Origin of the sequence: Halomonas elongata DSM 2581 (genome assembly GCF_000196875.2) — a bacterium.
Classification (GTDB): domain Bacteria; phylum Pseudomonadota; class Gammaproteobacteria; order Pseudomonadales; family Halomonadaceae; genus Halomonas; species Halomonas elongata.
Window position 1 is genome coordinate 2,499,125 of the sequence record NC_014532.2, and the last position, 56,709, is coordinate 2,555,833.

Sequence of the window (56,709 nt, forward strand, 5' to 3'; positions counted from 1 at the left end):
GGGCTGTCCGGGCGGCCGCCGCTTCCGCCGTCACCTGTCCGAGAACGCCCACCGTGACGGCGCCGGCCTGGCGGTCTTCGATGATGCATTGGGCCTGGTGGCAGAAGATCAGCCCGCCCTGGCGGGCTGATCCGTTGACTCAGTAGAGCGGGTCGGGTGGTGGCTCCAGGCTCGACTGAAAGGTTTCCACGGCATTTTCGGCTTCCTCGATGACATCGAAGCGCGCGATATGGAACAGAGCTTCGCCTTCATTGACCAGCGGCAGCCGTCCCATGCCGATGACGATGCCATCGGCCATCGACACCACCTCGTCTTCGGCATTGCCGAACGGGTCGGCCACGCGCCCCAGCCGCTCTCCCTTGGCAACCCGCGCACCGAGCCGTACCTGGGGACGCAGAATGCCGTCGATCGGCGCCCGCGCCCAGCTTGAGCCGGTCGCCCGTTCCGCCGCAGGCGGCGTGCGGCGCCGCTGCTCGCCACGCAGCATGCCGAGACGCCGCATCACCCTCAACACGCCCCGTACACCGGGAGTGATTGCCCATTCGTCGAAGCGCAGCGCTTCACCGGCCTCATAGGTCAACACAGGTATGCCGCGGCTCTGCGCATAATGACGCAAACTGCCATCACGCAATTCCGAATTGAGGATGACCGGTGCACCGAAGGCACTGGCCATGCGCTCAGTCTCGTCACACGACGTCAACTGCGCACGGATCTGCGGCAGATTGGTACGGTGGAGAGCTCCCGTGTGCAGGTCGATGATATGACTCGCCTGATCGACGATCTGCTCGCGGAACAGCGCCGCCATCCGACCTCCCAGCGACCCCGCTTCACTACCCGGAAAGCATCGATTCAGGTCGCGCCGGTCCGGCAGATAGCGGCTGTGCTGCACGAAGCCGAACACATTGACGATAGGAATGGCGATCAGGGTGCCACGCAAGCGCGACAACTGCCGCGAATGCAGCAGACGGCGCACGATCTCCACGCCATTGATTTCATCGCCATGGATACCGCCACACACCAGCAACACCGGCCCCGGATGCCGTCCATGCACGATCTCCACGGGAATATGCAGAGGGGCATGGGTGTAGAGTCTGGCCATGGGGACATCGATCTGTTGCCGGGTCCCTGGCGCCACACGCATGTCGGCCAGTTCGAAGGGAGCACGCGCCATCATCTGTCCTTGCTGTCTGCCGGAAAAGATTCCTGCCTCGTCTTATACCCTCCATGGCGATTCAAGACGAGCGATGACGACAACCATACACCAACGAATGTAAAAACCGTCCCCCTCGGGTAGAATGGATGCCACGCACTATCCGGAGTCGAGTTCCCCATGGCCAGACGTACCAAGGCCGAAGCCGAGGCCACGCGAGAAGCATTGCTGGACGCCGCCGAAGAAGTCTTCTTCGAGAAGGGCGTCGCCTGCACTTCTCTGGAGCAGATCGCCCGCCACGCCGGCATGACCCGCGGTGCCGTCTATTGGCATTTCCGCAACAAGGCCGACCTGTTCCGCGCCATGCTCGACAGGGTGCGGATGCCATTCGAGGAACTCGTGGCGGAAACCGCCCCGAGCAATGCCTCACCGCTCGAAGCGATTCGCCTGGGGTGCCAGCAGGGCTTTCATCGTCTGGAACAGCCCCGCCATCGACGCGTGCATGCCACCCTGCTCCATCGCTGCGAATTCTTCAGCGATATCGACCCCCGCGCCCTGGAAAGCGAGATGGCCAGCGAATGCCTGGATGCCCTGTTGATCTATCTCCGCAAGGCCCAGGATCAAGGGCTGCTTCGCGAGGATCTCTCCCCCGAGAACGCCACCCGCCTGCTCCAGGCCACTCTCAGTGGCCTCTTCCATGACTGGCTGCGCGATCCCGAGGCGTTCTCCCTCTATAAATACGGCACCCAGTTGGTCGATATCCAGCTTCGACTGTTCGAGCGAGACAGTGCATCAAGCTGACGGCGATGAACCGTTATGGCCATGCCGCTGCGTCTCCGAAGGCTCGTGGTGGCCGACCAGATGCAGCCGCACCAGCCGCGTGCGCGCATCCAGATAGTCCTGCTCAAGCACCGAGCGATAGGCATCGACATCCGGAAGATACTTGACCAGGATCCGCGTTTCACCGGAGGCGGGCTGATTGCCCGACTTGCCCAGCAGCTGGACCTCCCGAGCCTCGTCATCATCCATCACGGCTCGGGCACGGCCGTCGTCATCGACCCCGGTGACCCGGACTCGCTCGCCAAGCAGGCAGCGCCGGGAAAGGCCGGGATGACGATGCAGCCGGCAATGCAGCCGTCGGCACAATCCCGCTGTCAGCGGCGACGCCACGGCGAACGATGCCCATAGCACCACGACACCGACCGGCACCCGGAAAAGACCCAACGGCACCCACCTGAGCACCAGCAGCTCGACCGCCAGACTAAAGGCCCCGGCCAGCACGACCAGCAGGCTCAAGGCCACCGATACAGGAACGCCGGCGAAGCCCAGCGACACCATGGTGCTGGCCAGGTGATCCTCCTTGAGACTGTCATGCTCGAACAGCTCGGTGGGCACCAGGCGCACCACCACCAGCAGCCAATACACCGCCAGCAGCACCAGCAGCACCGTGAAAACGATCAGCGGAAAGCTCAAGGCAAGATCAATGATAGCGTTCATGGCGTCTCCTCCAGCCGGTCTTATTTAGCCGGCAAAGTGTTCTTCTATCTATCAGCATAGACGAATAATCCCGGACGACGCCCCCTCATTTGTATCGAACGATGCGTTGCACTCCCCGCATAAAAAAAACGGGCATCGCTCCCATGGAAGCGATGCCCGTCTGCACTCGATCACACCGGATGATCAGCGCGTATCGTGCTCCAACGCCGGTTCGTCGTCACGGCTGTCACCCTGGCCTTGCGTCTTGCCCCTCAGCCAATCGGTGACGCCGGCGATCATGGCGTAGAAGGTCGGCACGAACAAGCTGCCGAGTATGGCCACCGACGCCATGCCCACCGCCACTGTCGTGCCGATGTGGTGGCTGCTGGTGTCACTGGCGCCGGTCGCCAGTGCCAACGGCAAGGTGCCGAAGATGAACGCCAGCGAAGTCATGACGATCGGCCGGAAGCGCAGATGCGCCGCCGTAATGGCCGCCTCACGGATCGACTTGCCTTGCTCACGGCGTTGCAGCTCGGCGAACTCGACGATCAGGATGGCGTTCTTCGCCGCCAGGCCGACCACCACCAGCATGCCGATCTGCACGTAGACGCTGGTATCGAGCCCGCGCAGCGCGATGCCGCCGATACCGCCGAGGAAGGCGAACGGCGTGGCCGTCAGCACCGCCAGCGGCAACGACCAGCTCTCGTACTGGGCCGCCAGGATCAGGAACACCATCAGCATGCCGAAGATGATCGCCATGGTCGCGGCGCTGCCGGCCTGGCTTTCCTGATAGGCGGTGCCGGTCCAGCCCATGCCCCAGCCATCGCCGAGTTCGTCCTGGACGATCTGCTCCATGGCCTCGATGGCCTGACCGGAACTGTAGCCGGGTGCTGGCCCGCCCTGGAATTGCGCACCGCTGTAGACGCCGAAGCGGGTCACCACCGCCGGAGCGGTCTTGCGCTCCATGGTCACGAATTCGGAAAGCGGAATCCGCTCACCGTCGCCACCTCGCACATAGACGCTGGAGATATCGTCCGGTGTCTTGCGGAACTCATCCTCGTTCTGCAGATAGACCTGGAAGTTGCGCCCCTGATAGCTGAAGTAGTTGACGAAACCATTACCGAAGGTATTCCCCAACGTCGAGTTCAATGCCGACATCGAGACGCCATAACTCAGCGCTTTCTGCCGATCGATCTTCGCCTCGTAGGACGGCACATTGACGTTGAAGGTCGTGAACACCTGATTCAGGACAGGATTCTGGGCAGCCGCCTGCATGACCTTCAGCGAGGCCTGATAGAGCTCCTCGGGAGATGCCCCCTCGTAGGACTGCAGATAACCGGTGAAACCGCCCGTGGTCGAAAGACCGACGATCGGCGGCATGTTGAAGGCCATGGCCGAACCGCCCGGAATCTGTGCACCAAACTGCATTATCTTGCCGATCAGCTCGGAGGCCGTCAGGTCACGCTCGCCCCAGGGCTCCATGTTGACGAAGATGATACCGCGCGCGGTATTCACCGAGCTCGTCAGCATGTCGTAGCCCGCCACCGCCGTGGAGAACTTCACGCCCTCCACATCCTTGATGGCGCTGCTCAACTTGTCCATGTAGTTCTTGGTACGCTCCAGCGATGCCGAATCCGGCAGCTGCACCGATGCCAGCACGATGCCCTGATCGGTCTCGGGCACCAGCGTCGAGGGCGTGCTCTGGTAGAGCCACCAGGAGCCAGCCCCGACCAGAGCGGTCAACAACAGCGCCACACCCCAGAAACGCACCAGCACCTTGACCACCCACATGTAGACGGCGGTGATGCCGGCGAACAGCCGGTCGAACAGGCGCAGCGGCGTACGTACCGCTCGCATGAAGGCCGATTCCTTGCGATGCAGGTCATGCTTGATGAAGATCGCCGAGAGCGCCGGTGTGAAGGTCAGGGCCATCAAGGCAGAGAAGGCCACCGACACGGCAATGGTCAGCGCGAACTGCTGATAGATCTGGCCGCTGAAACCGCCAAGGAACGCCACCGGCACGAAGACCGCCGCCATGATCAGCGAGGTCGCGATGACCGGCCCCCCGACTTCCTTCATGGCCCGGATCGTCGCCTGGGTGACGGTGATCTCCTCATCCTCGCTGAGCACCCGCTCGACGTTCTCCACCACCAGGATGGCATCATCGACCACGATGCCTATCGACAGCACCAGGGCGAACAGCGTCAGCAGGTTGATCGAAAAGCCAAAGGCATAGAAACCGGCAAAGGTCGCCAGCACCGAGACCGGCACCACCGACATGGCGATCACCGTGAAGCGCCAGTTCTGCAGGAAGATGAACAGGATGACCCCGACGATCAAGAACGCCTCGATGAAGGTGTGCAACACCGTCTCCACGGAGGCATCGATGAACTGGGTCGTATCGTAAGGCGTCACATATTCGAGCCCCGGCGGGAAGCGACCGGCCAGCTCATCCATGACCTTTTCCACCCCCCGGGCCGTTTCCAGGGCATTGGCACCGGGCTGCTGGTTGATCATGATCGGCGTCATGGTGCCGCCGTTCAGCTTCGCATCGATGCCATAGAAGGAGGCTCCCAGTTCGATGCGCGCCACATCATCCAGACGCAATGCCGACCCATCGGGGTTGGTGCGCAGGAAGATATCGCGGAAGTCGTCGGTATTCGATAACCGCCCACCGGCTGTGATGGTATAGGTGTAGGCGCGTGGATCGGATTGAGGCGTGGCCGCCAGACTGCCCGCCGGCACCTCGGTGTTCTGGGCACGAATGGCACTGGCCACCTCGGACGGCGTCAGGTCGTACTGCGCCAGCTTGTCCGGATCCATCCAGATGCGCATGGCGAACTCACCGCCACCCAGCACTTCGGCATCGCCGACCCCCGGCACCTGGCGCAGCTCGTCCAGGATGTTGAGGGTGGCATAGTTCTGCATGAAGACCTGGTCGTAGTCATCATCGGGCGATATCAACGACACCAGCATCAGGATCGAGCTGGAGCGCAGCTCCACCGTCACCCCCTGATCCTGCACCGCCTCCGGGAGCTGGGAAAGTGCCCCCTGGACCCGGTTGTTGACATTGATGGTGTTGATATCGCCATCTGTGCCGATATTGAAGGCCACGCTGAGGCTCATCGAGCCATTGTCGGCACTGGTCGAGGTCATGTAGAGCATGTTCTCGACACCATTGATGGCCTCCGCCAATGGCGCCGCCACCGTCTGGGCCACGGTCTCGGCATCCGCCCCGGGGAAGGTGGCACTGACCGAGACCGTGGGCGGCACGACACTGGGGTACTGCTCGATCGGCAGCACCCGCATGCTCATCAACCCGATCAACGTCAGGATAATGGCAAGCACCGACGCGAAGATCGGCCGCTTGATGAAGAAGTTGGAGAAATTCATTCCGCCGCATCCTCTTGGGCCGGCGCGGACGACTCATCGGATGCCTGCTCCTGGCCATCCCCGGCCGACGCACCGCCTTTTCCTTGCGCTTGTCCCTGGCCTTGCTGTCCAGACGGTTGCTGGGACGACTGCTGCTTGGCCATCAACGCCTCGGCATCGCCATCGAAGGGCTGGGGTTCGATGGGCGTGCCCGGCTCCAGTCCGGCCGGATCACCGACCACAACCCGATCGCCCTCTTTCACCCCGTCCCTGAGGATCTGCCAGGGACCGGCCAGCTCGCCGAGCTGCACCGGGCGAGCCCGGGCAATGTCATCCTCGTCAAGGACGAAGACCTGCGGCCCCATCAGGCCCTGGGTGACAGCGATTTCGGGAACCGCGAGGACATCGAAGCGCTTCAGCCCTTCCAGGTGAACCCGGGCGAACTGCCCCGGCAATGCCTGGCCATCGGGATTGGAAAACGTGGCCTGGGCCTGAACGGTGCTGGTGCCTTCATCGATTCGCGAACCCAGGAAATCCAGTTGCCCTGTCAAGGGATCGACACCCGTCGTCAGCTCGAGATGCGTCCCGATATCGCTCACCGACTGATCGGCCAACTGCTGGCGCAGGGCGAAGGCATCGGCCTGCGGCAGCTGGAACCGTACTTTCAGTGGATCCAGCGGCGTGATCGTGGCGAGCTCGGTACCGGAACTCACCAGATTGCCCTCATTGACCTGGCTCAGGCTGATCTGACCGCTCACCGGGGCCGTGACATTGGCATATCCCAGGTCGATGCGCGCACTTGCCAGTGCGGCTTCGGCCTGGGCCACGCTGGCACGCGCCACATTGCGATCGGCCAGGGCCTGGTCATATTGCTGGCGGCTCACCGAGTTCTGGTTGAGCAGTTGTTCATAGCGTCGCGCATCACTCTGTGTCCGAGCGAGCTCGGCCTTGGCACTTTCCAGGTCAGCCTCGCGCTGATCCACGGTGGCCTGATAAAGATCCGGCTCGATGGCATACAGGCTATCGCCCTTCTCGACCATGTCACCGGGATTGAACTTGCGCTCCTCGAGGAAGCCGGTCACCCGAGCTACCAGCGTCACCTCTTCATCGCTGCGCAACTTGGAGGGATAAGACTTTTCCAGGGGAATGTCCTGACGTACCAGTTCCATCACCGGCATCGGCCTGGGCGGCACGTCACCACCCGCCGCTTGCTGCTGGCCGCCTTCATCCTGACCGCAGGCCACCAGCAACAGGCTCGAGACCAGTGCCAGCAACCCGCCCCGACTCCTGTGGATCATCGTTTTCATGCCTAGCTATCCCGTTGAGCACTTCGAAAGTCGACAGAGACTATACGCATACAGGCGTGAATGTAAATATACATTCATGCCTGTATGCCATTAAGTGATGCCAGCGATATCAAGCATCGGGCCGGGGGGGTTCACCGATATCCAGCGCCTGCTCGTAACGCCCTTCCTCCGGCAGCGTGAAGGAAACGCTCTGGTTTTCATCCAACCAGCCATTGACCTCCTCGATGGCATCGACATCGAGGGTGCCCGATTGCTGCCGCAGGGTCAGGAGGTTGATGACGTAGTCGTAACGCGCATCGGCATGATTGGCGATGGCATCGTAGAGGTTCTGTTCGGCGTTGAGCACATCGACGATATTGCGCGTGCCCACTTCATAGCCGGCGCGGGTCGCATCCAGGGCGCTCTGGTTGGAGACGATGGCCTGGGCCCGCGCCTCGACGGTCGCCACGTCGTTGGTGACCTGGGTGTACAGCGAACGCACCTGCTGGATGGTATCGCGACGCTGCGCCTCGAAGTTGTACTGGCTGGACTCCAGGGCATAGGTGCTCTGGCGAATCCCGGCGCTGGTCCGACCGCCGGTATAGATCGGCACGCTCAACTTGACGCCAACCTGGGCGGAGGAGTCTTCCCCCTCCAGGGTGTCATTGTCGCTGTCGGCATACTGGTAGTTGGCAAAGGCATTGACCACCGGCAGGCGTTGCGCCTTGGACACGTCGACACCGCTGCGCGATACCTCGACACCGGCCTGTTGCGCCAGTACCAGCGGGTTGTTCTCCATGGCCAGGTCGATCCAGGCATCGCGCTTGCTGGGCTCGGGCGGCGTGACCGGCATGGCGTCCTCGAGCGACTCGATGCTGTCGTAACGCTTGCCGGTCAAGCGCTCGAGGGCCTCGAAGGCCACCTGCAGGTCGCTTTCGGCGGAGATACGATCAGCGCGCGACTGGTCATAGCTCGCCTGCGCCTCTTCCACCTCGGTGACGGCGATCAGCCCCACGTCGAACTGCTCGCGCGCTTGCTCGAGCTGGCGTCCGATGGCGCGTTCCTGGGCGCGACGCGCCTCGAGGATCTCGTGCGCACGCAGGATATCGAAGTAGGCCGAGGCCACATCGATCAACACTTGCTGTTCAGTCGCCGCAAGCTGGTAAGTCTGCTGATCGATTTGCCGATCGGCCTGCTCGAGCTCGGCACTGTTGACGGCGTCATACAGCACCTGGCTCGCTTCCAGCGTGAGGCTGGCGCTGTTATAGCGATCGTCGGAAGGTGTGCTTCCCGCGCTGAACGCGCTGCTCTGGCTCTCGAACTGCTCATTGTGGGCGACCTGCCCGGAGGCGTTGACCTGGGGCAACAGATCGCCGCGCTCGACATCACGACCGGCTTCTACGCTGTCGGTATCGGAGCGCGCCGCCGCCAGATCGGCGTTGTTGTCCAGGGCATCCCGCGTGATGGTCAGCAGATCGGCGGCCTGCACCTGGCCCGCCATCAGGGAGGCGACCAGCATGGGCAGAAGAGCCCGACGAGCTACGCGGCTCGGCGGCGTCACGGGACGAGAAGGCATCATCGGCAAGATCCTTTGTCGATTCGTGGACTTGATTTACATACATTGTCGCATGTTTCCAGCATGAGTCCATCGCTGTTCATGCAAGTTGTATGAAAATTTTGTGGTTTGCCAGCACACCTCGTCGTATCGGCTATCCTGCAAAGCAGCGTAGCGCAGACCAACAAGGATGCCACTACAATGGATGAACTGACCCTGCTCAAGGTCCGGGAACTGGAAATCGCCGTACGGGTCTGGAACCCGGACGCCCCCCGAACCCTCATCGCCTGGCATGGCTTGGCACGTCATGGCGGTGACTTCGGCGAATTTGCGCGCCAGCTCGGCCCCGAGTGGCGTGTACTGGCTCCCGACACCCCAGGGCGGGGACTCTCCAGTTGGTCACTCTACCCCGCCCACGACTATCTCTACTCGCATTACATGACGATCGCCAGGGCGGTGCTGGACCATTTCGAGCTCGAACGAACCGCCTGGGTCGGCACCTCCATGGGCGGCCTGCTGGGTATGCTGCTGGCGGCCGACAAGGACACTGCATCGCGCATCGACAGGCTGGTACTCAACGACGTCGGCCCCGAGCTCGAGGCCGATGGCCTGGCTTCACTGGCCTCCTACTTCACCGTTCCCCATCGCTTCACCCGTTTCAGTGAACTGGAAACCGAGCTGCGCCGCCACTACGCCGAGTTTGGTATAGAGGACGACGCTGCCTGGCGGCAACTGGCGCTGAACAGTGCCCGCCGGCTGCCCGATGGCAGCTGGACTCACCACTACGATCCACGCATCGGCGAGCAATTCATCCATGACACGCCGCGGGACCTCTGGAACGACTGGCGTGCCATCCGCTGCCCCGTGATGGTGATACGCGGCGGCACTTCCACGCTGCTGAGCGCCGAGAGTATAGACAGGATGCGCGAAACGCGCCCCGATCTGGTCAGCCTGGAAGTTCCCGAATGCGGGCACGCGCCCATGCTCGACCGCGCCAGCCAGGTGGAACCGGTCCTCGACTTCCTGACCCAACCCATGCAGACCCCGACCCCGAGCACCACCCGGACACCCTGGTGGCGCCGGCTATTCGGACAACGTCAGGCTCCGGCGGCCGAGTGAGGCTCAGCCAGCCTCGACTCGACTCAGCGCACGCTCGACGCCGCTGCGATAGGCACCACCGAACAGCAGCAGATGATTGAGCAGCGGGTACAACTGGAAAAGCGCCTCGCGACGCGGCCAGTCGGCAGGGGCGTCTCCATCCCAGTATGCCGCGAAGAAACCTTCCCCGGGCGCACCGAACAACGTCAACATGGCCAGATCCACCTCGGGATAATGCCGATAGACCGCCGGGTCGATGATGGCCGGCCCCCGTCGGGTGAACAGCACATTGCCCGACCAGAGATCGCCATGCACCAGACTCGCCGGCACAGCCGGCAACCAGGCCTCGAGATCGGCGGCGACGTTTTCCAGCCGGCTGCGCAGGCGGGTGTCGATGAGGCCGCGGTCATGGCAGGCCCGCGTCAACGGCAGCAGACGCCGTTCACGCTGGAAGGCACGGCCATCCTCGAGCGGTTCATTGGGCTGCGGAGTGGAACCACAGGCATTGTCGCGATGCCAGCCATGCATCGACCCGGTCGTGTCATGCAGCTCACGCAAGCCTTCTCCCAGGGCCGTCTCGTCCCGCCCTGTGCGTCCGGCACTTTCCAGTGCCTCCATGACCAACCAGCCATCGCCTTCACCCAGGACTTCGGGCACCACCAGCCGAGACGTCGCCTGCCCCAGAACGCGCAGGCCCTCGGCCTCGCCAGAAAGCCGCTCGGCATCGTCACGCTTGATCACCACCGGGCCCTGGTCGGTCTCCAGCCACGACACTGCCGCGATGTCTCCGCCGCCCAGCAGGCGCGGCTCGCCCTGCGGCGACAGGCCGTGGGATCTCACAAAATCGCGCAATTCGCTATCCATGGATTCGCTCCGTTCGCTTGTCGAGACGCCTGTCGAAAGGATGTGCGATGCATGAGATGCCCATGCATCTTGCCATGCCCGGAATCAGCCAGGAGGATGGGCGCGAACCACCGAAAGAGGATGCCCCATGTACAAACTCGCTTTCTTCGTTCCCGAAGAGGACGCCGAGACCGTCAAGGAAGCCGTCTTCGCCACCGGAGCGGGACGCATCGGCGACTATGAGGCGTGCTGTTTCCAGACCCGGGGCACCGGGCAGTTCCGCCCCCTGGAGGGAGCCGACCCGCACATCGGTCGCGTCGGCGACCTGGAAAGGGTCAGCGAGCTCAAGGTCGAGCTCGTCTGTGACGACAGCCTCATCCACGACGCCGTGGCGGCACTGCGACAGGCCCACCCCTACGAGGAACCGGCATTCGATGTGTGGCGCCTGGAGGACATCCAAGGAAGATAACCTCAGGCCGAGCCGAAATAACGTTCCCTGTCCTCCGGCGTGATATCGCTGACGTGCAACGGGTAGCTCCCTTCGCGGCGATCATCGTAGAAGTGACGCAGGGTCCGCTCGATGGTGGGAAACGCCAGTTCGTCCCAGGGAATTTCGCTCTCCTCGAACAACGCCACCTCGAGACTTTCCGGCCCGGCATCGAAGCCGCCATCGAGGTCGGCCAGGAATATCATGTAGACCTGATCGATATGCGGCAGGTTGATCAAGGTGTAGAGGCCGTGCAGCGCCACCTCGGCACAGGCCTCTTCCCGCGTCTCGCGGGCCGCCGCTTCCAGGGTGGTCTCGGCGTTTTCCATGAAGCCCGCCGGCAATGTCCAGTAGCCCTTGCGCGGTGCGATGGCACGCCGGCACAACAGGATTCGCGAGCCGCTGATCGGCAGCGTCCCGGCGATGATGCGCGGATTCTGATAATGGATGGTGCCGCAGGCGTCGCACATATAGCGCGGCCGATCGTCGCCCTCGGGAATAGCGAAGCGGACCGGCTGGCCACAATGGCTGCAAAAGTTCATGGTCCTCCCTGACGAACCGAAAGCGCGCTCCCGGCCCGGACTTGACGCCGCGCTCGGCGACTGGGTAAAAGGGGTGAAACCCGACGGAAACACCATGTTAGAAAAACTTCGCGAGCGCCTGCAAGCACATGCTCCTCGTCGCCTGCGGCTCGATCTGCCCCAGGCCGCCGTGCTGATCCCCCTGGTCGCCCGGCCGGAGCCGACACTACTGTTCACCCGCCGCGCCGCGCACCTCTCCACTCATAGTGGCCAGGTCGCCTTCCCTGGCGGCAAGCGCGAGTTCGACGACCCGGACCTGCTGGCCACCGCCCTGCGCGAATCCCGGGAAGAGATCGCCCTTCCCGCCGAACGCGTGGAAATCCTCGGACGGCTCTCGGATGTCGTCTCGCTGCACGGCATCCTGGTGACGCCCTATGTCGGCGTGATTCCCCCCGACCTGCCGCTGACGCCGGATCCAAGCGAGCTGGATGCCATCTTCGAGGTGCCGGTGCGTCGTTTCCTCGACGATCAGCGCACCCATACCGACGTGATCCGCGTCGACGAACGCGACTACTACGTACCCAGCTATCGCCAGGACGAACATGTCATCTGGGGATTGTCGTCGATGATGCTGGTGGAACTGCTCGCCGAGGGATTCGGCATGCCGATCAGCCTCTTTCAACGGCCCGATGGCGAGTTGCGCCACCACCCCGCCCGCCGGATGTCTGCATCATGAGCGACACGTCACGCCTCCCCGAAGCCCGTCTGGGCGAACTGATCGACAGCCTGGTCACCCAGGGCTGGTATGTGGGGCCATCCTTCCTGCCTGCGCCCCTGTGCAGCGCCTTGCATGCCGAGCTCGACGACATGACGGAACGCGATGCCCTGATTGCCGCCGGTATCGGCCGTGGCGACAACCATCATCTGCGCCGCGATGTACGCGGTGACGCCATTCGCTGGCTGGACCGCGAGAGCCAGGCCCAGCGGCGTTATCTCGAGGCCATGGGCGATCTCCAGCGGGCCCTGAACCAGGCGCTGTTCCTGGGGCTCTTCGAGTACGAGGCCCATTTCGCCCACTACCCGCCGGGCGCCTTCTACCGACGCCACCTGGACAGCTTCCGGGGACGCGCCAATCGCGTGGTGTCCACGGTCGGCTACCTGACTCCCGACTGGCCCTCGGATGGCGGGGGCGAGATGGTCATCTACTCGCCGGACGACGACCGCGAGGTGGCGCGCGTCCGTCCCGAAGCCGGCACTTTCGTCTGCTTTCTCGCCGAAACGATTCCCCACGAGGTGCTGCCGACCCGCTTGCCCCGGGCTAGCATCGCCGGCTGGTTCCGCCGCAACGCCTCACTGAACGGACTGATCGACCCGGCCAGCTGATCACCGTTCAGTGGCCGCCCGCTTGCCGAAGCCGTGACCATTCCATACCGACGAGACCAACCCAGCATATTCAATCCGCGCGGCGCTTCGAGACGGCCAGGCGGTCGCCCACGCGCAATTCCCGACCCTCGCCGGCCAGCAGGATCGCGTTCTGCCCGAAGAAAGCCCCCTTCATATCCGGCTGAGTCGCCATCTCGACCAACGTCTTGAGCGGCTCCTTGGGCGTCGGCGCCACGCCGCTATACTGATCCTGGGTGATGATCTTGCAACGCTTGCAGGGCTTGCGCAGGCCCAGGCGTACTCCAGCCTCGTCGTTGCCGAGTTCATCCCACTGGCGCTCGTCGAAGGCCTCTTCGCCCTGCACCACGATATTGGGCCGGAACCGGCTCATCGGCACCTCATCGACCCCCTTGTCGGAGAGTCGCGCATTCAGCGCCGCGAGTGACGCCTCGGACGTCACCAGGAAGGAATAGCCATCGGCGAAACCGGTCTGGGCACTCTCGCCGCGCAGATGATCGGGGGCGATGTCACGTCGCTGATCATCGGGGAAGCGCACCAATCTCAGACGGCTTCCGCCGGGCCGGCCCAGCACCTCGGTCAACCAGGCGGAAGCCCGCGCGCCTTCATCCAGTGCCTCGCAGTCATCCTTCCAGATGCGAACCGCCAGCCGCGGTGCCGCCGCCTCGTTTCGCCCGAACTCGACGACCAGCGGCTCGGCGGCATCGTCATGCTCGAGAATCAGCGCCTGCGGTTCGAGACGAACCCGCACCTGGGCCATGGCGGGCACTTCCCGTTGGGTCACGAAACGGTTGTCGTCATCGATGATCATCCAGTGCCGGTCGAAGGCGAACCCTCGCGCCGTGATCGATGCCGTCTCCAGACCGATCCCGCGCAGCGACTTGACCGGATAGATGTTGAGCTGGGTAATGCGCACCTTGCCTCTCCCTTGGCGAATTCGCGAACCCTGTATTTTACCAGCCCTTCCTTGCCGCTGCCCGTCACCAAGGCCTTATCAAGGCTCGAGCGCCATGGCGACGGCGCTGCCGGCATGGATCGCCGTCGTGTCGTAGAGCGGCACCTGCGTGTCCGTCTGGTTGACCAGCAGGGCAATTTCGGTACAGCCGAGAATCACCGCCTCGACTCCCCGCTGGCGCAGCGACTCGATGATCTCGAGATACTCGGTCTTCGATCGCGGCTCGATCCGTCCCTGGCAAAGTTCTTCGTAGATGACCCGGTGGACCCGTTGCCGCTGCTCTTCCTCGGGCACCAGTACCTCGATGCCGAAACGCTCGGTCAGGCGGGCCTTGTAGAAGTCCTGCTCCATGGTGAAGCGGGTGCCCAGCAGGCCGACACGCCGCATGCCGTCGGCCACCAGCCGTTCTCCGGTGGCATCGGCGATATGCAGCAGCGGAATGTCGATGGCATCAGCCACCTCGGGTGCCACCTTGTGCATGGTATTGGTGGCGATCAGCAACATGTCCGCTCCGGCAGCCTCGATGCGACGAGCCTCCCGCGCCAGGATGCTCGCCATGGCCTCCCAGTCTCCCTGACGTTGCAGCACCTCGATCTCGGCAAAATCGACGCTGACCATCACCACCCGTGCCGAGTGCAAGCCACCCAATGACGCCTTGATCCCGGTATTGAGTGCCCGATAGTAACTCTCGGTGGATTCCCAGCTCATGCCGCCCAACAGGCCGATGGTTTTCATCTCTCACTCCCTGATTTCCTGTATTGGCCCCTCGAATGTCATGCCCATGCTGTCGGACCCGCATTGCCTTCATGACTTGTCCACGAGTCAGGTTCACAACAACGACATCGACATCAACCCATAGTGATCACGAGGCGTGAACCCGAGGCCATGGTAAAGACCCCGCGCGCGGTCATTCGACTTCTCTACCTCGAGGTGCAACGCCACAATACCGCTGTCACGCATCGTCTCCGCCAGCCGTACGAGCGCCTCTCTCCCCGCCCCCAGGCCACGCGCCTTCGGAATGACATACAGCTCATCGATGAAGGCATCGCGACCGGCGAACTCGATCGAAAAGCCGAAGCACACCGCGAGATAACCGATCGGGTCTTCTCCAGCATATATCAGAAAGATATGCCCGTAGTGATCGTTCGCCAGTAGTGCGTTGACCGCCGTAATGCGCCGCTCCTCGGCAAGCGCCACTGCTTCTTCAGCATGAAAGGCGCGTACCAGTTCGAGTACGGTAGATAGATGATGTGGCTCGGCACGCCCAAGATGCACAGCCATTGAGTGCCCCCTCGCCTCGACAGTGCCTGTTCCGCTGCCTGTTACAGCAAACAAAATGGCCACGGCGTCATCGCCGTGGCCGTCCGAGGCAGGGTGCCAGCAGCGCGGTGTCAGAAGTTCGGCTTGCGCTTCTCGACGAAGGCACTCATGCCCTCGGCCTGCTCCTCACCAGCGAAGCATAGCGCAAACAGGCTGTTTTCCAGGGCCAGGGCAGTATCCAGGTCCTGATCCAGGCCATCATGCACGGCCTGCTTGGCACTGCGCACCGCTTGCGGTCCATTGCCGCCGAGTTGCCGGGTCAGTTCGTCCACATAGGCCTCGAGCTCGTCCTGGGCCATGACGCGATTGACCAGCCCGATGCGCAGCGCCTCGGCGGCGTCGATCTTGCGGCCGGTGGTCACCAGATCCAGCGCCATGGCCGGCCCGACCCGCCTCGGCAAGCGTTGCGTGCCCCCGAAACCGGGAATCACGCCGAGCTGCACTTCGGGCTGCCCGAAGACGGCATTGTCGCTGGCCACCGCCCAGTCGCAGGCCAGGGCCAGTTCGCAGCCGCCGCCCAGGCAGAAGCCATTGACCAGGGCCACCACCGGCACCGGCAGGGTCTCCAGCCGCTTGATGGTCCGCAGTGCCTGGCCGGCGAAGTCGCGGGCCTGCTGCGGCGTCTTGCTGCGCATCTCGGTGATGTCGGCACCGGCCACGAAGGACTTCTCGCCGGCACCGGTGAGCAGCACGGCACGCAGGTCGTCACGCCCCTCGAGGTCGATCAGCAGACGTTCGAGTTCGGCGATCACCTCACTGTTCAAGGCATTGAGCGCCTTGGGACGATTGATGGTCAGACGCACGATGCCGGCGTTGTCCCGTACCTCGATCAACGGCTCGCTCATGGTAGCTCCTCATGTTGTGAAACGACGATACATCGACCTCAACCCTAGCGAACGCTAGGTTGGGCAGCAATCGCTCCTTTCGCAGGGTCCATCATCATGCGCCGATACAAGGAAGCCGGGCGGATCAATCGCCGTCGGGAGCATAACGCGCCAGCCTGTCCACACCGGCCTCGATCACCGCGCGCTGGGCACGACCGATCGGCAGCCAGTGGCGCAAGGCATGGTCGGCGGCGGCCAGCTTGGCGTGATAGAAGGGATCGGTACTGCCGTCGAGCAGGGCAGCCTCGGCCACCAGGGCGGCACGCCCCATCTGCCAGGCACACAGGACATGGCCGACCAGCGACAGGAAGGGGGTGGCGAAAGCCTGGATGGCATCGGTTCCCTGTTCGGGATCGCGACCTCCCTCCAGCACCACGGCCATGGCAGCACGCAGATCGGCCGCACCACCGGCCAGGCTCTCGCCCAGGGCCAGCAGATCTTCGCGGGCCGCCAGCGCCGCGGCCGTAGCCTCGACATCATCGACCAGGGAGGCAAGTGCCGCGCCACCATCGCGCCCCAGTTTGCGACCGGCCAGGTCCAGCGCCTGGATGCCGTTGGTGCCCTCGTAGATGGGCGCAATGCGCGCATCGCGCAGCAACTGGGCGGCACCGGTCTCCTCGATATAGCCCATGCCGCCGTGCACCTGGATGCCCAGGGAGGCGATCTCAACGGCCTGGTCGGTGGAAAAGGCCTTGACCACCGGGATCAGTACATCGACCCGGGCCTGCGCCCGTTGCCTCGTCTCTTCCTCCTCGGCATGGCGCGCCTTGTCCATCTGGGCCGCGCATGTCAGGGCCAGGGCCCGCAGGGCATCGGTGCGAGCCCGCATCGACAGCAACATGCGTTTCACGTCGAGATGTTCGGCGATCGCGCACTCCGCACCATTCCGACGCCCCTGCCGGCGCTCCCGGGCATAGGCCAGCGCCTGCTGACAGGCGCGTTCGGCCACGCCGATGCCCTGAATACCGACCTTGTGGCGCGCGGCGTTCATCATGGTGAACATGTGATTCAGCCCGCGCCCGGGCTCGCCGACCAGATAGCCGATGGCGCCCTCTCGCTCGCCGAAGCTCAACACACAGGTCGGCGAGCCATGGATGCCCATCTTGTGCTCCAGGGCGGTGCAGACGACATCGTTGCGCTCCCCTGGAGCTCCGTCGTCGTCGACCAGGAACTTGGGCACCAGGAACAGCGAGATGCCCTTGTTGCCCTCGGGGGCGTCGGGCAGGCGCGCCAGCACCAGATGCACGATGTTCTCGGCACAGTCATGTTCGCCCCAGGTGATGAAGATCTTCTGGCCGGTCAGGCGATACACGCCGTCCTCGCCGCTCGGCTCGGCGCGAGTGCGCACCAGGGAAAGATCGGAGCCGGCCTGGGGCTCGGTGAGATTCATGGTGCCCGTCCAGCGCCCCTCGACCAGCGGCGCCAGGTAGCGCTCGCACAGCACCTCGTCGCCATGCTGGATGAGCGCCTCGATGGCCCCGGCGGTCAGCATCGGGCACAGCCCCAGAGCCATGTTGGCGCCATGCAGCATTTCCTGGACGGCGCTGGCTACCACCTCGGGCAGCCCTTGCCCGCCATGCACCTGCTCGACGCCGATACCATTCCAGCCGCCTTCGGCGTAGGCGCGATAGGCGTCGGCAAAGCCGTCCGGCACATTCACGCCACCGTCATCACGGCGCACGCAGCCCTGGCGATCGCCGCTGGCATTCAGCGGTGCCCACACGTCTCCGGTAAGACGCGCGGCCTCCTCGAGTACCGCCTCGACCAAGTCGGCACCGACCTCCTCGAAACCGGGCAGCGACAGGACCTCGTGTTCGAGCAGCTCCTCGAGGACGAAACGATGCTCACGGACGGGGGCGGTATAGGGGGTCATGGTGACTCCTCGGCAGACAAAGACTGATGCACGAGCTTATTTTCACAACGCCTCATGAACCATTATGCCTAGGTCGCACCCTTCGTGCCGACGTGCTTCTGGTCACCCTCGTAATAGGCGATATGAGCCTCATCGGGCCGCGGCGGTCCCATCAGGGGTTCGGCCACTTCCACATCGGGCACGGCCTGGGAGAGATCTTCCACATGCTCGTGCTCCAGTGCGCCTTGAACCCACTCATCGGTCACCGCCAGCTCTGCCCCCACCGCACTGAGCGGCGTGGCAGGCGAGAAGGGAGCGACCGGCACCGGCGCCGGACGCACGCTGCGTCGCCAGGCGAAGAACCCCACCAGCGCGACGCCCAGCACTCCCATACACCAGAACAGCCCCTCGTTGCCGACGACCGCCATGACCGGCGAAATCACCGACGGACTCAGGGTCGACCCGATGGCGTTGATCAGCAGCAGCCCCTGGCTCATGCGCACCAGGGCGCCGGCAGGGGCGCGGTCGGCGGCATGACCGACCGCAACCGGATACAGCGAGAACACCCCGCCGCCGAGCAGGAACAGCAAGCCGGCCAGGCCCCAGCCTCCCAGCGGCAGCCAGAGAATACCGACAGAAATCAGAACGCAGACGGCCCCCATCAGGATCAAGACCATCTGCCGGTCATGACGATCCGACCAGCGGCCCACCGGATATTGCAGCAGCATGGCCCCGAGCACCACTACCGCCATCAACTGGCCGACCCGGTCGATACTATAGCCGAGCCCCTGCAAATAAAGCGGCAACAGGGTGTAGACCGCCGCCACCGCCAACCCCGAGCCAAAGCTGCCCATCACGCCGGTGGGCGTCAGGGTGATCAGGCGCAACGGTGACAGCGGCTCCGCTTTCTCCAGCAATGGCGTCACCCGGGGGATCATGGCCATGGGCAGCACCGAGAGCGCAGCCAGCATGCCGATGATCATGAACGGCGCGGTGTCCCCCAAGGACTGGGCGACACCGAGCATCAATTGCCCCACCACGCCGGCGGCATACATGGCGATCATGTAGAGCGCCAACAGGCGTCCCCGAACCCTCGCCTCGCCGGCGGCCAACAGCCAGCTCTCGATGACCAGGAAAACTCCGACCGTGGCCCAGCCACCGATCAGGCGAAGCACGAACCAGGCCGTAGGGTCAGCGAACAGGCCCTGCAGGAGAACGGCCACTGCCACCAGAGAGGCGAAGCTGCCATAGGCGCGAATGTGACCGATCGCCAACAGCAGGCGGTCATTGAATAGCGCACCCAGGGCCAGGCCGATGAAATAGGCCGACGATACCCAGCCGATGACTTGCGGCGAGTAACCGGCGGAATCCAGGCGCAGGGTGGTCAGGGTAGCGAGAGACCCGTTACCGATGGCGAGGATGAACAATCCCAGCAACGGTGCCAGGGCCATGAGCAGCAACTGCCGTGACATGCAAGGCTCTCGTGGCAAGGGAAAGGAAAACGCCACGACTGGCGGCGTGGCGCGATATCGGGCCGACTATACGCCGGCTTTGCATGCCGGCCAAACAGTTTTCGCCCCCCTTGCGCCTTCACTTTCTTGCCATCATCGAGCCTGATCGAACCCGCCCGGTCATCGCTTCTGCAACAGTACGACATCGTCGGCATGAAAGGTCACGTCCAGCTCGAAACGTCTCCCCAGCCATTGGAACGTCGACTCGGAGAAAAACGCCACATGCGAGGGATCACGAATATAATGCCAGTCGGCGAAAGCCTCGCGCGAACGCACGCGCTTGGTCATCAGCCCCAAGCAGCCACCGGGCCTCAGGTGGTCGAGCAGCCGCTCGATTTCCCTGCCCGGCGCGGCGAGGTGCTCGACGACTTCGGTGGCGGTAATGAAATCATAGTCTCGCTGCCATACTGACGCGTCCGGTGCATAGAAGGGATCGAAGAGCGCCATCGAGTATCCGGCCTCCTCGAACATCACCGACAGGGTCGGCCCGGGCCCGGAGCCGAAATCGAGCCCTTGCGCACCGGGCGACAACCGGGCGACCAGCGGTGTGAACAAGCGCCCGAGGAAACGGCGATAACCGAGGTCGTCGGGATGGTTCTCATGCCGATCATAGACGGCCTTCTCCTCGGCCGTGGACAGGTGTTGCCATGCGGGCACAAAAACGAGCGCACAGTGTCTGCATGAAAGGTAGTCGCGTTCGTCATCGCAATGATAGTGCCCAGTATCGGGCGACGCGCATAGCGGACACGTCTGCATCATCGTATTCTCTTGCTGGAAACATCGTTGAAGGAGACATGCATGCTGTCAGGTCTGGACCATCTGGTCATCACCGTGACCGATATTTCCCGCGCCGTGGACTTTTACAGTCGGGTCCTCGGGCTAGATGTACGCTATCGCGACCGGGAACGCGTTGACCTGATGCTCGGCGACATGGCGCTGCGCCTGCATTGGACCGCCACCGACATCGAACCCCGTGCCGCCACGCCGACACCGGGCAGCCTGGACCTGTGCCTGCGCAGCCAATTGCCCCTGGATGAAGTGCACCGCCATCTGGAGGCCCTGTCGGTGGACGTGGAACTGGGTCCCGTCAAGCGTCAGGGCGCCACCGGCGAACTCGAGTCCCTTTACCTGCGCGACCCGGACGGCAACCTGCTGGAAATCAGCCGGCCGTTGCGTTGACACCAGAGACCGCGCCCGGTGGCATCGGCCGTGGTGCCAGGTATCATGACCCGGGCAACCATCACGCTCACTCACCTTCAAGGATGACCGATGAACGAGAACTCATCCCAAGACTCCGTAGTCGTCGAGTCCAATCCCAGGCCCGATACGACCATTCCCATGGTCATTTACGCGCTACATCTGGCAGGCATCGTCACCGGCGGTCTGACCGCCCTGGTCGGCGTGGTGATCGCCTATGTCTATCGCGGCAAGGGGCCCGACTGGCTCGACGAACACTATCGCTATCAGATCCGCACCTTCTGGATCGGGCTGGTCTACTTCGCCGTATCCGGCTTGCTGACCTTCATCCTCATCGGCTTTGTCACCTGGCTGCTGGCCGTGATCTGGCTGGTCATCCGTTGCGTCAAGGGATTCAAGGGCCTGCAGGAACACCGCAAGCCGGAAAATGTGGACACCTGGCTGGTCTGACCCATGGCGTCATCCGAATCTTTCATCGAACGCCTCCAGAGCCGGGCGATCGTCACCCTGTGGCGCGTACTCTCCGGCTGGCGTCCCGTTTCGCTCTGGCGACTGGCACGCCTGATCGGTCCGCTGGTGCGACGCTTCAGCCAACGTGAACGCCTGGTCACCCGCGTCAACCTGAATCAGGCCTATCCCGAGCTGGCCGAGCCGGTACAGCGGCGTCTCGTTCGGGACAGCCTGGTGCACTCCAGCGCCACCATGCTCGAACTGGGCTTCGCCTGGCTAGGCGATGCCCAGCGCGTCTCCGACTCGATCCAGGAGGTGCATGGTCGGGAACTGCTCGACGACGCACGCGCCCGGGGCCAGGGCGTCATCGTGCTGGCACCGCACTTCGGCAACTGGGAAGTGCTCAACTTCTGGCTATCGAGCCATTTTCCCTTCACGGCGATGTACGAGCCCCCCAAGCTGGCGGCACTCGACCCCATCATCCGCCAGGGACGCGAGCGCCAGGGAGCACGGCTGGTACCCACGAATCCTCGCGGAGTGGCCGCCCTGCTCAAGGCGCTGAACCGGACCGAGGCGGTCGGCATTCTCCCGGACCAGGAGCCGGGCTGGGGCAGCGGTGTTTTCGCGCCCTTCTTCGGGCGGCAGGCCTATACCGCCACGCTGCTGCCCAAGCTGGTGGCACGCACCGAGGCCCGCGTGGTCACCGGCGTGGCGCGGCGTCTGCCTGGACGTGGTTTCGCCATCCACTTCCTGGCGGCCGACGAGCGCGTCTACGAAAGTGACGAACGAACCTCCGCCGCTGGTGTCAATGCCTGCGTCGAAGCCGCCATCGCCCTGGACCCGGCCCAGTACCAGTGGGAATACAAGCGTTACCGCAAGACCCCCGAAGAGGCCGAACAACGCCCGGACTGGAAACACTTTCGCCTGTACCGCTGAGCCGACGCCGGAGAAGCCCCCTGGCGCGCTCTCGACAAAAGTCGAACAATGGAACACGCTCGAGTCGAGTGACACCCAATACACAAGGCCGCCACGACATCACAAGACATTCCGGAAATGGCCTGAACCTCCTGGCCCGGCTTGCGCGGGGAAGTGCCGGCGGGACCCGATGGAGACTTGCGACATGACGTTGCTGACCCGATTCCTGGCCTTGGCGCTGGGAAGCATGGTGGCCATGGACGCCGCCGAAGCCTCATCCAACGAGGCCCTGTACGACACCATCACCGACCGGGCCGAACGCCTGGCCGGCGAGCCTTACGACGATGCTGCACCAGAGATTCCCGCGGCCCTCACCGAGCTGGATTACGACCAGTACCGGCAGATACGCTTTCGCCCGGAACATGCCATATGGCGTGACCAGGGACTCTTCGAGGTCCAATTGTTCCACCCGGGCTTTCTCTATGATCGGCCGGTCGATCTCAACCTGGTGAACGCCGACGGTGAAGTGCACCACCTGCCCTTCGAAGCATCGCACTTCCGCTATGATGGCGATGTCGCCGACCTGGCCAAGCTGGAACTCGACGACCTGGGCTATGCAGGATTCCGCCTGCATTATCCTCTGAACAGCGGCGAATACCGCGACGAGTTCATGGTCTTTCTCGGCGCGTCATACTTCCGCATGGTCGGCCGCGGCCAGGGTTACGGGCTTTCCACCCGCGGCCTGGCCATCGACACGGCGGAGCCCCACGGCGAGGAATTCCCCGCCTTTCGCGAGTTCTGGCTGGTCAAGCCCGAGCCGGACGCGACCCACATGACCCTCTTTGCCCTGCTCGACAGCCCCTCCCTGACCGGCGCCTATCGTTTCGACATCGCACCGGGCAGCCAGACCGTGGTCGACACCGAGGCACGCCTATTTGCCCGCGAGGATGTCGCCAAGCTCGGCGTTGCCCCTCTCACCAGCATGTTCATGCACGGTGGCATCGCCAGCTACCCGGCCGACGACTACCGCCTGCGGGTTCACGACTCCAGCGGCCTGGCCCTGCATACCGGCAGCGGCGAACGCATCTGGCGGCCGTTGAGCAACCCGGAAAAGCTGCATATCTCTGGCCTTCAGGACACCTCGCCCCAGGGATTCGGTCTGATCCAGCGGCCCCGACACTTCGACGGCTATCTCGACGCCGAGGCCCGGTACGAGAAGCGTCCCAGCGAGTGGGTGACCCCCTTGGGAGACTGGGGCAAAGGGCGCCTCGAACTGGTCGAAATCCCCTCCGACAGCGAGGCAAACGACAACATCACCGCCTACTGGGTCCCCGAGCAGCCGCTCAAGGCCGGGCAGTCACGTACCTTCCGCTACCGACTGCGCACCTTCGGCGCCACGCCCCCCGACCAACGACTCGCCCATGTCATCCGTACCCGGCAGGGCTGGGGAGCGACGCCGGGACAGGACAACCCGCCACCGGCCAGCCAGCGTCACTTCATCGTCGACTTCCAGGGCCCCAGCCTCGAGGATCTCGATGCCGATCAGCCGGTGGAAATGCGGCTGACGACCTCCAAAGGCGAAATACTCGAGCCACGCGTCCAGCGTCTGCCCGACGGCGACACCTGGCGCGCCAATTTCCGGCTTGCCCCGGAAGATGGCACCCCGGCCGACATGCGCCTGGCCCTGATGCTGCACGGCGAACCGCTGACCGAAACCTGGAATTATGTCTGGTACCCCAATGAGCGCCGCTGAATCCCGAGCCAGCGTGGCCCCCGTTCCCTTCCGGCGCACCCGTCGCCTGGTCTTCGCCCTGCTGGTCGCCGCCACGACCGGCCTGGGCCTGGGGACCATGTTCCGTATCCTCCATGTCGGCGGCCTGACCCCGCTGGAACTCGCCATCCTCGCGCTGTTCACCGTGACCTTCGGCTGGATCGTCATCGCTTTCTGGAGTGGGATCATCGGCTTCGTGCTGTCCCTGGCCGGCCGCGATCCACTCAGCCTGACCAAGGTATCGCCCCCCAGACCGCCTGAGGATGCGCGTTCTCGCACCGCTCTGGTCATGCCGATCCACAACGAGGATGTCGAACGGGTAGCCGCCGGTCTCGAGGCCACCTGTCGAGACCTGCCGCCGATCACCGAAGCACGACGCATCGAAGCCTTCGTACTCAGCGACAGCACCGACGCCGACATCGTCGCCCGGGAACGCGCCACCATGGCCGCGCTGCAGCATCGCCTTGCCGACCACTGCCAGCTCCACTACCGGCACCGTGACAGCAATGCCGGCCGCAAGGCCGGCAATCTGGGCGACTTCTGCCAGCGCTGGGGGCAGCACTATGACTTCATGCTGGTGCTCGACGCCGACAGCCTGATGAGCGGTGACACCGTGCACCAACTGATCGCGGAGATGGAAGCCAATCCGCGCCTCGGCCTGCTGCAGACAGTGCCGATCCCGGTCCGCCAGGACAGCCTGTTCGGCCGCGCCAACCAGTTCGCCGCCGCCGTCTATTCGCCCATGCTGGCCACCGGGCTGAGCTTCTGGCAGTCCGATGCCGCCAACTACTTCGGGCACAACGCCATCATGCGCGTCGACGCCTTCACTCGACATTGCGGACTCCCCGAACTGCCCGGACGCCCGCCACTCGGCGGCGACATCCTGAGCCACGACTTCGTCGAGGCGGCCCTGTTGCGACGCGCCGGCTGGGAAGTGCGCATGCGCACCGATCTCGGCGGCAGCTTCGAGGAAATGCCGAGCCATATCCTCGACTACGCCAAGCGCGATCGCCGCTGGGTCCAGGGCAACCTGCAGCACCTGCGCCTCTTGGGTGGCAGCGGCCTGCACATGCTCAGCCGTGTGCATTTCCTGTGCGGCGCCCTGGCCTACCTGTCATCGCTGATCTGGCTGGCGATCCTGGTGGTCAGCACCATCGACGCCCTGATGCGCGCTCTCATCGAGCCCAACTTCTTCACCTCCAACGCCCAGCTCTTTCCCAACTGGCCCATCGCCCCACCCAACCTGATCATGCCCCTGCTCGGCGGCACCCTGGCGATGCTGCTGATGCCCAAGGTCCTGGGCGTCTGCCTGGCGTTGCGCCGGCATCCGGGCCTGTACGGCGGTCGGGCCAAGCTGGCGGCGAGCGCCCTGCTGGAAGCCCTGTTCGCGATGCTGATCGCCCCGCTGATGATGGTCTTTCACAGCCGCTTCGTGATCGAAGTGTTGAGCGGGCGCACGGTCGCCTGGAATCCACAATCCCGCGAGGGACGTGCCCTGCCCTGGCGCGAAGCGCTGCGCCATACCTGGCCGGGCACCCTGGCGGGCACCTTCTGGGCCTGGATCACCTGGTGGTACACCCCGACCTTCTTCTGGTGGCTGACGCCCGTCTGGCTGGGCCTGATGCTGGCCGCGCCCCTGGTTCGCCTGAGCAGCAGCCTCACCATCGGCCGACGCCTACGGCAACGTGGCCTGTTGCTGGTACCCAGCGAGACGGCCCCACCCGCCGTGTTGAAAGGGCTGACGCTTCCCGCCACCGTCGACGGCAATGCCGAGCCGGCGCCGCCGCCTGCGGAACGCCCCTGCGACATGCCGCTTCAATCCTTCTCGCGGGACTGGGCACGCCACCCGCCCACTCAGCAGCAAGGTATCGGCAAATGACGAGGGGGACTGTTCATTGCCGAACAAGCTGCTAGACTGAGGCCACTCGCTTGACGGGGTGCCGGTTGAGCCGGCTGAGATGACGCGCGTTCGCGACGAACACAGCGTTGATCCCGTGGAACCTGATCCGGGTAGGTGCGCCATCGCGCACGTGAACCGGCGTAGGGAATCAGGCGGTGGACTCGACCTCTTCTCCCGGCAGTCCTCCCTCCTCGTTTCGCTTCGCCCGCTTTCCGGATCCCGACACCGGAGACATGATGGGTTATCGTTTCAGCGACCTGACCGACGCCTGCCAGCAAGACTGGCGCGCCTATATCGAGCACGACTTCGTTCGCTCCCTCGGTGATGGCAGCCTCGACCCGGCGGCCTTTCGCCACTACCTGCAGCAGGACTACCTGTTCCTGATCCACTTCTCCCGGGCCTATGCTCTGGCGGCCTACAAGAGCCACGACCTGACCGAGTTGCGCCATGCCTTCGAGGGGCTCAAGACCATTCTCGACGTGGAGCTCGGCCTGCACGTGGGGTTCTGCCGCGAATGGGGCATTTCCGAGGATGACCTGGCCAAGCTGCCCGAAGCCCGCGCCACTCTCGCCTATACCCGTTACGTACTGGACACCGGCAGTCGCGGCGATCTGCTCGACCTTCACGTGGCGCTCTCCCCCTGCCTGGTGGGTTACGGCGAGATCGCCAACTGGCTGAACGCGCGCCAGGAAACCATACGGGGCGACGACAATCCTTTCGACGCCTGGATCGCCATGTACGAAAGCGACGATTTCCAGGGGGCCATGCACGACGAAGTTGCCTGGCTGGACGCTCGTTTGGCGGAGGTCACACCCGAGCGCTTCGCGCGGCTGGCGGGCATCTTCCGCGACGCCACCCGCCTGGAGATCGACTTCTGGCAGATGGGGCTGGACCGCGCGGACTAGCCCACTGCCTTGATAACCATTGCCGGCTGCGCGGACGCCAGGAGCTCCAGGCAGAAACTTCCCGGCACTGAAACCGTCCGCCAGCAATGGCGGGCACTACCACGCTTGACGGGGTGCCGTTGACGACGGCTGAGATCATGCGAAAACAGCATGGATCCCGTTGAACCTGAGAGGGTGTTTACAAACTACTGCGCTCGGCCATGCCGCGTTGAAATCAGCCTCAAAATGCTCATTTACCTCATCGTAAACTCCGCGTTTTCGGCTGATTTCGCCTAGCCCTGGCCATCGCTCGTGGCATTTGTAAATACCCTCTGCACTGGCTAGGACCAGCGTAGGGATCAAGCGATACGCCGCCGGACCATCCCGCCCGGTGGCCCCTGTCCCCCAGCGGTCCTCCCTGACAAATCATCCAAGCCAAGGGAGCACGACCATGAGCAAGACCACCAACTTCCTCAACGAAACCGCCCGCGTCGACGAGGCCGCCGTCCAGGCCCTGCCGGGTTCGCGCAAGATCCATGTCGAGGGCTCGCGGCCCGACATCCGCGTCCCCTTCCGCGAGATCAGCCTCTCGCCGACCAGCACCTCCGGGGCCGACGAAGACAACCCGCCGTTGCTGGTCTACGACACCTCCGGCCCCTACACCGACCCCGAGGCCAGCATCGACCTGCGCCGCGGGCTGCCCGAACTGCGCCGTACCTGGATCGAGGAGCGCGACGACACCGAATTCCTCGACGGCCCCACCTCCGAGTACGGCCAGCGCCGCGCCAACGACCCCATGCTCGCTCCGCTGCGCTTCGAGCTGACCCGCACACCCCGCCGCGCCAAGGCCGGAAAGAACGTCACCCAGCTTCATTACGCTCGCCAGGGCATCATCACCCCCGAGATGGAATTCATCGCCATCCGCGAGAACCAGCGCCGGCAAGCCCTGGGCACCGAAGAGGTGGAACGTATCCTCGGCCACCAGCATCCCGGCGAGAATTTCGGCGCCCATCTACCCGAGGAGATCACCCCGGAGTTCGTGCGTGCCGAAGTGGCCGCCGGCCGCGCCATCATTCCCAACAACATCAACCACCCGGAATCCGAGCCGATGATCATCGGCCGCAACTTCCTGGTGAAGATCAACGGCAACCTCGGCAACTCGGCGGTCACCTCCTCCATCGAGGAAGAAGTCGACAAGATGACCTGGGGCATCCGCTGGGGCGCGGATACCATCATGGATCTCTCCACCGGGCAGAATATCCACGAGACCCGCGAGTGGATCGTCCGCAACGCCCCGGTACCGATCGGCACCGTGCCCATCTACCAGGCACTCGAGAAGGTCAAGGGTGTGGCCGAGGACCTCACCTGGGAAGTGTTCCGCGACACCCTGATCGAGCAGGCCGAACAGGGCGTGGACTACTTCACCATCCATGCCGGCGTGCTGCTGCGCTACGTGCCCCTGACCGCCAAGCGCACCACCGGCATCGTCTCGCGCGGTGGCTCGATCATGGCCAAGTGGTGCCTCTACCACCACCAGGAAAGCTTCCTCTACACGCACTTCGAGGAAATCTGCGAGATCTGCAAACAGTACGACGTGGCCTTCTCGCTGGGCGACGGCCTGCGCCCCGGCTCGGTGGCCGATGCCAACGACGAGGCACAGTTCGCCGAGCTCGAGACCCTCGGCGAGCTGACTCGCATCGCCTGGAAGCACGATGTGCAGGTGATGATCGAAGGCCCCGGTCACGTGCCCATGCACCTGATCAAGGAGAACATGGACAAGCAGCTCCGCGAGTGCGACGAGGCGCCCTTCTACACACTGGGCCCGCTGGTCACCGACATCGCCCCCGGCTACGACCACATCACCTCGGGGATCGGCGCGGCGATGATCGGCTGGTACGGCTGCGCCATGCTCTGCTACGTGACGCCCAAGGAGCACCTGGGCCTGCCCAACAAGGACGACGTCAAGACCGGCATCATCACCTACAAGATCGCCGCCCACTCGGCGGATCTCGCCAAGGGTCACCCGGCCGCCCAGCGCCGCGACAATGCCCTGTCGAAGGCGCGCTTCGAGTTCCGCTGGGAAGACCAGTTCAACCTCGGCCTGGATCCGGACACCGCCCGGGAATATCACGACGAGACCCTGCCCAAGGACTCCGCCAAGGTGGCCCACTTCTGCTCCATGTGCGGCCCCAAGTTCTGCTCGATGAAGATCAGCCAGGAAGTCCGCGACTACGCCCGCGACAAGGGACTGGACGGTGATCAGGAGGCGGTCATGAAAGGCATGGAGGAGCAGGCGGAGAAATTCCGCGAACAGGGCGCCGAGCTTTACAAGGAGGTTTGATCCGGCGTCGAGGCCGGGGCATTCGCGCGCCCCGGCCTGGCCTCACGCCCCCATACACGACAGGATAAATACGGGACAGGCTGGTCTACGGTCCGGAATACGCATATCCTCGGAATATGCTTGAAGCTCCACCCACGACGGAGAAAGAAATGGCCGGCTTGCTACCCGATGTCGACCCCGATGGACTGCTCGAATATTCGGTGGTCTACACCGATCGCGCCTTGAACCACATGTCGCAGAACTTCCAGGAGGTGATGCACGACCTTTCCGCCGCCCTGAAGCGAGTCTACCGTGCGCATTCGACGGTCATCGTCCCCGGCAGCGGCACCTTCGGCATGGAGGCGGTGGCCCGCCAGTTTGCCACCGACCGGCGTTGCCTGGTCATCCGTAACGGCTGGTTCAGCTACCGCTGGACCCAGATACTGGACCGCGGCAAGATCCCCTCGGACCTCTACGTCCGCAAGGCACGCCGTGTCGATGACGACGATCCCACCTCCCCTTTCGCGCCCCCCGATATCGACGAGGTGATCGAGGCGATCCATGATCAGCAACCCGATCTGGTCTTCGCGCCCCATGTCGAAACCGCATCGGGCATGATATTGCCCGACGAGTACATGCGGCGCATCGCCGAGGCGATTCATGAGGAAAACGGCCTGTTCGTGCTGGACTGCATCGCTTCCGGCACCGCCTGGGTCGACATGCTCGACATCGGCGTCGATGTGTTGATCAGCGCTCCGCAGAAAGGCTGGAGCGCCTCACCCTGCTGCGGCCTGGTCATGCTCTCCCGCCTGGCGCGCGAGATCATCGATGAAACGACCAGCTCAAGCTTTGCCTGCGACCTGCGCAAGTGGCTGTCGATCATGGAGACCTACGAGGCAGGCGGCCATGCCTATCACGCCACCCTGCCGACCGACGGGTTGCGCCAGTTGCGCGACGTCATCGCCGAGACCGAAGCCTATGGCCTCGACAAGGTCCGCGACGAGCAGTTCGAGCTGGGCCGTCGCGTACGCGAGATGCTCGCCGAGCATGGCTTCCAGAGCGTCGCTGCACCTGGCTACGAGGCGCCGGGCGTGGTGGTGAGCTACACCGACGACGCAGAGATCGCCGCCAAGTTCGCCAAGGCCGGCGTTCAGGTTGCTGCCGGAGTGCCCTTGATGTGCGACGAAGGCGAGGATTTCCAGAGCTTTCGCATCGGACTGTTCGGTCTCGACAAGCTGCACAATATCGAACGCAGCGTCGAGCAGCTGGAACGGGCCCTGAAGGAGGTCGAGCAACAGACGGGCGACTGAACGTCCCGACGTCGACGCATCCTGCTGCGTCGTCGCGCACACAGTTCCCCAAACACGAACGGGCGACCCAATGGGTCGCCCGTTCGCCTTTCAGGATCGGTACCGGCCAGCGACCTACCCGATAATCGACAGGATAATGCGCTCGCCATACCCCCACAGCAGCACCGTCATCCCGAGCAGAGCCTCGAGAATCAGTACCCCGAAGGCCAGGGTGGTACTGGAGACGATGAACCCTTCCTCCTTGCTGATATTGAGGAAGGAAGGAATGCCGAGATACAGCAGATAAGCGGTATAGCAAAGACCGATGACACCGGCCAGCAGGCACAGCCAGATCAGCGGATAGACCGCCACGATGCCACTCAAGAACATCGGGGTGGCCACGTATCCGGCAAAGACGATGCACTGACTCTGGCTTGGTGGACGAGTATAGCGCTTGGCCATGTAGCGGATGATCTTGCCGACCGCATAGACCGCCGCCAGGATCACCAGGTAGAAGACAACCCCGGCCCCCAGGGCATCCAGATAACCCAGTTGTATGGTGGTACCGCCTCCTAGACTCCAGCCGACCTGCGTGGTGCCGATATAGGAGCAGACGACCGGGATGGCCGCCAGCAACAGGACATGATGCTCGTAGAGGTGGGTGAGCGTCTCACGCTCTTCCTTGATCTGTTTCCACTCGCGATTCGGGTGGGCGATCAGACCCCATACATGTGTCAACATAGCGCTACCTCCTGCCGGAGACGGACCGGGACTGGCCCGTCGGTCCACTGCATTATTGTTCCGTCGACTTGAGTATAGGCAGGAATCCGGGGGATGTGCCCCCCGGATATGACACAGGCAGAATCAGTTAAGGGCAGTCCACAGGGGAGTTGCCGGCGGCAGACTGGCGTCTACCGACATCATCAGGCTCAGCGCCGTGATGGTGATGATCGAAAAGGCAAAGACACGTTTCGCCCAGCGCTCCTCGTCATGTACGCGATAGCCCTGCATGGCGAGATAGAGCCAGTAGACGCCCATCACCAGGGCGACGACGAAATATCCCGGGCCGGCGTACCCTGCCACGCTCAACGCCAGCGAGGCGAAGACGAAGGCCAGGATGTAGCCGAGGATATAATGCTTGGCGGTCTTGATGCCCCTGACCACCGGCAATACCGGAATCCGGGCCGCCTGATAATCCTTCAATCGAAAGATGGCGATGGCATAGGAATGCGGCATCTGCCACAGGCAGAAGATCACCAGCAGTGTCAGCGCACCACCATCGAACTGGCCGGTCACGGCACAATAGCCCACTACCGGCGGCATGGCGCCGGACAGGCTGCCCACCAGGGTGCCGTACTCGGACTGACGCTTCATGTAGAGGCTGTAGACACCTACATAGATGGCAAAGCCGAAGGCCGCGAGTCCCACCGTCACCCAATTGGTGAACAGCGCCAACAGGGCGAACCCTGCAATCCCGAGCAGGGTCGCGAAGCGCAGGGTCGCGGCAGGGGTGACACGCCCCTGCACCAGGGGACGTGTTCGAGTACGCTCCATCATCGCATCGATATCGCGATCGATGACGTTATTGAACGCACACCCGGAAGCGATCACCAACGCCAGACCGACCACCGTGGCGATCAGCAGCCAGGGATCGACATCGCCCCGGGCGGCCAGGAAGAAGCCGCCCAGAACCGCGATCACATTACCGCCGATGATACCCGGCTTGGTGATGGTGAGGTAGTCCTTGCGCATCCTGGCCGCCGGAGTCAACCGATCATCATGTTCTGATGCAGGTTGTACATGATCCATACGGAACCTCCGATGATCAGGACCAGGATCGACACGGTGAAGACGAACGACATGAAGTTCCAGCCTTCGTCCGCCTTGGTGTTCATGTGCATGAACAGGATCAACTGCACCAGCACCTGCGCCACCGCCGTGGCCACGATGATAAGTACCGTGGCGGGCGTACCGAAGGAACCGGTCATCACCACCCCGAAGGGAATGATGGTCAGCACGATGGACAGGATCAGCCCTACGACATAGGACTTGACGCTACCGTGGCTGTGCTCTTCGTGAGAGGCATGTCCGCTCATATCAAAGGACTCCCATCAGGTAGACGAAGGAGAAGACGCAGATCCAGACGATATCCAGGAAGTGCCAGAACAGGCTCAGGCACATGATCCGCGGCCGCGTCATGTCGGTCAGGCCCTTGGTCTGCAGCTGGATCAGCATCACCAGAATCCAGATCAGGCCGAAGGTCACGTGCAGGCCGTGGGTACCCACCAGCGTGAAGAACGCCGAGAGGAAGGCACTGCGATCCGGACCAAAGCCCTCGTGGATCAGGTGCTGGAACTCGTAGACCTCCATGCCGACGAAGGCCGCGCCGAGCAGGAAGGTAATCGCCAGCCAGGCCTTGATCTGGCCGACGCGGTTGGCATTCATCGCCAGCACGGCCATGCCGTAGGTGAAACTACTGAACAGCAGCAGGAAGGTTTCGACCAGGATGAAGGGCAGCTCGAAGACTTCACCCGGCGTAGGCCCACCGGCCGTGCCCCGGAGGAGCACGGCATAGGTGGCGAACAGTGACCCGAAGATCACCAGATCGCTCATCAGGTAGACCCAGAAACCGAAGACCTTGGTGCCCGCGGTATCGTGGTGGTCATGCTCGTGAGCATGACCCTCGTGGTTGCTTAGAGTGTCGGTTGCCATGATTACGCCTGCATCTCCACACGTTGTTGGTGCTCGCGCTCGATGCGCTCCACTTCGGCGGCGGGGACGTAGTAGTCAACGTCTTCCCTGAAGATCCGCGCCATGAAGGTCGCGAACGTCGCGACGCCACCGACGATGACCAGCCACCAGATGTGCCACACCAGGGCGAAGCCGGCGATCGTCGCGAACAGCGCGATGATCGGCCCTTCCCAGGTATTCTTGGGCATATGGATGTCCTGGTACGGAGGCTTGGAGAGCGGCGCCTTGCCATCGTTGCGCTGCTTCTGGTCCCAGAAATCGTCGATGTCGTTCACCTCGGGCAGATGCGCGAAGTTATAGAACGGCGCCGGCGAAGAAGTGGACCACTCCAGGGTCCGGCCATCCCAGGGATCGCCCGTCACGTCCTGGTTCTTCTTGCGGTCACGGATGCTGACGAGGAACTGGATCACAGTGCAGGCAATACCGCAGAGAATGATCACGGCACCCACCCAGGCGATGATCATCAACGGCTGCCAGTCACCGTTTTCATAGGACTGCATGCGACGCACGGCACCGAAGAAGCTCAGCACGTACAGCGGCATGAAGGCCACGTAGAAACCGATGAGCCAGCACCAGAAGGAACGCTTGCCCCACTTTTCGTTCAGCGTGAAGCCGAAGGCCTTCGGGAACCAGAAGGTCAGGCCTGCCAGCATGCCGAACACCACGCCGCCGATGATGACGTTGTGGAAGTGAGCGATGACGAACAGGCTGTTGTGCAGCACGAAGTTGGCCGCCGGCAGGGCCAGCATCACGCCAGTCATGCCGCCCAGGGTGAAGGTGATGATGAAGCCCAGGGTCCACAGTACCGGCGAGGTGAACTCGATACGCCCGCGGTACATGGTGAACAGCCAGTTGAAGATCTTCACCCCGGTGGGGATGGCGATGATCATCGTGGCAATGCCGAAGAAGGCATTGACGTTGGCACCCGCCCCCATGGTGAAGAAGTGGTGCAGCCAGACGATGAACGACAGGAAGGTGATCGCCACCGTGGCCCAGACCATGGTGCCGTAACCGAACAGACGCTTGCGCGCGAAGGTCGCGATGACCTCGGAGAAGACCCCGAATGCCGGCAGGATGAGGATGTAAACCTCAGGATGGCCCCAGGCCCAGATGAGGTTGACGTACATCATCATGTTGCCGCCGAAATCGTTCGTGAAGAAGTGCATCCCCAGGTAACGATCGAGCGTCAGCAGCGCGATGGTCGCGGTCAGAATCGGGAAGGAAGCGATGATCAGGATGTTCGCGCACAGCGACGTCCAGGTGAAGATCGGCATGCGGAAGAGCGTCATGCCCTTGGTGCGCATCTTCAGGATGGTGACGAAGAAGTTGATACCGGTCAGGGTCGTGCCGATACCCGATATCTGCAACGCCCATATCCAGTAATCCACCCCGACACCGGGACTGTATTCTTTCCCCGATAATGGCGCATAGGCCAACCAGCCGGTCTGGGCGAACTCACCCACGAACAGCGAAATGTTGACCAGAACCACGCCGGCAGCAAACAGCCAGAAGCTCAGGTTGTTCATGAACGGGAAGGCCACGTCCCGGGCACCGATCTGCAACGGCACCACCAGGTTCATCAAGCCGATGACCATGGGCATGGCAACGAAGAAGATCATGATCACACCGTGCGCGGTGAAGATCTGATCATAGTGGTGGGGCGGCAGGAAGCCCTCGGCACCGGCTGACGCCATGGCCAGCTGGCTGCGCATCATGATCGCGTCGGCGAAGCCACGAATCAGCATCACCAGGGCCACGAGGAAATACATGATGCCGAGTTTCTTGTGGTCGATCGACGTCAACCACTCATGCCAAAGGTAGCCCCACTTCTTGAAGTAGGTGATGGCGCCCACAATCGCGAGTCCACCCAGCACGATGGCCGCAACGGTCACCATGATGATGGGCTCGTGGAAAGGAATCGCCTCAAGGCTCAGTTTTCCTAACATAATTTACTCCGCTGCCTCCGCACTCATGGACTCGCCGTGAGACTCGGAATCGCTGTGAGACTCGGACTCGCTACCATGGCCACCGCCATGACTGCCATGGCCGTCACCGGTGACCGCTGCCATATGCTCGGCATGGTTGCCGCCGGCATGGAAGCTCTGAAGGATCTTCTCGTAGAGAGAGGGAGAAACTTCGGAGAAATACTGGATCTCGTTGTCCCGGCTGGGCGCAGCGAGGTCATAGTACTCCTCGGGGAAGTTCAGTGAATCGGACGATTCACGCACCTTCTCCACCCAGGACTCGAAGTCTTCCTGGGTTCCCACGTGGGCCTTGAAGGTCATCTCCGAGAAACCCGCACCACTGTAGTTGGTGGAACGGCCGTCATAGACGCCCGGCTCGTCGGCGACCAGATGCACGTCGTTGTCCATTCCCGCCATGGCATAGATCTGGCTACCCAGGCGCGGGATGAAGAAGGCATTCATCACCGAACCGGACGAGACCCGGAAACGTACCGGCGTGTCCTCGGGGAAGGCCAGTTCGTTGACGGTGGCGATGCCCTGCTCGGGATAGATGAACAACCACTTCCAGTCCAGCGAGACGGCCTGGATTTCCATCGGCTCCTGCTGGTTTTCGGCAGGTTCGATGGTCTTGTGCGGGTCAAGGCTGTGCGAGGTGTACCAGGTCAAAACGGCCAGGAAGGCGATGATGACCATGGGAATGAACCAGACTACGGCCTCGATCTTGTTCGAGTGGGCCCAGTCGGGCGCGTAGGTGGCATCCCGATTGCTGCGGCGATAACGCCAGGCGAACAGTAGCGTCATCACGATGACCGGAACGACGACGATCTGCATCAGGCCAAAGGCAGTCAGGATGAGGGTGCGTTGCTCCTCCCCTATCTGTCCCTTGGGATCCAGCAGCGCCGAACTGCAGCCCGCCAACAGCAGTGGCAGCGATAGCAGCAGCAGGACGCCGAGCATGCGCAGGGTGGGGTTTCTTCTCATGTTTCAACCTCGTCAGGGCTTGGCGGCGAACGCATCTCCGCTCGAGTTCAACGGGCGATGCACGCGCCGAAGCGCTCTCCGGCGGGGGTCGCTGGCGAGGCTCTGACGGGGAGCAGCCCACGACCGTCGTGGAGAGTGCTTCGGACACAATCACGGCACGGCAGCCCGCGGCGACGACTCGCTGCGACATCGCCGGGCGGGAGGCCCCGGCCGTGAGGCCAGTATTCTGAGGGCCCGAAGGGAGAATGGGAAGGGGCGATTTGCCGCAGGTTGTCGCACCCGGTCACACTTCCATGCTTTCCTGCTCGGTGATGACCTCGTCGATTTCATCGAGCCCAGCGAATCGCGCGGGCCTGACCAGCCCGTGCTTGCTGGGATCGACCACCAGCACCCGGTGCTCGGCCGAGGCAATGGCAGCCCGCTTGGGCGCCACCTCATGGAAGTGAAAGCAACTCAAGCCTTTCTTGTCATGCACGCCCGCCGCCGAGATGAACGCCTTGTTGATCCCCAGGCGAGCGATGGTCGCCGCCATGTCATCGCCCTCGAAGGAACGCGAGGAATCCTGATAGAGCCCACCGAGCAGCCACAACCGAACCCCCGGCCGGGTACTGACGGCATCGGCCACGTTCAAGGCATAGGTCACCACCGTCAGCGACAGATCGGACGGCAGGCCGGCCGCCATCGGCATCAGGGTGGTGCCGCAATCGATGAACAGGGTATCGCCCTCTTCCAGGGTCGCCATGGCCCGTTCGCAGAGCCGTCGCTTGATCTCGGCGTGACGGTCGCGCTGCACGGCCAGGTCATAGGCCGGCGCATGGCGTGGATCATCGGCGCGCATCAACAGGCCGCCGACCAGCACCAGGGCGCCGTCGGATGCGGCCAGATCACGACGAATGGTCATCTCCGAAACATCGCAAAGCGCCGCCGCCTCCGCCAGGCGCAGGCTCCCGCCCTGTGCCAGCGAAGCCTCCAGGCGCCTCAGTCGTGTCGTGCTGCGTTCATTCACTCGTCCACCTCTACGCCGTTTACGCGTCGTTGGTCGCCAAGGTTGCGGTCCTCGATGTGATTAAAATAACATTTGCATGTTACTCGAATAACAATCTCGACGCCCATGATCCACATCTCATCCGGCCGCCCCGGATCCATGCATCGACGTCAGTGATGGTCCGCCCTTTCTATCTACCCGACACATCACACGACAACAATTCCAAAGGAAGCCGACTTATGCCGACCTTCACCTCTTCCCAGCGCCTCGCTTCCCTGAGTGGCCTGCTGTTAGCCGCCGCGACACTGCCTGCCAGTGCCTCCAGCGATGATGCCGCATCGGCGCTCACGCCGCAGTGGTCCTTCGCCAACGTCTCCGTCAACTACCTGGATTGGTCCGACGGCACGCAACAGCGCACCGCGAACAACGCCGCCAAGGGCGACTTCTTCTATCTGGAGCTCGAGGGCGGCCTCGGCTTCGACTGGGGAGAATTCTACGGCTTCTACGATTTCGAGAATCCCCAGAACGACACCCTCGAGGACGACACCCGCGACAACCGCCGCAGCGCCGCCAAGGTCACCTCGCATATCTACCTCGGCGACACGCCCTTCTCGCTGTATCTCCATGTCTACGATTTCCGCGATTACGGATTCGACAGCGAGGAGCAGGACCGTATCGCGGGCTTCGGCTACCGCCATACCTTCGGCAACGGCCTGTGGATCAAGCCCTTCCTCGGCAAGGCCTGGGTCGACAGCGACGCGAATGCCTACAGCGGCGAAAACGGCTATATGCTCGGCTGGGTCCTGGGTTACGATTTCCAGGCCTTCGGCGAGAACTTCAGCCTGAGCAACTGGCACGAGCAGACTTTCGACCGGGATGACGACTATCTGCGGCAGAATTACGTCAATGGCCCGGCCGGCAGCACCGGCACCAATGGTGCCGTGGCCTTGTGGTGGCACCCGATCGACGAGATCACCACCGGCGTTCAGTATCGCTACTCCAACAACAAGTTGGGCACCGCCGATCATTACCAGAACGCGATGATCTACACCCTGAAATACAACTTCCTGTAAGGAAAACGCCGAATGAACCGCCGAGCGTCGTCAACGCAAGACGCCGGCATTCAAGCCGTGCTTCCCAACTCAGGCTGGACATGAGCGCCCCCATGCCAACGACCACAAGGACATTCCCATGACCTTGATCATGAGTCTCGTCGGGATGGCGACCCTGATCGCCATCGCCCTGCTGTTCTCCACCAATCGTCGCGCGATTCGCCTGCGCACCGTGATCGGTGCCTTCGCCATCCAGGCCAGCCTGGGGGCCTTCGTGCTCTACGTGCCCTTTGGCCAGGCAGTGCTCGCCACCGTCTCCGAAGCCGTCAGCCAGGTGGTGCAATACGCCAACGACGGCATCGACTTCCTGTTCGGCGGCCTTGCCAACGTCGAGGAAACCGGCTTCGTCTTCGCCATCAAGGTGTTGCCGGTGATCATCTTCTTCTCCTCGCTGACCGCCGTGCTCTATTACCTGGGCATCATGCAGTGGATCATTCGCCTGCTCGGCGGTGCCCTGCAGAAGGCACTGGGCACCTCGCGCACCGAATCCCTCTCGGCCACCGCCAACATCTTCGTCGGCCAGACCGAGGCCCCGCTGGTCGTGCGTCCCTTCATCAACCGCATGACCCAGTCGCAACTGTTCGCGGTGATGTGCGGCGGCCTGGCCTCCGTGGCCGGTTCAGTCCTGGCCGGCTACGCCGCCCTGGGCATTCCCATGGAATACCTGGTGGCCGCCTCCTTCATGGCCGCACCCGGCGGGCTGCTGTTTGCCAAGCTGATCATGCCCGAGACCGAGACGCCCGACGACAGCGTCTCGGCGGCCGAGGAACGCATCGAGGAAGAGGACCATCCCTCCAATGTGCTCGATGCCGCCGCGGCCGGCGCCTCCTCCGGCCTGCGACTGGCGGCCAATGTCGGCGCCATGCTGCTCGCCTTCATCGGCCTGATCGCACTGATCAACGGCATTCTCGGCGGCGTCGGCGGCTGGTTCGGCATGGAAACGCTCAGCCTGGAGCAGATCCTCGGCTGGCTGTTCGCCCCCCTGGCCTTCCTGCTCGGCATTCCCTGGTCCGAGGCCACGCTGGCCGGCTCCTTCATCGGCCAGAAGCTCGTCGTCAACGAATTCGTGGCCTACATCAATCTCGCGCCCTATATCAGTGGCGAGGAAGTCGTCGCCGCCACCGGCGAAGCCATGACGACCCACACCAAGGCGGTGCTGTCATTCGCCCTGTGCGGTTTCGCCAACCTCTCGTCCATCGCCATCCTGCTGGGTGGACTGGGCAGCATCGCGCCCAGCCGGCGCCACGACATCGCTCGCTTCGGCATTCGAGCCGTACTGGCGGGTACCCTCTCCAATCTGATGTCCGCTACACTCGCCGGCTTTTTCATCGCCCTGGGCGCTTGAACCATAATGGTAAAGGGGGCCACCGAGCCCCCTCGGGAAGCATTGCGTCAAGCGCCGCACGTCATCGATGTGCTCTCGCTTTCGCAGTGCCTCCGTCATACATCAAAGAGAGCACGCCATGAACGACCTCACCCGGACCGCCCGTCAGGCGCTGGCCCTGATGGACCTCACCAGCCTGAACGATGACGACACCGACGAGCGCATCGAGGCGCTCTGCCAGCGTGCCAAGACGCCGGCCGGCCATCCGGCGGCGATCTGTATCTATCCGCGTTTCATCGTGCCCGCCCGGCGCGCCCTGACCGCCCATCGCCTGAACGACACCATCCACATCGCCACGGTGACCAACTTCCCTCACGGCGATGCCGATGTCATGCGTGCCGCTCGCGAGACCCGCGAGGCGGTTGCCTCGGGCGCCGATGAAGTCGATGTGGTCTTCCCCTACCGCGCGCTGATGGAAGGCGACGAGGAAACCGGCCGCGAACTGGTCGAGATGTGCAAGGCCGCGGCCGGCGGCAAGACCCTCAAGGTGATTCTGGAAACCGGCGAGCTCGGCGATCCGGCCTTGATTCGTCGCGCCTCGGAGCTGGCCGTCAGTGGCGGCGCCGACTTTCTCAAGACCTCCACCGGCAAGGTCGCCGTCAACGCCACCCTGGAAGCCGCCGAGATCATGCTCGAGGTGATCCGCGACAACGGCGGCGAGATCGGCTTCAAGGCCGCCGGCGGCGTGCGCACCGTCGAGGATGCCCAGGCCTATCTCGAACTGGCCGAACGCCTGATGGGCGCCGACTGGATCACGCCCCAGCACTTCCGCTTCGGCGCCTCCGGCCTGCTCGACAACCTGCTCGAAACGCTCGGCATGATGGGAGGGGCCGATATAGAGGAGGACTACTGATGCTGCCCCAGGAAGCCATCCGCGCCAAGCGCGATGGCCAGGCACTGGACGCGGCAGCCATCGGCGAGCTCGTCGCCGGCATTGCCGACGGCAGCCTCGGTGACGCCCAGATCGGGGCGCTGGCCATGGCCATTTTCCTCAACGGCATGAACGCCACCGAGACGGTGGCGTTGACCGAGGCGGTGCGCGACTCCGGCGACGTGCTCGACTGGACGGCGCTCGACCTGCCCGGGCCGGTCATCGACAAGCACTCCACCGGCGGCGTGGGCGACGTCGTCTCGCTGATCCTCGGCCCCTGGGTCGCCGCCTGCGGCGGCCATGTGCCGATGATCTCGGGCCGGGGCCTCGGTCACACCGGCGGTACCCTGGACAAGCTGGAGTCGATCCCCGGCTATTCGGTCACTCCCGACACTGCCACCTTCCGGCGACTGGTCGAGGACGTCGGCGTGGCCATCATCGGCCAGACCGCCGACCTCGCCCCCGCCGACAAGCGCCTCTATGCGATACGCGACGTCACCGCCACGGTGGAGTCGCTGCCGCTGATCGTCTCTTCCATTCTCGGCAAGAAGCTCGCCTGCGGGCTCGATGCCCTGGTGATGGACGTCAAGGTCGGCAGCGGCGCCTTCATGCCCACGCCAGAGGCCTCGCAGGAACTGGCCGAGACCATCGCCGAGGTCGCCAGTCGCGCCGGCACCCCCACCACCGCGCTGCTCACCGACATGAGCCAGCCCCTGGCGCCCTGCGCGGGCAATGCCCTGGAAGTGCATGAGGCGCTGGCCGTGCTCACCGGCAAGCGCCCGAACAGCCGCCTGCTCGAAGTGACCCGCGGCCTGGCGGTGGAAATGCTGCTGGCCGGCGGCCTGGCTCCCGACCGGGATGCCGCCCTGAAGCGGCTCGACGAACGGCTCGCCTCGGGCGAGGCCGCCGAGCGTTTCGGGCGCATGGTGGCCGGTCTCGGCGGCCCTGCCGACCTGCTCGACGCCCCGGATCGTCACCTGCCCGTCGCCCCGGTGGTGCGCCCGGTACTCGCGCCGCACGCCGGCCACCTGCGCGGCCTGGACACCCGGGCACTGGGCATGACGGTGGTCGAACTCGGTGGCGGCCGCCGCCAGCCGGGCGAAGCCATCGATCACGCGGTGGGCCTGGCCGATATCGCCGAACTCGGCAGCAAGCTCGACGCCGGCCAACCGCTCGCCACCCTGCATGCGCGCAGCCACGCCGAGGCCGACCAGGCCGAGCGTCAACTGCTCGATGCCATCGAGATCGGCGAGGCCCGCCCATCTCCCACCCTGATTCGCGACATCATTCGCCGGGAGGCTCCATGACACGTGCCATCGTGCTCGTCCTCGACTCCTTCGGCATCGGTGCTGCCCCCGACGCCGAGAACTTCGGCGATGCCGGCGCCGACACCCTCGGCCATATCGCCGAGGCCTGCGCGGCGTCCGCCGAACGCGGCCCCTTGCAGTTGCCCAACCTCGGCCGGCTTGGCCTCTTTCACGCGCACCGCGAAAGCACCGGTGCCTGGGCCGAAGGGATCGTGCCACCCGAGTCGACCAGCGGCACCTACGGCCACGCCCGGGAAATTTCCTCCGGCAAGGACACTCCGTCCGGCCACTGGGAGATCGCCGGGGTACCGGTACGCTTCGACTGGGGCTACTTCAGCGAACCGCAGAACAGCTTCCCCGCCGAGTTGCTGGAAGCCCTGATCCGCGAGGCCGAACTTCCCGGCGTACTGGGCAACTGCCACGCCTCGGGCACCGAGATCATCGCCCGGCTGGGCGAGGAGCACATGCAGAGCGGCAAGCCCATCGTCTACACCTCGGCCGACTCGGTCTTCCAGATCGCCGCCCACGAGGACACCTTCGGCCTCGAACGGCTCTACCGCCTCTGCGAGACGGCTCGCCGGTTGCTCGAGCCCTATAACATCGGCCGGGTCATCGCCCGCCCCTTCAACGGCGACGCCGCCGCGACCTTCCAGCGCACCGCCAACCGCCGCGACTACAGCGTCGAGCCACCCTCGCCCACCGTGCTGCAACGCCTCTGCGAGGCCGGCGGCCAGGTGACCGCCATCGGCAAGATCGCCGATATCTACGCCCACTGCGGCATCTCGCGCAGCGTCAAGGCCAGCGGCCACGACGCCCTGTTCGACGCCACCCTGGACGCCATGGCCGCCGACGGCGATCGCACCCTGATCATGACCAACTTCGTCGATTTCGACATGGTCTACGGCCACCGGCGCGATGTGGCCGGCTACGCCGCCGCCCTCGAGGCCTTCGATGCCCGGCTGCCCGAGTTGCTCGAGCGCCTCGATGACGACGATCTGTTGATCATCACCGCCGACCACGGCTGCGACCCCACCTGGCACGGTACCGATCACACCCGGGAGCACATCCCCATCCTCGCCCTCGGCGCCGGACTCGCTCCCGGCTCGCTCGGCGCGCGTGACAGCTTCGCCGACATCGGCCAGAGCCTGGCTTATCATTTCGATCTGCCGCCCATGGATGACGGCACATCCTTCCTACAGGAGGCATAAACGATGGCCACCCCCCACATCAAGGCCGAACGCGGCGACTTCGCCGACACCGTGCTGATGCCCGGTGATCCGCTGCGGGCCCGCTACATCGCCGAGACCTTCCTCGACGACGCCCGGCTCGTCAACGAGGTCCGCAACATGTACGGCTACACCGGCACCTACCGGGGTCGCGAGATCTCGGTGATGGGCCACGGCATGGGCATCCCCTCGATCTCGATCTACGCCAAGGAACTGATCACCGAGTTCGACGTCAAGCGCCTGATCCGGGTCGGTTCCTGCGGCGCGGTGCGCGACGATGTGGCGGTACGCGACGTGGTGATCGGCATGGGCGCCAGTACCGATTCCGGCGTCAATCGCACCCGTTTCCTGGGCAACGACCTCGGCGCCATCGCCGACTTCGAACTGACCCGACATGCCGTGGACGCCGCTCGCGAGCACGGCGTGCCCGTCAAGGTCGGCAACATCTTCTCCGCCGATCTGTTCTACGACCCGCGCCCCGAGATGGTCGAGATGATGCGCCGCTACGGCATCGTCGGCGTGGAGATGGAAGCCGCCGGCCTGTACGGCGTGGCCGCCGAGTTCGGCGCCCGGGCCGCCACCATCTGCACGGTCTCGGACCACATCGTCAAGGGCGACTCGCTATCCAGCGACGAGCGCGCCACCACCTTCGACGACATGATGCGCATCGCCCTGGACAGCGTGCTGCGCGACGACGCCGGAGGTGACGCATGAGCGATGACGTGGCCGCCGATATCGTCGGCGAACTGGTTGCGGTGCGTGATCGCGCCTACGCGCCCTACTCCCGACACCCCGTCGGGGCCCTGGTGATCAGCGAAAGCGGCACCCGCTACAGCGGTGCCAACATCGAGGTCGCCCATTACAAGGGGCTGTGCGCCGAGGCCTCGGCCATCGCCGCCATGGCCAGCGCCGGCGAACGCCGCCTGAGCGAGGTCTACGTGATCGGCCCGGGCCAGCACCTGTGCACGCCCTGCGGCGACTGTCGCCAGCGCATCCGCGAGTTCGCCACCGACGAGACCCGCATTCTGGTGGTCGACGCCGACGGCGCCCTGCTCAGGCGCTACACCATGAACGAGTTGCTGCCGGACGCCTTCGGGCCCGATAATCTGGACCTGGATTGAGCGCATCCCGGCTGGCCTCGCCCGGCCGGGACTTTCTCTCACGACACTCGCGAACAGCCGCTATGCACAGTCCCGCCCTTGCCATTACCCGCACGCCCCTGGTGGCCGTCTACGGCACCCTCAAGCAAGGCCTGCGCAATCACCACTGGCTGGAAGGCGCCACCTTCGTCGGTCGCGATCACCTCACCACCGCCACCCTCTACGACCTCGGCCGCTTTCCCGGCGCCAAGGCCGAACCCTCGCGTGGCGTGGAAGTGGAAGTCTATCGCGTCGACGCGCAAATCCTGGCCGACCTCGACCGCCTGGAGGACTATCGCGTGCGCGCCCCGGCCTCGGGCATGTACGACCGTGCCATTCACGACACCGCCTTTGGCCCCGCCTGGCTCTATCTCTACAATCCCGACGTCACCGGTCACCCGGCGATTCACGAAGGCGCCTGGCAGCCCGCCGGCTGACCACCCGGTATCCATCCGCCATCGACTATTCGGAGCCCGCTCATGTCCCGCGCCATCGACATTCCCGCCGCCGACGGCACCATCGACGCTCTCATCTTCACGCCCGACAACGCCGACGGCCCGCTGCCGGCCGTGGTGCTGTTCACCGATATCGGCGGCCTGCGCCCCTGCTATCACGAGAAGGCCCAGCGGATCGCGGACAACGGCTATGCCGTCCTGATGCCCAACATCTACTACCGCGACGCAGCCGGCGCCATCGTGCCGGAAGGCAAGTCCTTCCGCGACCCGGACGTGCGCCCGACCCTGGTCGAGTATGCCGACCACCTCTCACCCGAGACACAATCTCGCGACTTCATCGCCCTGCTCGAATGCATCGATGCCGAGGCCGAATTCGCGGATGGCAAGCTGGGCGTGGTCGGCTATTGCATGACCTCGGCCTTCGCACTGCGCATGGCGGCCGAACACCCCGACCGTGTCGCCGCCGTGGCGGGATTCCATTCGGCACGGCTGGCGGAGGCCGACGACCCGGCAAGCCTCGTCAACGTGGTCGAGGCCATCAAAGCCCGTGTCTACTTCGGCCACGCCGACAAGGACGAACTGCTGCCCCCCGAGCAGATCGCCCGCATGGACGAAGCTCTCGCCCGAGCCGGCGTGCACTTCACCACCGAGCTCTACAAGGGCGCACCCCACGGCTACACCGCCCAGGACGCCGCTGGCTCCTACCACGCCGAAGCCGATGCACTGCATTACAAGCGGCTCGCCACGCTGCTGGAAGAAACGCTGTAAGGCTCTATTGCCCGTTTACCGTCAACGGCCCCTGGGCATGGGGCCGTTGACGGGACAGAACTCAGCCTACGAGGCAAAGAGTGAAGGGCATCGCCACTCCTGGCATTGTCAATTTTCTATAGCGCCATATGCAGAAGAGGATAAGGCTTGCCCTGCCCATCAACTGGCGAGTAACCCGTTACCGAAAACCCAATATGTTGATAAAAGCCTAGTGCTTGCTCATTCTGCTCATTGACGTCAACCTTCGTGGCCCCTTGCTCTTTAATGGCATGATCCGCCAACATGGCACCCACACCTTTCCCCCGTGCATCAGGTGAGATAAACAGCATTTCAATATTGCCATCATGCACGCCACAGAAGCCCAATATTTCACCATCTCCACTTCTGGCGCACCGCAGATCCACCGCGTCAAAATACTGCTCCAGGATCAATGGCTTTAATTCCTGAAGATCCTCCTCTGCCAAAAAATCGTGAGTTGCTCTCACCGATGCTTCCCAGATCTCTATCAGCCTTTGACGATCATCCTTTTCAACGATCTCAATATTCATCACTAATTCCCATTCAAAATTCAACGGCTATTAGAGCAGTAACTTTTACACCGTTCTATCAACTTACAAGCGCCAACAAATGTGCGCACTGCATAGCATCAAAGATTACCGGATACTGTTGATTACAAGCCCCATCCTGTGATGAGCCCTGCCACTAAACCAACAGAAAAACCACTAGCCCGGGACAAGGCTCACCGAGGCTCCCAGCCCTATTCGCCGAAGCGTCGACGCAGGTAGCCGATGATGTCGCTTGATTCGTACAGCCAGCGTGTCTCACCGCCCTCTTCGATTCGCAGGCAGGGCACCTGCACCTTGCCGCCGCCTTCCAGCAGCGCTCGACGATGCTCGGGGTCGAGCCGGGTGTCACGAATCTCGATGGTCAGGGCTAGACGGGTGATCTCGCGACGCACCCGCACGCAGTAGGGGCAACTCCAGAACTGATAGAGCGCCAGGGCCTCGCACGCCCGGTCGACTTCGGCCTGAGTCTCGGCGTCGCGATGCACTTCCGGTGCCGGACCAAGCTTCCTGGACACCCAGGTCAGCGGCGCCAGCAATGTCTGAATCAGCGGTCGCATGATGTTTTCCTCCTGCCATCAGGATAGGTCGAAGGCCGCCAATGCTCTCGACTATGTCTCATTCAACTGGTCTCGCGAACCACCAACTCTACCGGCATCGAGACATGGCGCGGCGTTTTGCTTGCCTGCGCCTCTCCCAGCAGTTCGACACTCATGGCGGCGATACCGGCGATATCCTGGCGCACCGTGGTCAGCCCCTCTGCCAGGGTCGGCAGGTCGTCGAAGCCAGTGACCGCGACCTCGCCAGGCACGCTCAGGCCATGATCCTCCAGAGCCGTCAGGCAACCCCGGGCCAGCTCGTCGGTCTCGCAGACCAGGCCGTCATAGGCGCGCGGCTCCCGTTCAAGACGCCGGCTCAGCCAGCGATAGCCGGTCAGTGCCGGATCCAGGTTGGGCGGGATGTCGATCAGTTCGGCCTCGAAGCCGGCCTCGTCGAGCGCCTGACGATAGCCTCCCAGGCGATGCTGGCTGTGAGGACTGGTCAGCTCGTCGCCTACGAAAGCGATGCGCCGACGCCCTTTCTCGACCAGGTGGCGGGTGGCCAGGTAGATGCCATGGCGATCCTCCGGCGCCACCGAGAAGCCCTCCCCGGCCAGGCCGATGCGCACGAAGGGCACACTGCGAGACCTCATCAGTTCGGGGCGCGGGTCGTCGGCGAACTCGCCGAGCAGGATGGCGGCCCCAGCCTGCTCGGGCAAGGTCGACGTACGGTCGTGAGCGAAGAAAATCGGCACCATACCCTGGCGGTGCAGCGCCACGGTCAGGTGCTGGTAGAGCAGAATATAGTAGGGCCGCAGCTCGAAGTCGCGGCGCCCCAGCGAAATGCCCACCACCGCGGCCTTGCCGCTGATCAACTGGCGGGCGGCGGCGCTGGGCCGGTACTCGACATCGCGGCTGATGGTGAGGATGCGCTCGCGCAACGCCTCGCTGATGCCCGGCTTGCCATTGAGCGCGCGGCTGACTGAGGCGATGGAGACGCCCGCCCGCCGTGCGATTTCCCGGATGTTGGCCGTCTTCGACGGTTGTCTGCTCATCGCCTGCCTCGTCACCGGGCGACCGACCTCGCGCCGACCGCCATTCCTTGCGGCCACCGATTGTGCCCGATCGGGCGAAGCGCTGCGACTGCGCCTCGCTCACCGCCCCGGCATGGCGGTGCGGCGGTGACATCCGGCGGGCAGGGATAGCTCAGGCAGGTCGATCCTGGACGGCCTGCCCTTCCAGGCGCAGGACGCCGCCCCGGGCATCGGAGTCGAAACAGGCGTCCAACACACGCTGCAGGGCAGCACCACGGGCGAAGTCGGGCTGGTCGTTGATGCCGCTTGCGATACTGTCGACGAAGCGACGGTAGATGCTCGGCGTGGGCGGTGCCGTGACCGAGGTCCAGCGCGCGGGATGCACGTCCTCACCGAGACACACCTGCACCTGGTCGCGGGCCGCATCGAGATCGACGCGCAGCGCGCCGCGATCGCCGTGAACCGAGAGCGCCAGCGAGTTGTGATGGCCGGTGGCCCAACGAGTGGCCTGAACAGTACCCAGCGCGCCGCCGGTGAACGCCACCTGCATCAGGGCGCTGTCGTTGGCGTCGAGCCTGTACTCGCCGATGCGGTTGTCCGGGGCCTTGTCGAAGCACTTGAGCCGACAGGTTACCTCGACGATATCCCCTACGGGGAAGCTGGCGAAATCGAGGATGTGCACTCCCACATCGCCCAGCACGCCCTTGCTGCCGTGTGCTTCGGAGAGCCGCCACAACCACTGGCTGTCCTGGTCCCAGCGCCCCCAGGCATCGCTCACCAGCCAGCTCTGGCGATAGCTGGCATCGACGTGCATCACCCGCCCCAACCGGCCGTCGGCCACCAGTTCGCGGGCAAGCTGGATCGCCGGGGCATCGCGATAGCTGAGGTTGACCATGTTGATCACCCCGGCCTCGCGGGCCGCCGCAGCCATTTCGTTGGCATCGGCGGCATTGGTGGCCAACGGCTTCTCGCAGAGGATGTGCTTGCCGGCGGCGATGGCGGCCAGCGAGGTTGCCTTGTGCACGCCGTCCGGGGTGACGTTGCTCACCGCGTCGATGTCATCGCGGGCCAGCATGGCCGCCAGGTCGGAGCAGGCTTCGGGAATGTCGTGGGTCTCGGCGAAGGCACGCGCCTTGTCGCCGTCAAGGTCGCACACCGCCACTATCTCGACATCGCCGAGAGCGTGGAAGCGCTTCGCATGTTCGCCAGCCATGCCACCGGCACCGATGATCGCCAGACGCATCACCTGAAGCCCTCCTCTCCCGGTTTATGCAGGCCTTCCCCCTTCACTTCCACCGGGTTCGGCGCCTGCTCGGGCGGCACATTGGGGCAGTTGTCGATCCAGCGCGAGCCCTCGGGGCACGCCCATTTCACGCCGTTCTTGAGTACCCGGCGCACCTGGTCGTCGTAGTAGATCGGATAGGTCTCGTGGCCGGGGCCGAAATAGAAGATCTTGCCGTTGCCGCGTTTATAGGTGAGGCCGGAACGGAATACCTCACCGCCCTCGAAGGCGCTGATGAAGATCACCTCGTCGGGATTGGGCACGGCAAAGGGTTCGCCATACATCTCGCTGTGCGGCAGCTCGAGATAGGAGCCCAGACCCTGGACGATGGGATGGCCCGGGTTGATCACCCACAGCCGCTCACGCTCTCCGGCCTCGCGCCACTTCAGCGAGCAGGTGGTGCCCATCAGGCGCTTGAAGATCCTGGAGTAGTGGGCGGAGTGCAGCACCAGCAGGCCCATGCCTTGCAGCACCCGGGCCTGGACCCGGTCGACGGTCTCGTCATGGACGTCACCGTGGGCCGCATGCCCCCACCACAGCAGTACATCGGTGTCGTCGAGCAGCGCCTCGGGCAGCCCCTGCTCGGGATCCTGCAGGGTGACGGCACGTGCCTCGATCTGCGGATCCTCGTTGAGTCCGTCGGCAATGCAGGCATGCATGCCCTCGGGATAGATACGTGCTACCACGTCGTTGGTCTGTTCGTGGACATTCTCGCCCCAGACCGTGACCTTGATCGTCATGAGTAGGCTCCTCCTGGCATGGCCCTGATGGGTAATGGCGATCCCGACGATGTCAGTGACATTCAAAAAGTAAACGCTTACGCTCGAAGAGTAAACGTTTACTCATTGCCACCATCGTCGCATCTCACACCAAACATTCAGATTGGCCGGCAAGGAGATTCACGACGAAAAACAAACTGGAAAGTGACCGGGCCCGGCGGCTGGCCGGGCTCGGTCATGCACAGGCGGGAAAGACCGGAAATGGGCCGCTATCAGGTGCCGGGATCCGGCGATGCCCCTCGGGCATTGGTCTCGCCGGCCGGGTCGGCGACCCCCGCCTCGCCGGGATCGCGGCCTGCCGCGTCGCGCTCCTCGCCCCATTCGCTGCTGCCGTCGAGTCGACCGCCGCCACGCCCTTCCATGCTGACGCTGAGACGCGGCACGCCGAGATCGATTTCCTGCTCTTCCATGCGCTGCTTGAGCAGCAGATTGAAGGCCCGAGACACATCCCACTGCATCTCGGGCGCGGTACGAAAGCGCATGCGCAGGATCGGGCAGCCATCCTCGAAGGCATGGATGCCCTGCATTTCCAGCGGCGACCAGATGTGGTGGCGCATCATCGGATCCTGGCGCAGTGCACGGGCGGTCTCATGCATCAGGGTGATGGCGTCGTCGATCTTCATGTCGTAGGGAATGCGGATCTTCATCAGCGCGATGCCGAACTGCCGCGACATGTTATGGATCGAGTCGATTCGGCTGAAGGTGATGATGTGCACGATGCCATCCAGGTCACGCAGCCTCACGGTGCGCAGGGTCAGGCCCTCGACGGTGCCCATGTGGCCGTTGATCTTCACGAAGTCGTCCACCGCCAGGGAATCCTCGATGAGGATGAAGATACCGGTGATCAGATCCTGCACCAGGGTCTGGGCACCGAAACCGATGGCCAGGCCGATGACACCGGCACCCGCCAGCAGCGGCGTGACGTTCACTCCCAGGTTGGCGAGCCCGACGATGGCGGCGATGATCACGATGGTGGCAAAGATGACGTTGCGGATCATCGGCGTGATGGTCTGGGCTCGCGCCTGATTGACCCGGCGGCCCCGGGAGCGTGCCGACGACACCAGGGCACGCTGGATGGCCGTATCGGCGAAGATCCAGGCCAGCCAGGCCAGCAGGATGGTGAAGCCGATGCCCAGCAGTGCCTGGCCGATGCGCACGCTGGCCACGCCCTGGGTGCCGATGCCGATCAGGGAAGCCCCCCACACCTGCAGCGACAGTTCGGCAAAGGCGAACCAGGCCAGGACATGACCCAGCGCATAACCGAAGCGCTCCAGTCGGCGCCGATATTCGCTCTGGCGGCGACGTTTCGAGCGCTTCTCGGCGTGCCGGCGCAGCAGCCCCGCCACGACCAGCGTCAACACCAGCAGGGCGGCGGAAATGATCGAGCGCGCCAGCGCCGTGCCGACATCACCCCCGGTGACGAAGATCGCCAGCAGCGAACCGCCCACCAGCAGCAGCGCCGGCACATGCCAGAGACCGCCCACCACCCGGATCACCTCCGAGGCGCTGCCCTTGTCGCGCCGGTGGGAATAAGGCCGATTGCGAATCAGGTGCTTGATGGGGCGCTTGAAATTCAGGATGAAGCGTCCACTCAGCACGGCCGCCAGTGTATTGGCCAGCACCGAGCACAGGCTGGCCAGATCGAGGCCGATCAAATCGGTGAGCCGCGACGAATTGAGGGCATCGCCCAGGGCGATCAAGGCACCGATCATGAACAGCGGTCGCAGCCCATGGTTCTGCAAGATGCGCACGGCGACGAAGCGATGCCCGCGCGTGAACACCGAGATGAACGTTTCCACAACCACCGATAGGGTCCGCCCGCACAGTGCCACATAGGCGATGACCAGGGCCCCTGTGCGCCCGGCACTGCCCGACACCAGTTGTGCGATCCCCATCGTCAACGCAAAGGCCAATGCCCAGGGCAGCATGCGCCGCAGGAAGTGGATCGCCAACAGGTGCGCCCGGGGTTCGCGCGGCAGGTCCAGCGGCCAGCCACGGCGTCTGGCCAGCATTCGGCCCAGGGCGATGAAAATCACCAACAGCCCACCCCAGATCGCCACCAGCACGGTCAGCTCGATGATGAAGCGCACGATCTCGGCGTTGCCGGTTCGCACTACCAGCTCGGTCAGATCCTGCCATCCCTCGGTCAACTGGAGACGCCAGCCATCCAGGGGTGACCGCCCTGATTCGGCCTGCTCCCCCAGTTGGTTGAAGGTATCGGCGAGCGCCCCCAACAGTCCCTGTGGCGATGTGAAGCTTTCCTCTTCGGCAGCCGGCTGATTGGCCTGGCGCAACGCCTCCAGGCTCTCCAGCAGTTCCTGTCGCTTGGCATCGTCCTGCAGGGTGGCAATGACCTGGTCCAGCGACGCCTGAAGCTGCTGGGGATCATGACCTTGCGACTGCTTGGCATTGGCCAGCCCCGAAAGCGGTGAAGGCTGCGCGGCCACGAGCAGCGGCAGCGCCAGCAACAACAGCATCAACAGGCCACGCAGGGCCAGCGAGTAACGGTGCGCGATGGGCAACATCGGATCTCCATCCAGAGAGTCACGGTATAACGGCATATCCTGACATAAAGATGGCCAGACAGTGTGTTAGGCTGCCGAAACCTGACAACAGGATGCCGTCATGACGCCGCAACCGCCACCCATCCCCGATAACGTCAAGGGCCAGACTCGACGGGTCGGCGTCGAGATCGAGTTCGCCGGTCTGCCGCCGAGGGAAACGGCCAAGCTGGTCCAATCGCTGTTCGGTGGCGAACTCGAGGTGATCAGCGCGCATCGTCTCAAGCTCAAGAACGCCTGCTGGGGCGATTTCGGCATCGAACTGGATACCCAGTATGCCCACCCGGACCACGAACGTCTCGACGCCGAGGCCTACCGCGACAGCGAATGGGAGCGCATGCGCCAGGACTTCCATTCCCGCACCCGCGAGCTGATCGGCGATGTGGTCACCGGGCTGGTGCCCACCGAGATCGTCTGCCCGCCGGTTCCCTGGAACGAGCTCGACGAGCTCGACGCCCTGTTCGATGCCTTGCGCCGACATGGTGCCAAGGGCACCGACGCCAGCCTGCTCTACGGCTTCGGTCTTCACCTCAATCCCGAAGCCCCCAGCCTCGAGCTCGACGACATCCTGGCCTGCCTGCGCGCCTATCTGCTGACGGCGCGCTGGCTGCGCGAGCAGATTCATGTCGACATCACCCGGGAAGTCCTGCCCCACGCCAATCCCTTCTCGCGAGCCTATGCGCTCAAGGTGCTGGACCCGGACTACCAACCGGACCTGCGGACGTTGATCGACGATTACCTGGAGTACAACCCGACCCGCAACCGCGAACTCGACCTGCTGCCGCTATTCGCCTATCTCGACCCGGAGCATCCCCACGAACTGTTGAGCAACCAGCTCGTCCAGCCACGCCCGACCTACCACTACCGCTTGCCCAACGCCCAGCTCTCCGAGGCCGACTGGGGCTCCAGCCTTGAGTGGAACCGCTGGCTGGAGGTCGAAAAACTGGCTGCTGCGCCGGACACCCTGGCCGAACGCAGCGCCGAGTACCTTGCGCGCCACCGTCCCGCCTGGCCGCGCCGCTGCTGGTATGCCCTGCGTCGGAGGCTGGGTCGCTGATGGCCAGTCGTCCGTTGATCGGTATCACCACCTCGGACCGCAAGAGCCGCATCGCCTGGTGGTTCGACTGGTTCGCCGTCTGGCGTCACGGCGGCCAGCCGCTGCGGCTCTCGCCCACGCGGCCCGTGCCACCGCATCTCGACGGGTTGATCATCGGTGGTGGTGACGATATCCAGGCTCACCTCTACGGCGCCGAAATGCACCTCGATGTACGCGTCGACCCCGAACGCGACGAGCTCGAGCTGCAGCTGCTCGAACGCTTCATTCCCAGCGGTATCCCGGTGCTCGGCATCTGTCGCGGCGCCCAACTGATCAATGTACACCTGGGCGGCACCCTGGATCCCGACATCTACACCAGCCACGAGGGCCTGAAGCCCCGGCGCACCGTGCTGCCCCGCAAGACCGTGGACATCGTCGGCGCCAGCCAGCTCAACCGGATCCTCAGGGTCACCTGGTGCCGCATCAACAGTCTGCATCACCAGGCCGTGCAACGGGCCGGCGAAGGCATCGACATCGTCGCCCGGGACCGTGACGGCCTGGTCCAGGGCATCGAATCCCGTCATCACGACTTCCTGATCGGCGTGCAGTGGCATCCCGAGTGGCTGATCTTCAATCGCCCCCAGCAACGCCTGATCCGGGCCTTGATCGACGCCACCCGCCGGTCCTGAACGCACGAAGGCCACCCGGAGGTGGCCTTCATGGTCATGCAAAGGGTATTTCAAGCAGTGCTGGGAGTTCCCTTCAAAGCTCAACGGGCAGGAGCGGGCTTTTCCGGCGACAAGCCTTCGCGAGGGCGCTGTGAACCCTTCCCTGGGCGCTACATCCGCCATCCATGGCGGATGACCCTCGCTCCGTCTTATCCCCGGCACCCGCTGCCATTGAAAGTTCGGAAGTACGCTCCAAGCAGTATCTGGAAAGTCTCTACAAGTCGTCGAGCGCGATTACGATTCCAGTTTGGCGTCCAGCGAAATCTCCGCATTGAACAACCTGGACACCGGGCAACCCGCCTTGGCCTTGTTGGCGGCATCCTCGAAGGCCGCCTGATCGGCACCGGGCACGCTGGCACGAGTCTCCAGATGAATCGCGTTGATGCTGAATCCATCCGCATCCTGCTCCAGGGAGACCGTCGCCTGGGTGGCGATACGCTCCGGGGTATAACCCGCCTCGCCCAGAATCATCGACAACGCCATCGAATAGCAGCTGGCATGGGCGGCCCCGATCAGTTCTTCGGGGTTGGAACCGCCCTCGCCCTCGAAACGCTTGGCGAAGCTGTAGGATACCTCATCGAGCACGCCACTCTGGGTGGACACCGTGCCCTTGCCATCCTTGAGACCGCCTTGCCAGACGGCGCTTCCGTTCTTCTTGATGCTCATGTCGACTCCTCGCTGTTTGGGTTGGTCGCAGTATCGCTCCTACACGATAGACCATGAGGATGACCGTCCCGGGAAACAAGCCCATTGCATCCCGAAAGGCCGACGACCAGAATATATGGAAAATTCTTCCAGAACCATGGACAACTACAACCCATCAGGAGGATGCGCCATGACGACTCCGCCCCGCGTCAGCCTCGCCGAAACGTCCCATGAAGCTGCCATCGAGCTGCCCGCCATCGGTCAGGGTACCTGGTTCATGGGCGAAGGCCTGGCACCTCGCGCCGACGAGGTACGCGCCCTGCAGCAAGGACTGGATCTCGGCCTGAAGCTGATCGACACCGCCGAGATGTACGGCGACGGTGGCGCCGAGGAAGTCGTCGGCGAGGCATTGCGTAGCCGCCGGGACGATGCCTTCCTGGTTTCCAAGGTCTATCCCTGGAATGCCGGCCGCGACAGCGCCATCGCCGCCTGCGAGCGCAGCCTGCAACGCCTGGGCACCGACTATCTGGATCTCTACCTGCTGCACTGGCCCGGCGGCATTCCGCTGGACGAGACTCTGGAGGCCTTCGAGCGACTGCGCGAAACCGGCAAGATCCGCCGTTTCGGCGTCTCCAACTTCGATATCGACGACATGCAGGCATTGAATGCAACGCCGGGCGGAGACGAGTGCGCTGTCAACCAGGTGCTCTACCACCTCGGCTCACGAGGCATCGAGCACAGCCTGCGGCCCTGGCAACGCGATCACGGCATGCCGCTGATGGCCTACTGCCCGCTGGCCCAGGCCGGCCGCCTGCGCCGTCAGTTGCTCGATCACCCCGAGGTCACGGCACTGGCCGCCGAGCGCGATCTCACTCCGGCCCAGTTGCTGCTGGCCTGGGCCATTCGCCCGGTGGATGGCAAGCGCGATGTCATCGCCATTCCCAAGGCCGTGCAATCACAGCACGTGCGCGACAACGCCGCCGCGCTCGGGGCCTCCCTCGACGACGACGCCCTGGCCCGGCTCGACGCCGCCTTTCCGACACCCGTGGGCAAGGAGCCGCTGGATATCGTCTAACCCCTTGTCGGCATGCCGCCGAGACAGGCGGCATCGCCATCGTCGTAGCCGTACTCGTCCCGCAATCCCCGGTGAATCGCCCGGCGCTCCTCGAGCGGCCGGTGCTGACTGGCCTTGCGCTTGCCTTCCAGGCGTTCGACTCGGATCTCGACCCCGACGATGGCGCGGCACATCGCCGCGATATAATCGTCGGGCGCATCGCCTACCCGCCAGGGACTCTCCCGCTCGTCTTCGAAGCGTTCGGTGAGCGCCGTCACCAACTCGTGCAACCAGCGCGCATCGTCGATCAGGCGCAGCCTGCCATGCGCATGCACCACCTGATAGTTCCAGGTCGGCACCACCTTGCCGTGCTCCTGCTTGGCCGGATACCAGCTCGGCGTGATATAGGCCTGGGGCCCATGAAAGATCGCCAGCGCCTCGACGTCATCGGCGCCGCTTGCCAGATGCCGAGCCAGCGGATTGGCACGGGCAATATGGCCACGCAGGACATCCGATGAGCTCTCGTCCCCCGCCGGTGCCAGCAGCAGCGGCAAGTGATCGGCGCTTAGCTCGCCGGATGCGTCACGGGTCACCAGCGTGGCGAAGGGCGCGGCCTCGATGGCCCGATGGCATTCGACGCGCCCGTCGAGGCGGAACTGGGGTGGCTGATACATGACGGCTCACTCTCAAGGTCGGGAATTGGCTGGTTGCAGGGCGGCGGTCATCGATGCAAGCGAGCGGCGCTGACGCCCCGCGGCATCGAAGTTCTCCGGCGCCAGCCAGCGGCGATGGCAATCGCGAATCGCCGGCCATTCGCCATCCAGTACCGCGAACCAGGCCGTGTCGCGGTTGCGCCCGGCGACGACCCGGTGCTGGCGAAAGACGCCCTCGAAGCGAAAGCCGAGCCGTTCGGCAGCACGCCGCGAAGGGGCGTTCAGCGCATCGCACTTCCACTCGAGACGCCGATATCCCTTGTCGAAGGCATGGGCCATCATCAGCATCAGCGCCTCGCTGGACATCGGGGTACGCGACAGGCGCGGCGAGAAATTGAGATGGCCGATCTCGATGCGTCCATCGACCGGCACGCTATTGAGATAGGCCGCCAGCC

56 protein-coding genes and 1 riboswitch (2 of these 57 only partly in view) are annotated in these 56,709 nt (G+C 64.0%); of the genes, 26 read left to right on the forward strand and 30 right to left on the reverse strand.

Translation table 11 applies throughout. The features are described from left to right. A protein-coding gene (gene dusA / locus HELO_RS11705; RefSeq protein ID WP_013332878.1) for a tRNA dihydrouridine(20/20a) synthase DusA crosses the window boundary here: on the forward strand, window positions 1-130 show its 3' portion. 881 nt of this gene lie to the left of the window's left edge; the window shows 130 of its 1,011 coding nt (coding positions 882-1,011); its start codon lies beyond the left edge, outside the window; it ends in the stop codon at window positions 128-130. A gap of 9 nt (window positions 131-139) precedes the next feature. On the opposite strand, the gene HELO_RS11710 is transcribed toward dusA, so the two are convergent. Beyond that, window positions 140-1,171 carry a succinylglutamate desuccinylase/aspartoacylase family protein gene (locus HELO_RS11710; protein WP_013332879.1) on the reverse strand — a complete coding sequence of 344 codons (1,032 nt, stop codon included), beginning with the start codon at window positions 1,169-1,171 and terminating at the stop codon, window positions 140-142. A 159-nt stretch (window positions 1,172-1,330) separates the two neighbouring features. Between HELO_RS11710 and HELO_RS11715 the strand changes: the two genes are divergently transcribed. Further along, complete coding sequence (locus HELO_RS11715) at window positions 1,331-1,951, forward strand: TetR family transcriptional regulator (protein WP_013332880.1); 621 nt, start codon at window positions 1,331-1,333, stop codon at window positions 1,949-1,951. Here the strand turns inward: HELO_RS11715 and HELO_RS11720 are convergent. The 4 genes from HELO_RS11720 to HELO_RS11735 all read right to left on the reverse strand — a co-directional run bounded on the left by HELO_RS11720 (window position 1,943) and on the right by HELO_RS11735 (window position 8,863). Next, window positions 1,943-2,647 (reverse strand): hypothetical protein, encoded by a 705-nt coding sequence (locus tag HELO_RS11720; protein WP_013332881.1) that lies wholly within the window; start codon window positions 2,645-2,647, stop codon window positions 1,943-1,945. The genes HELO_RS11715 and HELO_RS11720 overlap by 9 nt on opposite strands. Window positions 2,648-2,830: 183 nt before the next feature. Next, window positions 2,831-6,019, reverse strand: a complete 3,189-nt coding sequence (locus HELO_RS11725; protein ID WP_013332882.1) for an efflux RND transporter permease subunit — start codon at window positions 6,017-6,019, stop codon at window positions 2,831-2,833. Further along, on the reverse strand, window positions 6,016-7,305 hold the full coding sequence (locus tag HELO_RS11730; RefSeq protein WP_013332883.1) for an efflux RND transporter periplasmic adaptor subunit: 1,290 nt from the start codon (window positions 7,303-7,305) through the stop codon (window positions 6,016-6,018). Before HELO_RS11730 ends, HELO_RS11725 begins: the two co-directional genes overlap by 4 nt. A gap of 109 nt (window positions 7,306-7,414) precedes the next feature. Beyond that, a complete protein-coding gene (locus tag HELO_RS11735; protein ID WP_013332884.1) occupies window positions 7,415-8,863 on the reverse strand; it encodes a TolC family outer membrane protein in 1,449 nt (482 codons plus the stop codon). 177 nt (window positions 8,864-9,040) lie between these two features. Between HELO_RS11735 and HELO_RS11740 the strand changes: the two genes are divergently transcribed. Continuing rightward, window positions 9,041-9,958, forward strand: a complete 918-nt coding sequence (locus HELO_RS11740) for an alpha/beta fold hydrolase (RefSeq protein ID WP_013332885.1) — start codon at window positions 9,041-9,043, stop codon at window positions 9,956-9,958. A 3-nt stretch (window positions 9,959-9,961) separates the two neighbouring features. On the opposite strand, the gene HELO_RS11745 is transcribed toward HELO_RS11740, so the two are convergent. Further along, window positions 9,962-10,801 (reverse strand): fructosamine kinase family protein, encoded by an 840-nt coding sequence (locus HELO_RS11745; protein ID WP_013332886.1) that lies wholly within the window; start codon window positions 10,799-10,801, stop codon window positions 9,962-9,964. Between the two features lie 127 nt (window positions 10,802-10,928). On the opposite strand from HELO_RS11745, the gene HELO_RS11750 reads away from it, so the two are divergent. Then, window positions 10,929-11,249 carry a Nif3-like dinuclear metal center hexameric protein gene (locus HELO_RS11750; RefSeq protein WP_013332887.1) on the forward strand — a complete coding sequence of 107 codons (321 nt, stop codon included), beginning with the start codon at window positions 10,929-10,931 and terminating at the stop codon, window positions 11,247-11,249. 2 nt (window positions 11,250-11,251) lie between these two features. Here HELO_RS11750 and HELO_RS11755 read toward each other — a convergent pair whose 3' ends face one another. Next, window positions 11,252-11,809 carry an NUDIX hydrolase gene (locus tag HELO_RS11755; RefSeq protein ID WP_013332888.1) on the reverse strand — a complete coding sequence of 186 codons (558 nt, stop codon included), beginning with the start codon at window positions 11,807-11,809 and terminating at the stop codon, window positions 11,252-11,254. A 94-nt stretch (window positions 11,810-11,903) separates the two neighbouring features. Between HELO_RS11755 and HELO_RS11760 the strand changes: the two genes are divergently transcribed. Together HELO_RS11760 and HELO_RS11765 are read left to right on the forward strand one after the other, a co-directional pair. Beyond that, on the forward strand, window positions 11,904-12,524 hold the full coding sequence (locus HELO_RS11760) for a CoA pyrophosphatase (protein WP_041602108.1): 621 nt from the start codon (window positions 11,904-11,906) through the stop codon (window positions 12,522-12,524). Further along, window positions 12,521-13,171 (forward strand): 2OG-Fe(II) oxygenase, encoded by a 651-nt coding sequence (locus tag HELO_RS11765; RefSeq protein ID WP_013332890.1) that lies wholly within the window; start codon window positions 12,521-12,523, stop codon window positions 13,169-13,171. Before HELO_RS11760 ends, HELO_RS11765 begins: the two co-directional genes overlap by 4 nt. Before the next feature lie 70 nt (window positions 13,172-13,241). On the opposite strand, the gene HELO_RS11770 is transcribed toward HELO_RS11765, so the two are convergent. From HELO_RS11770 to HELO_RS11800, 7 genes are all read right to left on the reverse strand, one after another. Beyond that, window positions 13,242-14,105 carry an MOSC domain-containing protein gene (locus tag HELO_RS11770; RefSeq protein ID WP_013332891.1) on the reverse strand — a complete coding sequence of 288 codons (864 nt, stop codon included), beginning with the start codon at window positions 14,103-14,105 and terminating at the stop codon, window positions 13,242-13,244. Between the two features lie 78 nt (window positions 14,106-14,183). Next, a complete protein-coding gene (locus tag HELO_RS11775; RefSeq protein ID WP_013332892.1) occupies window positions 14,184-14,879 on the reverse strand; it encodes an aspartate/glutamate racemase family protein in 696 nt (231 codons plus the stop codon). Window positions 14,880-14,972: 93 nt separating this feature from the next. Further along, window positions 14,973-15,488, reverse strand: coding sequence for a GNAT family N-acetyltransferase (locus HELO_RS11780; protein ID WP_157953418.1), 516 nt, complete (start codon window positions 15,486-15,488; stop codon window positions 14,973-14,975). A 47-nt stretch (window positions 15,489-15,535) separates the two neighbouring features. Next, entirely contained in the window at window positions 15,536-16,309 is a 774-nt protein-coding gene (locus tag HELO_RS11785) for an enoyl-CoA hydratase-related protein (protein ID WP_013332894.1), read from the reverse strand. 124 nt (window positions 16,310-16,433) lie between these two features. Beyond that, window positions 16,434-18,221 (reverse strand): acyl-CoA dehydrogenase, encoded by a 1,788-nt coding sequence (locus tag HELO_RS11790; RefSeq protein ID WP_013332895.1) that lies wholly within the window; start codon window positions 18,219-18,221, stop codon window positions 16,434-16,436. Between the two features lie 68 nt (window positions 18,222-18,289). Further along, complete coding sequence (locus HELO_RS11795; protein WP_013332896.1) at window positions 18,290-19,672, reverse strand: MFS transporter; 1,383 nt, start codon at window positions 19,670-19,672, stop codon at window positions 18,290-18,292. Window positions 19,673-19,831: 159 nt separating this feature from the next. After that, window positions 19,832-20,470, reverse strand: a complete 639-nt coding sequence (locus HELO_RS11800) for a class I SAM-dependent methyltransferase (protein ID WP_013332897.1) — start codon at window positions 20,468-20,470, stop codon at window positions 19,832-19,834. 39 nt (window positions 20,471-20,509) lie between these two features. On the opposite strand from HELO_RS11800, the gene HELO_RS11805 reads away from it, so the two are divergent. The 8 genes from HELO_RS11805 (at window position 20,510) to HELO_RS11840 (ending at window position 30,458) form a co-directional block, all read left to right on the forward strand. Continuing rightward, complete coding sequence (locus HELO_RS11805) at window positions 20,510-20,890, forward strand: VOC family protein (protein WP_013332898.1); 381 nt, start codon at window positions 20,510-20,512, stop codon at window positions 20,888-20,890. Between the two features lie 90 nt (window positions 20,891-20,980). Continuing rightward, on the forward strand, window positions 20,981-21,358 hold the full coding sequence (locus tag HELO_RS11810; RefSeq protein ID WP_013332899.1) for a DUF4870 family protein: 378 nt from the start codon (window positions 20,981-20,983) through the stop codon (window positions 21,356-21,358). 3 nt (window positions 21,359-21,361) lie between these two features. Further along, the gene (locus HELO_RS11815; protein WP_013332900.1) at window positions 21,362-22,294 is read left to right on the forward strand and encodes a lysophospholipid acyltransferase family protein; all 933 of its coding nucleotides are present in this window, start codon (window positions 21,362-21,364) and stop codon (window positions 22,292-22,294) included. Window positions 22,295-22,478: 184 nt separating this feature from the next. Then, entirely contained in the window at window positions 22,479-24,026 is a 1,548-nt protein-coding gene (locus HELO_RS11820; RefSeq protein WP_041602568.1) for a glucan biosynthesis protein, read from the forward strand. After that, the gene (mdoH, locus tag HELO_RS11825) at window positions 24,013-25,923 is read left to right on the forward strand and encodes a glucans biosynthesis glucosyltransferase MdoH (protein ID WP_109637471.1); all 1,911 of its coding nucleotides are present in this window, start codon (window positions 24,013-24,015) and stop codon (window positions 25,921-25,923) included. Before HELO_RS11820 ends, mdoH begins: the two co-directional genes overlap by 14 nt. 44 nt (window positions 25,924-25,967) lie before the next feature. Then, window positions 25,968-26,109: riboswitch (TPP riboswitch) on the forward strand. 71 nt (window positions 26,110-26,180) lie between these two features. Beyond that, complete coding sequence (tenA, locus tag HELO_RS11830) at window positions 26,181-26,849, forward strand: thiaminase II (protein WP_041602109.1); 669 nt, start codon at window positions 26,181-26,183, stop codon at window positions 26,847-26,849. A 430-nt stretch (window positions 26,850-27,279) separates the two neighbouring features. After that, a complete protein-coding gene (gene thiC, locus HELO_RS11835; protein WP_013332904.1) occupies window positions 27,280-29,169 on the forward strand; it encodes a phosphomethylpyrimidine synthase ThiC in 1,890 nt (629 codons plus the stop codon). A 149-nt stretch (window positions 29,170-29,318) separates the two neighbouring features. Then, the gene (locus HELO_RS11840; RefSeq protein ID WP_013332905.1) at window positions 29,319-30,458 is read left to right on the forward strand and encodes an aminotransferase class V-fold PLP-dependent enzyme; all 1,140 of its coding nucleotides are present in this window, start codon (window positions 29,319-29,321) and stop codon (window positions 30,456-30,458) included. A gap of 114 nt (window positions 30,459-30,572) precedes the next feature. Here HELO_RS11840 and HELO_RS11845 read toward each other — a convergent pair whose 3' ends face one another. The 7 genes from HELO_RS11845 to HELO_RS11875 form a co-directional block, all read right to left on the reverse strand. Beyond that, window positions 30,573-31,178 (reverse strand): Yip1 family protein, encoded by a 606-nt coding sequence (locus HELO_RS11845; protein ID WP_013332906.1) that lies wholly within the window; start codon window positions 31,176-31,178, stop codon window positions 30,573-30,575. Between the two features lie 123 nt (window positions 31,179-31,301). Then, entirely contained in the window at window positions 31,302-32,246 is a 945-nt protein-coding gene (gene cyoE, locus HELO_RS11850) for a heme o synthase (RefSeq protein WP_013332907.1), read from the reverse strand. After that, on the reverse strand, window positions 32,204-32,533 hold the full coding sequence (cyoD, locus tag HELO_RS11855) for a cytochrome o ubiquinol oxidase subunit IV (RefSeq protein ID WP_013332908.1): 330 nt from the start codon (window positions 32,531-32,533) through the stop codon (window positions 32,204-32,206). The genes cyoE and cyoD overlap by 43 nt, the downstream gene beginning before the upstream one ends. Before the next feature lies 1 nt (window position 32,534). Continuing rightward, window positions 32,535-33,149 (reverse strand): cytochrome o ubiquinol oxidase subunit III, encoded by a 615-nt coding sequence (locus tag HELO_RS11860; protein ID WP_013332909.1) that lies wholly within the window; start codon window positions 33,147-33,149, stop codon window positions 32,535-32,537. Window positions 33,150-33,151: 2 nt separating this feature from the next. Then, window positions 33,152-35,134 (reverse strand): cytochrome o ubiquinol oxidase subunit I, encoded by a 1,983-nt coding sequence (gene cyoB / locus HELO_RS11865; protein ID WP_013332910.1) that lies wholly within the window; start codon window positions 35,132-35,134, stop codon window positions 33,152-33,154. 3 nt (window positions 35,135-35,137) lie between these two features. Beyond that, window positions 35,138-36,133: a ubiquinol oxidase subunit II gene (cyoA, locus tag HELO_RS11870; RefSeq protein WP_013332911.1), complete on the reverse strand. Its 996-nt coding sequence runs from the start codon at window positions 36,131-36,133 to the stop codon at window positions 35,138-35,140. 283 nt (window positions 36,134-36,416) lie between these two features. Next, window positions 36,417-37,139, reverse strand: a complete 723-nt coding sequence (locus HELO_RS11875; protein ID WP_013332912.1) for a DeoR/GlpR family DNA-binding transcription regulator — start codon at window positions 37,137-37,139, stop codon at window positions 36,417-36,419. Between the two features lie 218 nt (window positions 37,140-37,357). Between HELO_RS11875 and HELO_RS11880 the strand changes: the two genes are divergently transcribed. The 9 genes from HELO_RS11880 to HELO_RS11920 all read left to right on the forward strand — a co-directional run bounded on the left by HELO_RS11880 (window position 37,358) and on the right by HELO_RS11920 (window position 45,380). Continuing rightward, a complete protein-coding gene (locus tag HELO_RS11880) occupies window positions 37,358-38,191 on the forward strand; it encodes an outer membrane protein OmpK (RefSeq protein WP_049786229.1) in 834 nt (277 codons plus the stop codon). Window positions 38,192-38,309: 118 nt separating this feature from the next. Further along, window positions 38,310-39,575 (forward strand): NupC/NupG family nucleoside CNT transporter, encoded by a 1,266-nt coding sequence (locus HELO_RS11885; protein ID WP_013332914.1) that lies wholly within the window; start codon window positions 38,310-38,312, stop codon window positions 39,573-39,575. 118 nt (window positions 39,576-39,693) lie between these two features. Next, the gene (gene deoC / locus HELO_RS11890) at window positions 39,694-40,467 is read left to right on the forward strand and encodes a deoxyribose-phosphate aldolase (protein WP_013332915.1); all 774 of its coding nucleotides are present in this window, start codon (window positions 39,694-39,696) and stop codon (window positions 40,465-40,467) included. Beyond that, window positions 40,467-41,792, forward strand: a complete 1,326-nt coding sequence (deoA, locus tag HELO_RS11895; protein WP_013332916.1) for a thymidine phosphorylase — start codon at window positions 40,467-40,469, stop codon at window positions 41,790-41,792. The genes deoC and deoA overlap by 1 nt, the downstream gene beginning before the upstream one ends. Further along, on the forward strand, window positions 41,789-43,000 hold the full coding sequence (locus HELO_RS11900; RefSeq protein ID WP_013332917.1) for a phosphopentomutase: 1,212 nt from the start codon (window positions 41,789-41,791) through the stop codon (window positions 42,998-43,000). Before deoA ends, HELO_RS11900 begins: the two co-directional genes overlap by 4 nt. Window positions 43,001-43,003: 3 nt before the next feature. Further along, window positions 43,004-43,732 (forward strand): purine-nucleoside phosphorylase, encoded by a 729-nt coding sequence (gene deoD, locus HELO_RS11905; protein WP_013332918.1) that lies wholly within the window; start codon window positions 43,004-43,006, stop codon window positions 43,730-43,732. Then, window positions 43,729-44,139, forward strand: a complete 411-nt coding sequence (gene cdd / locus HELO_RS11910; protein WP_013332919.1) for a cytidine deaminase — start codon at window positions 43,729-43,731, stop codon at window positions 44,137-44,139. The genes deoD and cdd overlap by 4 nt, the downstream gene beginning before the upstream one ends. A gap of 62 nt (window positions 44,140-44,201) precedes the next feature. After that, the gene (locus HELO_RS11915) at window positions 44,202-44,594 is read left to right on the forward strand and encodes a gamma-glutamylcyclotransferase family protein (protein ID WP_013332920.1); all 393 of its coding nucleotides are present in this window, start codon (window positions 44,202-44,204) and stop codon (window positions 44,592-44,594) included. A gap of 42 nt (window positions 44,595-44,636) precedes the next feature. Next, entirely contained in the window at window positions 44,637-45,380 is a 744-nt protein-coding gene (locus HELO_RS11920; RefSeq protein ID WP_013332921.1) for a dienelactone hydrolase family protein, read from the forward strand. A gap of 116 nt (window positions 45,381-45,496) precedes the next feature. Here the strand turns inward: HELO_RS11920 and HELO_RS11925 are convergent, their stop codons facing one another. From HELO_RS11925 to HELO_RS11950, 6 genes are all read right to left on the reverse strand, one after another. Beyond that, window positions 45,497-45,928: an acetyltransferase gene (locus HELO_RS11925; protein ID WP_013332922.1), complete on the reverse strand. Its 432-nt coding sequence runs from the start codon at window positions 45,926-45,928 to the stop codon at window positions 45,497-45,499. Window positions 45,929-46,137: 209 nt separating this feature from the next. Continuing rightward, the gene (locus HELO_RS11930) at window positions 46,138-46,503 is read right to left on the reverse strand and encodes a glutaredoxin family protein (RefSeq protein WP_013332923.1); all 366 of its coding nucleotides are present in this window, start codon (window positions 46,501-46,503) and stop codon (window positions 46,138-46,140) included. 62 nt (window positions 46,504-46,565) lie between these two features. Next, a complete protein-coding gene (locus tag HELO_RS11935) occupies window positions 46,566-47,537 on the reverse strand; it encodes a LacI family DNA-binding transcriptional regulator (RefSeq protein WP_013332924.1) in 972 nt (323 codons plus the stop codon). Window positions 47,538-47,688: 151 nt separating this feature from the next. Then, entirely contained in the window at window positions 47,689-48,759 is a 1,071-nt protein-coding gene (locus HELO_RS11940; RefSeq protein WP_013332925.1) for a Gfo/Idh/MocA family protein, read from the reverse strand. After that, the gene (locus HELO_RS11945; protein WP_013332926.1) at window positions 48,759-49,538 is read right to left on the reverse strand and encodes a ThuA domain-containing protein; all 780 of its coding nucleotides are present in this window, start codon (window positions 49,536-49,538) and stop codon (window positions 48,759-48,761) included. Before HELO_RS11945 ends, HELO_RS11940 begins: the two co-directional genes overlap by 1 nt. A 251-nt stretch (window positions 49,539-49,789) precedes the next feature. Beyond that, window positions 49,790-52,102, reverse strand: coding sequence for a mechanosensitive ion channel family protein (locus HELO_RS11950; RefSeq protein WP_013332927.1), 2,313 nt, complete (start codon window positions 52,100-52,102; stop codon window positions 49,790-49,792). A 100-nt stretch (window positions 52,103-52,202) separates the two neighbouring features. On the opposite strand from HELO_RS11950, the gene HELO_RS11955 reads away from it, so the two are divergent. Then, window positions 52,203-53,195, forward strand: a complete 993-nt coding sequence (locus tag HELO_RS11955) for an amidoligase family protein (protein ID WP_013332928.1) — start codon at window positions 52,203-52,205, stop codon at window positions 53,193-53,195. Continuing rightward, the gene (locus HELO_RS11960) at window positions 53,195-53,863 is read left to right on the forward strand and encodes a gamma-glutamyl-gamma-aminobutyrate hydrolase (RefSeq protein WP_013332929.1); all 669 of its coding nucleotides are present in this window, start codon (window positions 53,195-53,197) and stop codon (window positions 53,861-53,863) included. The genes HELO_RS11955 and HELO_RS11960 overlap by 1 nt, the downstream gene beginning before the upstream one ends. Window positions 53,864-54,136: 273 nt before the next feature. Here HELO_RS11960 and HELO_RS11965 read toward each other — a convergent pair whose 3' ends face one another. Then, entirely contained in the window at window positions 54,137-54,568 is a 432-nt protein-coding gene (locus tag HELO_RS11965; protein WP_013332930.1) for an OsmC family protein, read from the reverse strand. 169 nt (window positions 54,569-54,737) lie between these two features. Here HELO_RS11965 and HELO_RS11970 point away from each other — a divergent pair, with 169 nt between their 5' ends. After that, window positions 54,738-55,622 carry an aldo/keto reductase gene (locus HELO_RS11970; protein ID WP_013332931.1) on the forward strand — a complete coding sequence of 295 codons (885 nt, stop codon included), beginning with the start codon at window positions 54,738-54,740 and terminating at the stop codon, window positions 55,620-55,622. Here HELO_RS11970 and HELO_RS11975 read toward each other — a convergent pair. Further along, a complete protein-coding gene (locus HELO_RS11975) occupies window positions 55,619-56,275 on the reverse strand; it encodes an FMN-binding negative transcriptional regulator (RefSeq protein WP_013332932.1) in 657 nt (218 codons plus the stop codon). The two genes, HELO_RS11970 and HELO_RS11975, sit on opposite strands and share 4 nt — an antisense overlap. 12 nt (window positions 56,276-56,287) lie before the next feature. Then, window positions 56,288-56,709, reverse strand: the 3' portion of a protein-coding gene (locus HELO_RS11980) for a GNAT family N-acetyltransferase (protein ID WP_013332933.1). It continues 334 nt past the right edge of the window; the window shows 422 of its 756 coding nt (coding positions 335-756); its start codon lies off the right edge, out of view; it ends in the stop codon at window positions 56,288-56,290.

Coding starts and splice junctions, on each gene's coding strand:
- HELO_RS11710 (WP_013332879.1), bottom strand. CDS start 1,171: ATGGCGCGTGCTCCCTTCGAACTGGCCGACATGCGTGTGGCGCCAGGG.
- HELO_RS11715 (WP_013332880.1), top strand. CDS start 1,331: ATGGCCAGACGTACCAAGGCCGAAGCCGAGGCCACGCGAGAAGCATTG.
- HELO_RS11720 (WP_013332881.1), bottom strand. CDS start 2,647: ATGAACGCTATCATTGATCTTGCCTTGAGCTTTCCGCTGATCGTTTTC.
- HELO_RS11725 (WP_013332882.1), bottom strand. CDS start 6,019: ATGAATTTCTCCAACTTCTTCATCAAGCGGCCGATCTTCGCGTCGGTG.
- HELO_RS11730 (WP_013332883.1), bottom strand. CDS start 7,305: ATGAAAACGATGATCCACAGGAGTCGGGGCGGGTTGCTGGCACTGGTC.
- HELO_RS11735 (WP_013332884.1), bottom strand. CDS start 8,863: ATGATGCCTTCTCGTCCCGTGACGCCGCCGAGCCGCGTAGCTCGTCGG.
- HELO_RS11740 (WP_013332885.1), top strand. CDS start 9,041: ATGGATGAACTGACCCTGCTCAAGGTCCGGGAACTGGAAATCGCCGTA.
- HELO_RS11745 (WP_013332886.1), bottom strand. CDS start 10,801: ATGGATAGCGAATTGCGCGATTTTGTGAGATCCCACGGCCTGTCGCCG.
- HELO_RS11750 (WP_013332887.1), top strand. CDS start 10,929: ATGTACAAACTCGCTTTCTTCGTTCCCGAAGAGGACGCCGAGACCGTC.
- HELO_RS11755 (WP_013332888.1), bottom strand. CDS start 11,809: ATGAACTTTTGCAGCCATTGTGGCCAGCCGGTCCGCTTCGCTATTCCC.
- HELO_RS11760 (WP_041602108.1), top strand. CDS start 11,904: ATGTTAGAAAAACTTCGCGAGCGCCTGCAAGCACATGCTCCTCGTCGC.
- HELO_RS11765 (WP_013332890.1), top strand. CDS start 12,521: ATGAGCGACACGTCACGCCTCCCCGAAGCCCGTCTGGGCGAACTGATC.
- HELO_RS11775 (WP_013332892.1), bottom strand. CDS start 14,879: ATGAAAACCATCGGCCTGTTGGGCGGCATGAGCTGGGAATCCACCGAG.
- HELO_RS11785 (WP_013332894.1), bottom strand. CDS start 16,309: ATGAGCGAGCCGTTGATCGAGGTACGGGACAACGCCGGCATCGTGCGT.
- HELO_RS11790 (WP_013332895.1), bottom strand. CDS start 18,221: ATGACCCCCTATACCGCCCCCGTCCGTGAGCATCGTTTCGTCCTCGAG.
- HELO_RS11795 (WP_013332896.1), bottom strand. CDS start 19,672: ATGTCACGGCAGTTGCTGCTCATGGCCCTGGCACCGTTGCTGGGATTG.
- HELO_RS11800 (WP_013332897.1), bottom strand. CDS start 20,470: ATGATGCAGACGTGTCCGCTATGCGCGTCGCCCGATACTGGGCACTAT.
- HELO_RS11805 (WP_013332898.1), top strand. CDS start 20,510: ATGCTGTCAGGTCTGGACCATCTGGTCATCACCGTGACCGATATTTCC.
- HELO_RS11810 (WP_013332899.1), top strand. CDS start 20,981: ATGAACGAGAACTCATCCCAAGACTCCGTAGTCGTCGAGTCCAATCCC.
- HELO_RS11815 (WP_013332900.1), top strand. CDS start 21,362: ATGGCGTCATCCGAATCTTTCATCGAACGCCTCCAGAGCCGGGCGATC.
- HELO_RS11820 (WP_041602568.1), top strand. CDS start 22,479: ATGACGTTGCTGACCCGATTCCTGGCCTTGGCGCTGGGAAGCATGGTG.
- mdoH (WP_109637471.1), top strand. CDS start 24,013: ATGAGCGCCGCTGAATCCCGAGCCAGCGTGGCCCCCGTTCCCTTCCGG.
- tenA (WP_041602109.1), top strand. CDS start 26,181: ATGGGTTATCGTTTCAGCGACCTGACCGACGCCTGCCAGCAAGACTGG.
- thiC (WP_013332904.1), top strand. CDS start 27,280: ATGAGCAAGACCACCAACTTCCTCAACGAAACCGCCCGCGTCGACGAG.
- HELO_RS11840 (WP_013332905.1), top strand. CDS start 29,319: ATGGCCGGCTTGCTACCCGATGTCGACCCCGATGGACTGCTCGAATAT.
- HELO_RS11845 (WP_013332906.1), bottom strand. CDS start 31,178: ATGTTGACACATGTATGGGGTCTGATCGCCCACCCGAATCGCGAGTGG.
- cyoE (WP_013332907.1), bottom strand. CDS start 32,246: ATGGATCATGTACAACCTGCATCAGAACATGATGATCGGTTGACTCCG.
- cyoD (WP_013332908.1), bottom strand. CDS start 32,533: ATGAGCGGACATGCCTCTCACGAAGAGCACAGCCACGGTAGCGTCAAG.
- HELO_RS11860 (WP_013332909.1), bottom strand. CDS start 33,149: ATGGCAACCGACACTCTAAGCAACCACGAGGGTCATGCTCACGAGCAT.
- cyoB (WP_013332910.1), bottom strand. CDS start 35,134: ATGTTAGGAAAACTGAGCCTTGAGGCGATTCCTTTCCACGAGCCCATC.
- cyoA (WP_013332911.1), bottom strand. CDS start 36,133: ATGAGAAGAAACCCCACCCTGCGCATGCTCGGCGTCCTGCTGCTGCTA.
- HELO_RS11880 (WP_049786229.1), top strand. CDS start 37,358: ATGCCGACCTTCACCTCTTCCCAGCGCCTCGCTTCCCTGAGTGGCCTG.
- HELO_RS11885 (WP_013332914.1), top strand. CDS start 38,310: ATGACCTTGATCATGAGTCTCGTCGGGATGGCGACCCTGATCGCCATC.
- deoC (WP_013332915.1), top strand. CDS start 39,694: ATGAACGACCTCACCCGGACCGCCCGTCAGGCGCTGGCCCTGATGGAC.
- deoA (WP_013332916.1), top strand. CDS start 40,467: ATGCTGCCCCAGGAAGCCATCCGCGCCAAGCGCGATGGCCAGGCACTG.
- HELO_RS11900 (WP_013332917.1), top strand. CDS start 41,789: ATGACACGTGCCATCGTGCTCGTCCTCGACTCCTTCGGCATCGGTGCT.
- deoD (WP_013332918.1), top strand. CDS start 43,004: ATGGCCACCCCCCACATCAAGGCCGAACGCGGCGACTTCGCCGACACC.
- cdd (WP_013332919.1), top strand. CDS start 43,729: ATGAGCGATGACGTGGCCGCCGATATCGTCGGCGAACTGGTTGCGGTG.
- HELO_RS11915 (WP_013332920.1), top strand. CDS start 44,202: ATGCACAGTCCCGCCCTTGCCATTACCCGCACGCCCCTGGTGGCCGTC.
- HELO_RS11920 (WP_013332921.1), top strand. CDS start 44,637: ATGTCCCGCGCCATCGACATTCCCGCCGCCGACGGCACCATCGACGCT.
- HELO_RS11925 (WP_013332922.1), bottom strand. CDS start 45,928: ATGAATATTGAGATCGTTGAAAAGGATGATCGTCAAAGGCTGATAGAG.
- HELO_RS11930 (WP_013332923.1), bottom strand. CDS start 46,503: ATGCGACCGCTGATTCAGACATTGCTGGCGCCGCTGACCTGGGTGTCC.
- HELO_RS11935 (WP_013332924.1), bottom strand. CDS start 47,537: ATGAGCAGACAACCGTCGAAGACGGCCAACATCCGGGAAATCGCACGG.
- HELO_RS11940 (WP_013332925.1), bottom strand. CDS start 48,759: ATGCGTCTGGCGATCATCGGTGCCGGTGGCATGGCTGGCGAACATGCG.
- HELO_RS11945 (WP_013332926.1), bottom strand. CDS start 49,538: ATGACGATCAAGGTCACGGTCTGGGGCGAGAATGTCCACGAACAGACC.
- HELO_RS11950 (WP_013332927.1), bottom strand. CDS start 52,102: ATGTTGCCCATCGCGCACCGTTACTCGCTGGCCCTGCGTGGCCTGTTG.
- HELO_RS11955 (WP_013332928.1), top strand. CDS start 52,203: ATGACGCCGCAACCGCCACCCATCCCCGATAACGTCAAGGGCCAGACT.
- HELO_RS11960 (WP_013332929.1), top strand. CDS start 53,195: ATGGCCAGTCGTCCGTTGATCGGTATCACCACCTCGGACCGCAAGAGC.
- HELO_RS11965 (WP_013332930.1), bottom strand. CDS start 54,568: ATGAGCATCAAGAAGAACGGAAGCGCCGTCTGGCAAGGCGGTCTCAAG.
- HELO_RS11970 (WP_013332931.1), top strand. CDS start 54,738: ATGACGACTCCGCCCCGCGTCAGCCTCGCCGAAACGTCCCATGAAGCT.
- HELO_RS11975 (WP_013332932.1), bottom strand. CDS start 56,275: ATGTATCAGCCACCCCAGTTCCGCCTCGACGGGCGCGTCGAATGCCAT.